Below are 41416 nucleotides of genomic sequence, written 5' to 3'. Positions count from 1 at the left end.
CGTTCGCCAACCCTCAGCCCCGCCGGTGAAGCGCTTTCTAAGCTAACACCAACACACCGTCAACCCCTCTCGCAAATCAAACAAAATACCCCAGTCAACAGCCACTGAATCGGAAAAATACCACCCCCAACCCACTCATAAACCTCAAAAATCACCCCATCAGAAATGTTAACTATTATCCATGATTGCGCCCATCTTCACCCCAGCAAGACCCACACAGCCTCAGGAGCAGCCGTAGCCCTCAGCAGATAACCAAGCACACCATACGCCGGAAGTAAGAAACCACTTCCGCATAGCTTCCCCATCCCAGCCCCGAACCCCCAGCACCCTCACGCCACGACAAGGCACTCATGAAGCAACACCACAACAACGACCTGAGCGCCCCAGGTACTTAACAACCGCAGAAAGCAGCCCCTCCAACCCCGCAAACAAAGCAAAAAAAATCCCCGCAAAAAACGGGGATCTGTTGTTCTCTACAAAAGGGCGGGGCTGGAATTTTCGTATCTTCGGAACCACGCCACAAACTCGCTGATACCGTCTTCGAGGTGGGTGGTAGGTTTCCAGCCAGTAAGATCGTGAATGGCATCAATAGAGGCCCATGTTGTTTCAACATCAGCCTCTGGCCGAGGGCGCAAGCGCAGCTTGGCTGTGCACCCTAGTTCGCGCTCAAGCAGCTTCACCAGATACCGAACAGGTTCTGGCCGGTGATTGCCAATATTCAGCACCCGCGCTTCGCCTGAGGGAGGCGGGGTTTCATAAACGGCGAGAACACCTGCCACCACGTCTGAGATGTAGGTGAAGTCTCGCGCCAATGCGTCTCCTTCGTAAAGGGTGACATCTTTCCCGTGGGATATGGCCTGCGCAAAGCTGTAATAGGCCATATCCGGCCGCCCCCAGGGGCCATACACCGTGAAAAACCGTAGGCCTGTCTGCGGCAAGCCATAGAGATGGCTATAGGTGGACGAGGTCAGTTCTCCTGCGCGTTTTGTAACGGCGTAAAAAGAGCCGGGCTCATCAACCCTGTCGGTTTCCCGAAACGGCAAGGACGTATTGCGCCCATACACAGACGAGGAAGAGGCATAGACCAGATGGTCCAGCCTTGGCAGCCTGCGCGCAAATTCAAGCACGGACACATGCCCGAGCACATTTGACTCAGCGAAGGCAGCCGGATTGTTCATGGAATACCGAACGCCCGCTTGTGCAGCAAAATGGAGCACGCCGGTTATGGAGGGTTCCTGCGCAGCAATCTGCGTAAGGGCAGATGTGTCTGACACTTCAAGCTGATGGAAAACAAAGTGTGGCTGCTGTTGCAAGCAGGCCAGACGCGCCTGTTTCAGAGCAGGACTGTAATAGGTATTCAGGTTATCAACCCCGATAACCCTCTCTCCTCTTGCCAGAAGCGCCTGACTGACATGGTAGCCAACGAAGCCAGCCGCCCCTGTTACAAAAATCGTCACGTTCTTGCCTCGATACAACCCCCTGATTGGGATTGCGTATATCCTCTAACGTTTTTTCTGCCTGACTCAACCAGGCAGAAAAAACATGGCGTCAGGATTTTTTCTCCAGAGACGGCGCTTCCACCTTGTCCCCCACGGTTATACCCATCTTGGCTGTTACCCCGCCAGCCAGTTCAAGTGTAGCCGAAACCGGCCCATGACTGCTGATATGAGCCAGACTGCGTGGCACGGCATTTTCTGCAATGGCCTGAATACGATGATCTGGCGCTATGAACACGATATCAAGCGGAACCAGCGTATTTTCCATCCACATGTCGCTCTGTTGAGGAGTGGCCCAAAGAAACAACATACCGCTATTATCCGGCAGGTTGGTGCGGAACATTTCTCCCACCTGCTGCTGGCGTGGCGTACGCGCCAATTCTACTGAAAACACGTGTCGGCCGCTGGCGGACACAATCGTCAGATTTTCACGCGGCAACACCGGCTGAGCCTGTGTTGGTTCGCTCATATCTTCCGTGCTGGCCATGGCAGTGGCTCCCAACACGCTACCTGCCAGAAGGCAGGCCGCTGCCACCCCAAGAATACCCTGTCTCACTTACGAACTCCTAATCAACCGGCACAGAGAAACGGATTGTTCATGCGTTCAGCACCCAAGGTGCTTGAGCCACCATGCCCCGGCATAATGACAACATCATCCCCCAAGGGAAGCAGTTTTTCTTTGATAGATCTTACAAGAAGATGTCCATCCCCATAAGGGAAGTCCGTGCGCCCCACTGTGCCACGGAACAGGGTATCCCCCACAAAGGCGAAGCGTGCTGCCTTATCAACAAACACAACATGGCCGGGGGTGTGGCCCGGAACATGCAGGACATCAAACGTTCGCCCTGCAACCTTTACCTGCTCGCCCTCGGCAAGGTACCGATCCACCTTGGCGTTTTCCAGCCCTTCCAGACCGAAATGGCGTGCCTGATTTTCAATGGAGGACAGAAGAAACTCATCTTCCACTGTTGGACCAATAACAACAGGAGACGTTTCTTGTGTTTTAGCCAGCAAACGGGAAAGCGCGGCTACTCCTCCGACATGATCAAGATGCCCATGTGTCAGCAGAATCGCCTCTACCGTCAGACCATTCTGCCGGATGAATTCTGCCAGCACATCAGCATCGCCCCCGGGGTCCACCACCACAGCCTGCCGTGTTGCTTCATCCCACAAGACAGAACAGTTCTGACGAAAAGGCGTTACCGGGATAACCTGCAACTGCATGCCAGAATAGGCCTGGTGCAAAACTGTTCTCCTCCATCACCCAAAATACGCACGCGCGCGGCACGACATTGCCTCTCCCCTGCAACTGTTGAGAGAAACGTTCCTGCTTTCACTGACGCGCTTCCAAGACAACGTCCATAAAAAAACTGCCAGAGGCAACGCTCTGGCAGTTTTGTGACAAATAACTAGACCGCAGACCTCAGGCAGGAAGCTGCCAGCCGGTTGCCGGAATATCAAAATGGCTCCGCAGGTCATGCGCCGGAATATTTGTGAGATCCTTGGGGAAGCTCTTGATCAGCTTGGCTTCTGCCGGTTTGCTGAGATGCGTGCGGATTTCATGCAACACAGGCGCAGGGGCTGCCAGCACAAAGCCGTCAATCTGACCACCCTTGTTTACCAGCGCATTGATGCGATCGGCCACAACGCGGGCAAAGGCGTCTTTTGCGTTGTCTGCCGGTGTGGACCCGGACGGAACTTTGCCGGGGGTGCCTTCATGATCATGCGCATCAAAATCCTGCACATCTTTGAATTCACCCTGAGCGTCATGCAGGAAACGGACTTTGCCGCCATCCGCCACAACGTAGATTACGCGACCGTCTCTTGATTCTGCCATTTTATAGCATCCTTGCTTTCTTAAATAACACTCTGTTGTAACGTAGTGTTCTTCTCCGACGTATCAAGAGGGGGTGCAACAGGGAACCTCCCCTTCAAGCAGCCCTGCCCCTTGTTTCGGTTGTGTGCAGAAGACACGGAATTGTTATAAACTGGCTGCATGACCGCCCTGCCCCTGCCCTCCTCGCACCTTGCCCCTGCAAGCCCACGCCCACAGGTAATGACCCCGCTTGACCATGCCTTAAGCTGGATACGGGCAGGCCAGAAAGTTGCGCTGGCAACAGTGGTTGGCACATGGGGCAGCTCACCCCGTCCTGCCGGAAGCTTCATGGCTATCAGCGAGACAGGACGCGTTGAAGGATCTGTGAGTGGCGGCTGCGTTGAAACTGACGTCATCACCACCGCGCAGGCCATCATGGATGGCACGCCGGCGGAAATCCTCTCCTACGGTGTCAGCAGCAAACGGGCGTGGGATGTCGGGTTGGCCTGCGGCGGCAAGCTGGATGTTCTGGTGGAAGCCATTGGCAGCAAGGCCTGCCCCACAGGTACCTTTCCATTTCACCTTCTGGAAGAAGCCTGCATTTTTCAGGCAAGCCGGAAACCTGCCGTGCTGATGCGCACCTTGGATACCCGCCAGCATCGGCTTATGGAAACCTCCTGCACCACAGAGAAAGCAGACCTTCTGACCAATGCAGCACAGGAGTGCCTGCGCCATGGCAGATGCAGCACGCTTACAGAAAATGGGACGGATTGGTTCCTGCAGCCTCTTACACCGCCGCCGCGCCTGCTCATTGTCGGGGCTGTGCATATTGCGCAGCATCTGGCGCAAATGGCCATAATGACCGGGCTTTCTCCTTTAGTGATAGATCCGCGCACGGCACTGGCAACCCCGGAACGTTTCCCTGGTTTTATTCCAGGCGAAACGCTGATTACGGAATGGCCGGATGAAGCGCTGGAAGCGTTGGGCATGGACAGCATGACCGCCATTGTCACCCTGACTCATGATGCCAAGCTTGATGACCCTACGCTGGAAGCTGCCCTACGAGGATCCGCCTTCTATATTGGCGCTTTGGGCTCACGCAAAACGCAGGCAAGCCGAATGAAGCGTTTGAAGGAAATCGGGTTTTCTGATCAGGATCTGAAGCGTATTCATGGGCCAGTCGGGTTAGCGATTGGTGCGGTGGGGGCGGAAGAAATCGCTCTCTCCATCCTTGCAGAAATAGTGGCCGTACGGCGTGGTTCACCTCTTGCCGAGCAACCGGGGTGGTAGCGGAAAAAAACGCTTTCCGGCCAGTCGCCCTTGTGCTGGCTGCCGGGCGTTCCTCCCGCACGGCGCCTGCCCATAAGCTGATGGCACAAGACGCCGCAGGCCAAACCATGCTGGCCAGAACCACCTCTGCGGCCCTTCTGAGCAAAGCCGAGCAGGTGGTGGTGGTGGTTCCGCCCGACAAACCGGAACTTGCCGCGCATTTGCAAGCTACCTTCAAGAATACCCCCAAGCTGCATTTTTGTCTCGCACAGAATGCGGCGGACGGGCTTTCAGCCTCTTTGCGGGCCGGAATTGAAGCCGCTGAGGCCCTGAAAGCCTCAACTCTACTGGTATGTCTGGGCGACATGCCATTGGTTTCTGTCGGGCTGCTGAATAGTCTGCTGGCGGAACACAGACGCTACCACGCCGTTGCGACTGCGCCGGATCGTGGAGGCCGCCCAGCCAACCCGGTGGTGTGGGAAAGCACGGCATTCGAGGCGCTGAAACAGGTGCGTGGAGATAAAGGAGGGCGCTCCCTTCTTCAGGCACTCGGGCAGAAAGTGCATCTGGTGCATGCGCCTCTTGAGGAACTTGTGGATTTTGATACGGCTGAGCGGTTGGCGGCCTATGCCCGCCTGCCTGCACAGTCCGGTTGACCGCGACACGCTTAGCCGGAACACTGGCCCTATCGGAGCGGCACAGGGCTGCCTCTGTTATTGCAAAAGCAAGAGACCTTTCATGAGCAAGATTCTACGGACAAACCCCAACCCGATTCTTTCTTCCGTGGTCGAATACCATGGCTTTATCTTCACGCAGGGCGTGGTTGCCCGCAATCTGGACCTGGATATTGAAGGCCAGACCAAGGACGTTCTGGAACAGATTGACGCCCTGCTGGAACAGCATGGAACGGATAACACCCGCCTGCTGCAGGCCCAGATCTGGCTGAAAGACATCAATGATCGGGACGCAATGAACAAGCTGTGGAGCGCGTGGCTTCCGGAAAATCATGCCCCTGCCCGCGCATGCGTACAGGCCGCCATGGCTGACCCCCGCGTGCTGGTTGAAATCATGCTGATTACGACAAAATAATCTGACTTGCTCCGGCCGGGACGAGATCGCAGCGCGTGGCATCCGCGCCACAGTTTGGCGACTCCCTGCTGCCGGAGCCTCTTCCACATTTTCAGGCTTACGCACCCGACACAAAGGGAATTCAGGCAGATTCGTGGCTTACCATAGGAATTTATTCCTATTTTTTTTCTGTAACCACCCTGCCGTGTGCAAACCCTGAAAAGAGTGTTTTTGCTCCGCATTGAGCGCTTGCCTGACCTGCACAGATGTTTATACCTAACCGCAGACAACTTTTAAGCCCGCGATGCAGGAAAGGTACGCTGAGATGCGAGATGGACGGCCTGGTGCTTTTAAACTGAAAATGGCTGTTGTTTCGCTTCTGTCCTTATCCGCTTTCATACAGCCTGCTATGGCCAAAAGCCGCAGTGTGGCGCACAGACACGCTACCCCCCACAAAATGACCTTTACCGCTGCCTCCTACCATGGTGCAGCAGGCCGTTACGCTGCGGGCCGCTGGCATCCGGCTTCCGGCAGCCGGTGGCACAGAGGTGGTTATGGTGGGCACGTTATTCAGTGTGTGGCTTATGCCCAGAATGCTTCTGACGTTATGCTCCACGGGAATGCCCGTGACTGGTGGCATAATGCGGCTGGCGTGTATGAACGCGGCTCTGCCCCGGAACCGGGTAGTGTGCTGAATTTCCGTAGCACACGCCGCATGCCGCTCGGCCATGTGGCTGTTGTGCGGAATATTGTTGATAGCCGCACCATTGTCATTGACCAGTCCCACTGGGCGCAGAACGGCATCAGCCGCAATGTTCAGGTCATTGACGTTTCCCCCAACAATGACTGGTCAGCCGTCCGCGTGGCGCTGAATAATCGGTCTGGTGGATTTGGGTCCATTTATCCCACCTTCGGCTTTATCTATGGCCGCCGCCCTGGCACCAACTCTCACGCCAATGACGTGATGACGGCCTGGGCAAAGAAAATGAACGCGCAGAACGGTGCCACTCAGCTTGCACAGGCTCCTGCCACAGCACACCCTATCAGCAGCGGCGCAGAAGAAGACGGTATTACCTTCGCTGGCCAGAACTGAACTTCTGTCACTATAACGCATCAAAGCACTGTCCGTTTTCTTACGGACAGTGCTTTTTTTTGATCTATAACAAAGCACGGCGGAATGCCTGATACCTCAGGCGTGGCCAGTTTGGCCCGTCAGGCTGACGGGATCAATATCAATGGCGGCCAGAGCCTGCCGCCACTTCACCCCATAATCCTGCCCGAACACAATCTCACGCGACGGCGGAGCAAGCAGCCAGGCATCATGACGGAAGATTTCTTCCTCAAGCTGCCCGGTTCCCCAACTGGCATGCCCCATAGCCAGCAATGCATCCTGCGGGCCACTTCCTTCTGCAATATCCTTGAGCACGTCCAGACTGGCTGTCAGGGTCACGCCACCCGTCACGGATAGGCTGCCTTCACTTTTCCAATCGGAAGAATGCAGAACAAAACCCCGCGTTTCGTCCACCGGGCCACCGGCGCACACACCAATTCTGCGCAAGGGTGGGATAGGGCCAATGTCCAGTTGTTCCAGAACATCATCCAGTCCCGGCTTGGGCAAACGCCGATTGACCACCAGCCCCATTGCGCCACCATCATGAGCATGGGCACACACGTAAATAACTGTTCTTGCAAGGGGTATCTCCCAAAGCGGGCGATGCCACCAGAAGAAGCCCAGTTAAGGAATGGCCTGGCTGCGTTGACTGTTTGAGAAGAGAGATATGCTTGAAAGCCATACTTTGGATATGAGGTGAAGCTTGCAGTTTGGCAAGTTTTTGCCCCTCCCCGCCCCCTATAATTCTTATGACATTCAAAGCGGGAAAGAGCCGTTATTTTTTATGCCCGCCCTCGCGAGCCTCCCGCCACACAGAGAACAGACCTCCTTGCTGGTCTTTTTACAAAGCGGTCATTCAGGCATAGCATCGCGCCAGAACAAGGAAGGATCAGCATGAACAAGCTCGCTAAATTTCTGCGCGCACTGGACAGCTACCACATTACAGATGGCGATAAATTTGATCTGAAAGACCATAATCCGAACGATGACGGGGATCTGGGGCTGACCAAGGCAGATGGTGCCAAGCTTCTGAAAACTGTGAAAAAACGCCTGTTGGATCTTCAGGATCTTCTTTACGCCAACCAGACACATTCTGTTCTGATCATTCTGCAAGGTATGGATGCCGCCGGCAAGGATGGCACCATCAAGCACGTCATGTCCGGCGTTAATCCACAAGGTGTTTCCGTTACATCCTTCAAACAGCCTGGCCCGACAGAACTTCTGCATGGTTTTTTGTGGCGTATTCATCTGGCAGCCCCACAGGTCGGGCGGATTGTGATTTTCAACCGCAGCCAGTACGAAGATGTTCTGGTCACCCGTGTTCACCCAGAACTTTTGGAGCATGAGCATTTAAGCGGCGAGATCAATACCCCGGAATTTTGGGCCGGACGATACAGCGATATCCGCCATCTGGAGCATTACCTGTCCCGACAAGGGACTATTGTTCTGAAATTCTTCCTGAATATTTCGCGCGAAGAGCAAAGAGAACGCCTTCTTGCCCGTTTGGACATTCCAGATAAACGGTGGAAATTCTCTCCGTCAGACCTGCGTGAACGCGAATATTGGGATGACTATCAGAAAGCCTATCAGGCTGCCATTTCTGAAACTGCCCGCCCCTATGCGCCATGGATTATCGTCCCATCCAACCATAAATGGTACGCGCGCCTCGTTGTTATCGGTGCCATTATCCGCGCCCTGCAAAACCTGCAACAGCAGGCACCCAAACCTGCTCCAGAAGTTGGTAAATTTCTGGATGACTACCGCGCGCGGCTCTTAAAAGAGCAGCCTTAACATACAGCGACCGTAAGAAAGCGCGGCCCAATCTAATTGACATGGACTGCGCCGCACCTCATTGCCTGCTCAGATCATGTCTGATCTTTACTGTTTGAAGGAAGGTTTTCCGTTAATGGCAGCGTCCGCCTTTTACCGCTCCCTTTTTGGTGCAGGCCTTCTGGCTTTGGGATCGTCTCTTGCCACCTCCCCTGCTTTTGCAAGAGAATCATCCACTTATCAGACTGCGCCCGCAAGCTGCGACAACCGTGATTTCATTGCGAAGCAGCAGGCCTTTGAAAACGGTGGCCCCAAGGCCGATGTGCCTGTGCATCTCTGCGGAACTGTTGTCGCCATTTCTCCTAAGGCTAAACGGACGCGAAGTGGCTGGCATGGTTATTTCTACGTTGCTGTTGCTCCGAATATCTCCATCCGCATTGTCTCCGGTCTGGATGAAATGAACGCGCCGGCATGGCCATGGGTCAACAAAGGCGATCAGGTGGAAGTCGTTGGCCGCTATTATTATGATTCCTTGCGTCGGCAAGGCGTGGACTGGACGCACCATGGCACAGGCTGGTCCTGGCATGTGCCGGGATATGTAACCGTCAATGGCAAACGTTACGAGTAAAGAAATACCTGAAAAGTCTGCCAGCCCCTGCTGGAGACTTTTCGGTCTCTGACTGGAACAGGCTTTGCGCCAAAATCTACCGCCATGAAAAACGGCCAGTCAGACTAATCTGGCTGGCCGTTTCCCGTTTTGACTTCAGAAGAAAGAAGCAGATTATCCTGCTGCTTCTTCCTCTTTTTCATTGCCCCGTTCGTCTTCATCAGATGACGGGCTACCGAGCACCTTGCTTTCAACAATATCGAAAGTCAGGGCACCGTTCTTCAGGCCGATCTTCACTGCGCCGCCTTTGACAAGTTTGCCAAACAGCAGTTCTTCCGCCAGCGGCTTCTTGAGCGATTCCTGAATGACCCGGCCCAACGGACGCGCGCCATACAGTCTGTCATACCCACGTTCGGCCAGCCATTCCTTGGCTGCGGAAGACAATTCGATCGTCACGTTACGGTCGGCAAGCTGTGCTTCAAGCTGCAACACAAACTTTTCGACCACACGGCCCACCGTTTCCGGCGTCAGGTTAGCGAACGGAATGATCGCATCCAGACGGTTACGGAATTCCGGTGTGAACAGCCGCTTGATGGCTTCCTCATCTTCACCATCACGCGCGATACGCCCAAACCCGATGGCTTCCTTGCTCAGATCAGCCGCCCCGGCATTTGTGGTCATGATCAGGATAACGTTCCTGAAATCGACCGTCTTGCCGTTATGGTCGGTCAGTCTGCCGTGATCCATCACCTGCAGCAGCACGTTATACAGATCCGGATGAGCCTTTTCGATTTCATCCAGAAGCAGCACGGCATGCGGATGCTGGTCAATGGCATCGGTCAGCAGACCACCCTGATCAAACCCGACATATCCCGGAGGAGCCCCCAGCAGACGGGAAATGGAGTGACGCTCCATATATTCCGACATGTCAAAACGGATCAGTTCGATACCGAGTGTGGACGCCAACTGCCGGGCCACTTCCGTTTTCCCGACCCCAGTGGGGCCAGAGAACAGATAGTTGCCAATCGGCTTTTCCGGATCACGTAGGCCAGCACGAGACAGCTTGATGGCGGCAGACAGGGTTTCAATTGCCTGATCCTGCCCGAACACCATCCCTTTGAGGTCACGTTCCAGAGCCCGCAGCACTTCTTTATCGTCAGCAGAAATGCTCTTGGGCGGAATGCGCGCAATCCGGGCGATGATGTCTTCCACATCCTTCAGGTTCACGGTTTTACGCCGCTTGCCTTCAGGCAGAAGCATACGGGACGCCCCAACTTCATCAATCACGTCAATTGCCTTATCCGGCAGTTTCCGATCATGAATGTATTTGGCAGACAGTTCCACTGCCCCACGAATGGCTTCTTCTGTGTAACGGACCTTGTGGTGCTTTTCGTAGCTGCTTTTCAGACCACGCAGGATTTTCACCGCATCATCCACAGTGGGTTCCGGCACATCAATTTTCTGGAACCGGCGCACAAGGGCACGATCCTTTTCAAAATGCTGGCGGAATTCCTTATATGTGGTGGACCCGATGCACCGCAGCGTGCCAGCCGCCAGAGCAGGTTTCAGCAGGTTGGAGGCATCCATGGCCCCGCCTGATGTTGCCCCGGCCCCGATCACCGTATGAATTTCATCAATGAACAGGATACCGTGCGGGTCCTGATCCAGTTCTGTCACAACGGCTTTCAGGCGTTCTTCAAAGTCACCGCGATAGCGGGTGCCTGCCAGCAACGCGCCCATATCCAGCGAGTAGATGGTCGCTTTCAGCAGCACTTCAGGCACATTGCCTTCCACAATGCGGCGGGCGAGCCCTTCCGCAATGGCGGTTTTACCCACCCCGGGGTCCCCCACATAAAGCGGGTTGTTCTTGGTACGGCGGCACAGGATCTGAATGGTGCGTTCAACTTCCGTATCGCGCCCGATCAGAGGATCAATTTTACCCGCTTCCGCCTTTGCATTCAGGTTGATGCAATAGGTGGACAACGCATCCTGATTTTTCTGTGTCCGTGTTTCGCCGCGCTCTCCATCTTCGTTCTTGTCCGACCCTGAACCGGAATTGGTACCCGTGCCAGTAACCGGACGGCGCGTGGAACGATCAGGAGCCTTGGCAATCCCGTGGGAGAGAAAATTCACAGCATCCAGCCGCGTCATATCCTGCAGTTGCAGGAAGTACACGGCATGGCTTTCCCGTTCAGCAAACAAGGCAACAAGCACATTCGCACCCGTCACTTCATCACGCCCGGTAGACTGCACATGTATGGCCGCACGCTGAATAACGCGCTGGAAAGCCGCTGTAGGTTTGGGTTCTGTCGGGCGGTCAGACGCCAGACCCGCCAGATCCTTATCAAGAAAACCGGTCAGATCGGTCCGCAGGCGTTCCAGATCAACGCCGCATGCCCGGAACACCGTAACGGCATCCGCATCATCGACCAGGGCAAGCAGCAGATGCTCAAGCGTCGCATATTCGTGATGCCGTTCACCGGCCAGAATAAGTGCCTTATGCAGCGTCTGCTCAAGATTGCGTGACAACATGACGAGACGCTCCTTTCCCCAGTTTCCCAGACCGTAACACTGTGTCCAATGAGACGTCTGGTTCCCTCAGAATCATATTTGGCTGCTTTGAGCGGAATTGCGAGTCAGAACCGCATAAAAAAGACGCTATGGGCGACTTTTTTTCGTTTACTCGCCTTAATCCTTTTCAATCGTACATTGTAACGGGTGCTGATTCTGGCGCGCAAGGTCCATAACCTGCGTCACTTTTGTTTCTGCAACCTCGTATGTGAACACGCCGCACACGCCAACACCGCGCTTGTGCACGTTCAGCATGATACTGGTGGCTTCATCCCGATTCTTGTTGAAGAAGCGTTCAAGCACATGCACCACAAATTCCATGGGCGTGTAATCGTCGTTCAGCATCAAAACTTTGTACATGGCGGGTTTGCGGGTTTTGGGCTTGGCCCGCACCACGACCCCGGCATCACTGCCGTCATCATCCGACTCCGCGCCGCCGCCATTACGTCGAGACGGCCCATTACCCGCATGCAGGACTGAAAAAGAACGGGATGCCATCAGGCCAGAACTCCGCTTCCGAACTTTGAGAGGGAAAGACATGCGCTATCATATTGGAATTCAGCACAGGGATGGAAGAGGCCATTGCATCTGAAACGCCCTGATTTCAAGACGCTATCGTAAAGATTGCCACATTTATGCCACATAACAGGCTAACACCAAGTACAAGAACACCGCGCCAAGGTCAGGATTCTCCAGTTTTTTTATCGACGCGGTCTTGCAATCTGAAGTACCAGACTGAATTATCCTGAGAATAAAGCAGGTGGGATCGCGCAGTGGCAGACATTTACGCAACAGGACGCACAACAGACACTCCAACACAAGGTCTGGACTCTTCTCGCCGGAAACGACGCCCTGCCATGCGTAAATGGGTTGGCCTGCTGGCCGGTGTGGCGTTGACCACCTTTGCCAGCCAGCGCGCAGCCCACGCCCAGTATGCGGGCCAGATCAGTTCCATTGTGATGGACGCCAAAACCGGAGCTGTTCTTTCCCAGACTGATCCCGACCTGCGCCGCTACCCTGCCAGTCTGACAAAACTGATGACGCTTTACATGGCGTTTTCCGCGCTGCGCGCTGGTACCATCACGCTTGATCAGGCTGTTCCTGTTTCCATTCATGCCGCGACAATGGAACCTTCCAAGCTTGGTTTGGTTCCCGGCACCCGTCTGACCGTTGAACAGGCCATACTGGCGCTAGTGACCAAATCCGCCAATGATGCCGCCTGTGCGCTGGGTGAATTTCTGGGCGGCGGAAGCGAACCACAATTTGCCGCCATGATGACCCAGCAGGCACGTGCGCTTGGCATGAACAACACCACCTTCCGCAACGCTTCCGGCCTGCCTGACCCGGATCAGATGACCACAGCGCGGGATCTGGCCATTCTGGCCCGCCATATCGTGACGGATTTTCCGGAAGATTATCATTATTTCTCCGTGGCCGCTTTCCGCTTTCATGGCCGCATGATCCCCAACCATAACCCCATGCTGAAGGCCTATGTCGGCGCGGACGGCATGAAGACCGGCTACACGCAGGAAGCAGGCCGCAATCTGGTGACCTCAGCTATCCGCAATGATGTGCGGCTTGTTGGGGTGGTAATGGGCGCATCTTCCAACCCGCAGCGTACCCTTGTGATGGCAGATCAGCTTGACCGAGGCTTTGATGCCGAAGGGGTTGCCCCGGTTGCGCGTCCGCTGGTTCTGGCACGCAACGTAGTACCGGCTCATCGCCGTGGCGGACGGGTGATCATGCTGGCGGCGGCTTCAGCCCGCCACGGACACGCACCGCTTGAAGTGGCAGAAGCGCCGTTGAGCCGTCATACCCGGCATGTGCGTGCAACGCCTGTTTCAGGTGGCCATCATGTCCGGCTGATCGGGGCCAAGGTTCATCCGGCAACGGCGACCACCACCAAGCATGTTCATCGGGCTCATTCCACCCGTAATCATACCTGAATTCTTTTCCACAACCCGTTTCCAGGCCGGAAGCGGGTTGCCTTTACTGCCGCCTCACTCCATTTTGCATATCTCTAAATTAAGATCTGCAAAAATCACGGAGCATAAGCATGGCCGGCAGAAGCGGCATTGTCCTGCATACTGAAGAAGATTTTGAAGGCCTTCGCGCTGCGGGCCGTCTGGCTGCCGCCACGCTGGATATGATCACCCCTTACGTCAAGCCGGGTGTCACCACCGAGGAACTTGACCGCCTTATTCACGAATACACGCTGGATCATGGCGCTATTCCGGCTCCGCTGAATTATCGGGGCTACCCCAAGGCAAGCTGCATTTCCATCAACCATGTGGTGTGCCACGGCATCCCTAGCGAAAAGCGCCTGCAGGACGGTGATATCGTTAATATTGATGTCACCTCCATTGTTGATGGCTGGTATGGTGACAACAGCCGTATGTACACCGTTGGCAAGGTGCCGGTAAAAGCCGCCAAACTGATAAAAACCACCTATGACTGCCTCATGCGCGGCATAGAGGTTGTGCGCCCCGGTGCCACCTTGGGCGACGTGGGGCATGCCATCCAGACTCTGGCCGAGAAAAACCGTTATTCCATTGTGCAGGATTTCTGCGGGCATGGCATTGGCCGTACCTTCCACGCGGAACCCAACGTGCTGCATTACGGTCGGCCGGGTGAGGGTTTGAAACTGAAGGCTGGCATGGTGTTTACCATCGAACCCATGCTCAATATCGGCCGCCCGGACGTAAAAATTCTGGATGATGGCTGGACGGCAGTAACACGTGACCGTTCTCTTTCAGCACAGTTTGAGCATATGCTGGGGGTAACAGAAACGGGATATGAGATTTTCACGCTCTCCCCGGCTGGATATACTTGCCCACCCTACCCTGTTGAAGGCTGATCACGCATGATGCTTCCGCCCCGTCGATCCTCGTCTGGCCTGCCTTTACGTCTGCGTTTTGCCGCCATGGTTTTTCTCGCCTGCGGCCCGGCTGGTTTTTCCACGGTATCTCTTGCCGCGCCTGCCAGTTCATCCGCACCGGACCCGCTAGCTTATGGCAAGGACCAGCCAGACGGCCTCCCTCCGCTGGCTCCTACGCCGGGCAAGCATGGCATGGCGGTTTCTGCACAGAAACTGGCATCGGATGTCGGGGCGCAGATTTTGGCCAAGGGCGGCAATGCGGCTGATGCGGCCGTTGCCATGGGATATGCACTTGCCGTTGTGTATCCTGCGGCGGGGAATATTGGCGGCGGTGGCTTCATGCTTCTGCGGCAGCCGGGCAAACCGTCCATCTTCATTGATTTTCGTGAAAAAGCGCCGCTGGCCGCTTCAGCCGATATGTATCTGGACGCCAAGGGTAACGTGATCCCTGACCTTTCCATTACAGGCTGGAAAGCCGTGGCTGTGCCCGGCACGGTGGCAGGTCTGGATCATATTCACCGCAAATGGGGGCGGTTGTCCCGCAAGGTTGTCATGGAGCCAGCCATCAAACTGGCACGAGATGGCTTTGTGCTTGGAGAGGGTGATGTTGCCCTGCTCAATACCTCCACGGATGCTTTCCGCGTCAGCCCTGAAGCCCGCGCCATTTTTCTTCGGCCCGATGGGTCACCCCTGCAGGTAGGGGACAGGCTGGTTCAAACCAATCTGGCCCGTTCTCTGGAACTCGTGGCTCAGCAGGGAGCAGACGCATTCTATAAAGGCCCGATAGCCAAAACGCTGGTTCAGGCATCGCAAAAAAATGGTGGTCTGCTTCAGGCCGCTGATTTTGAACGCTACCAGCCTCGTGAGCTTTCTCCGCTAAGCTGCCATTATCGCGGCTATGTGGTGGAAACCTCTCCTCCGCCCAGCGGCGGTGGCATCGCACTGTGTGAAATTCTGGATATTCTCTCCGGGTATGACATGCACGCGCTTGGCCTGCACACCGCGCCGGCTTTGCAGCGTGAAATTGAAGCCATGCGCCATGCCTATTCAGACCGTCGTGGGCTTGGTGACCCGGCTTTTGTGCAAAACCCGGTGCAGCATCTGCTAGACCCTGCTTACGCGGCAGAGGTGCGTGCCCATATTCCTACAGATACGGCTGTACCATCCAGCACTCTGAAAGAAGGCGAGGCGACACCGGAGAAACACGAGACCACCCATTTTTCGGTGATTGATAAAGACGGATTTGCCATTTCCACCACCTACACGCTGAACGGCTGGTTTGGTGCGAAAGTGATTGGGGGCGACACCGGATTTTTCCTGAACGATGAAATGGATGATTTCTCGGCCAAACCGGGATCACCGAACATGTTTGGCATTGTCGGCAGCAAGGCCAACGCCATTGCGCCGGGCAAAACGCCTCTCTCCTCCATGTCTCCCACCATTGTCTCCCGCAATGGCAAGCCTGTTCTGATTATCGGCAGTCCGGGTGGCTCACGCATTCCCACCATTGTGCTGTCCGTTATTCTGGGAGTGGTAGATTATGGGCTGGATATTCAGCAGGCCATTGATCTGCCGCGCCTGCATCAGCAGTGGCTGCCGGAAGCGGTAGAAGTGGAAGCTGGCGCTGTCACACCCCAGGTAGAAACCACGCTGGAGCATGAAGGCTATACCTTCTCTCCCCATGCGCCATGGGGCATGCCGGAAGGTATTTTGGTTGGCGGCCCCAAGCTAGGAGAAAAAGGCTCTGCCCATTATTATGGTGGATATGACCGCAGACACCCCGGCGGAGGCGCCACAGGCGAATAACAGCGTGCAGGGGCATCCCCACTCACACGGTGGATAGCCCTGCAAACAGGCCGCTTCTCCCTTTTACAAAAGGCGCGTTCCTCCTGAAGAGCGCGCCTTTTCTATTCCCTTTGGCTCCGGATTACGGGCATTGGTTTTCTTGGCTTATGGAACATCCTGCTAAAATTCTGGTCAGCGCATGCCTGCTGGGCCAGCCCGTCCGTTACGATGGGTCCGCCAAAACGCTGGCCCATACTCATCTTGAACGCTGGCAGAAAGAGGGCCGCATCATTGCGCTTTGCCCGGAACGGGCCGCCGGTCTCCCCACGCCTCGCCCTGCTGCTGAAATTGCCGACCGTGAAAACGGATTGGCGGTTCTGGAAGGTAAAGGCCGTGTCATGGATAATACGGGAGCCGATGTTACAGCCGCATTTGTCGCTGGTGCACAGGCCGCCCTGGCGTTGGCCCAAGCCAACCAGTGTCAGTTTGCACTTTTGATAGATGGTAGTCCGTCCTGTGGCAGCCTGTCTGTTTATGACGGCAGTTTTACGGGCCACAAACATGCCGGAGAAGGTGTGACCGCCGCTTTACTCCGCCAACATGGGGTGGAAGTTTTTGCCCATACGGACATCGACGCCCTGCACACCAGACTGCAGGCTTCCACTCTCTCCTGAACTGAGGGACCATAGGCCGCAAGCCCGTCGGGCACGGAACTCAAGACCTTTTTTGAAAATCAGAAGGCCAATATCAAAACTCTGACGGACGTGAGGTAAGCCCCTCAGGGAGCGAGACCACCGAAAGCCGAAAGCCGTCAATCAACAGCCTTCCCACTCATGTGGCACATATTCTGCAGGGTCAGGAGGTGTGTCGTTATAGCCGCGCCAGTGTGTGCGCCTTTCCCTCCGGATCACGCACCTGTAGCGCTCCATCCACATAATCCGGCCCCAAAGGGACCTTGCCGTAACCACCCGGAATATCCAGCACGTAGGTGGGCCACGCCAAGCCTGTGACACGCCCCCGCAAACCCGCCAGCAATTTCTGCCCTTCTTCAACCGGCACATGGAACCGCGCCGTGCCGGGTGCCGGGTCCAGTTGATGCAGGTAATAAGGGCGCATCCGCACTTCCACCATGCTGCGGAACAGGGCTTCCAGTGCCTCTTCCCGATCATTCACCCCCCGCAGCAGCACAGACTGGCCGAGCAGGGGGATGCCCCGCCGAACAATACGCTTCAGGCTCGCCCGCGCGGCTTCTGTCATTTCTCGGGCATGATTAACGTGAACTGCCATCCACACCGCCTTGTCCGACTCCAAGACATCCAGCAGGGCATCCGTCACCCGTTCAGGTGCTGCTACCGGCACACGGCTATGCAGCCGAATGGTGGTGACATGCGGCATGGCGGAAAGCGCCGCCATGATCTGGCCCAGCCGCCGCGGAGAGAGCATGAGCGGATCTCCCCCTGTCAGAATCACTTCCTGAATTTGGGGATGGGTACGAAGCCACTCGAACGCTTTTTCCAGCGCGGCATCATCCAGCACGCCACCATCTGGCCCCACATGCTCCCGCCGAAAGCAGAATCGGCAATAAAGCGGGCAAATCAGCAACGGCTTGAGCAACGCACGATCTGCATAACGATGCACGATACCGGGCACGGGAGAGAGCGCGTCATCCCCGATCGGGTCTGACCGTTCTTCCGGTGTGACCAGCAGTTCCTCCGGCGAGGGGATGACCTGAATGCCTATCGGGTCATCCGGCTGCTCAATCAGGTCAAGAAAAGCAGGGGGAATGGTTGTGGCATATTGCTCTGCCACAGCTTCAAGCGCAGCCTTCTGCTCTGGCGGCACCAGACCAGCGGCAATCAGATCATCAGGCGTGCGTAAGGGCCTGGTGGATGAAGGATGGGGCTTGACCGAATGAGACATGTCACGGCTCTACTCTCACCATGTCCATTCCTGCAACAACACAACGCACGGCCCCTGCTTCCTCAGCCTCTTTTTCTGGCGGGGAAGACCCTGACCATATTCGGGACCGGCTGCCTTTTCTGCATCGGCGGAGCATGATGCAACGTGGCGTTCGGGCGTTTCTGGAAGCCCGAGGCCACATGGAAGTAGAAACCCCGTACGCGGTGCCCACACCGGGGGAGGAAGTGCATCTGCACCCGTTCCATACCGTCAGGGAAACGCCACAGGGCCAGCAGGAAGACCTGTTCCTTCATACCAGTCCGGAATTCGCCATGAAGCGGATTGTGGCTGCCACCGGGCTGCCGGTGTTCCAGTTTGCGCGGGTATGGCGCAATGGCGAGCGCAGCGGCCTGCACGCACCGGAATTTACCATGCTGGAATGGTATCACCCGGGCCTCGGCCTCAGTGGCCTGATGGATGAGACAGAAGCTCTAGTGAAAGCGGTGCTGCCTCCTGTAATGAACCACCCAGGGTCAGCAGGCATGCAAGACACGCTGGATCTGACCCAGCCTTTTGAACGCCTGACAATGAAAGAGGCTTTTCAGCGCCATGCCAGCATTGATCTGCTCCCAACCGAGGGGGATGCACAGGCCCTCGCCGTAGCAGCAGGTTGCCCTCTGCGAGACGGCGAAAATTGGGAAGATCTGTTTTTCCGGCTGCTGCTGGAACGGATTGAGCCCGCCATTGGCCGCACACGTCCTACGTTCCTGACCCACTGGCCCGCCAGTCAGGCGGCCCTTGCCTGCCGAGACCCCGCCAACCCGCAGGTGGCCTTGCGGTTTGAACTCTATGCCGCAGGCATGGAACTGGCGAATGCCTTTGAAGAACTGACCGACGCCACGGAGCAACGCACCCGTTTTCATGCAGACCGCGCGGCCCGGCGCAGCCTCTACCCACAAAGACCAGATTGGCCAATGGACGAAGCCCTGCTTCGTGCGTTACCACAAATGCCGCCTTGCTCCGGCATAGCGCTGGGGTTTGACAGACTTGTCATGCTTGCCTGTGGAACATCCCGCATACAGGATGTCTTGTGGATAAGCGTTTAGTCTGTAACAGTTCTACCGGTTTGTTTCGCTCATGGTCCGGCAGGGCGCCGGACTGGCATGTTTCACCTTGTCGGGATTTTGTCATGACACACAGAAAACGCCTTTTCCTGGTGGGCATGCTTTCTCTGGCTGCTTGCCAGGTGCCTACAGCCAAGGAACGCCGCATGCTCGATTCCATGATCGGCAAGCAGGCGGTGGATGTTGTGCGCACCTTTGGTGTCCCGACACGGGAATTCAAATCAGGTGACCATACCTTCCTGGCCTACATCAACCAGCAGACCGATTATTCCTCACCCATGGGTGGCTGGGGATATGGTGGCTGGGGTGGCGGCTGGGGCGGAGGATACGGCGGCTGGGGTGGTGGCTGGGGCGGCCCCGGCTGGGGTGGCTGGGGCTGGGGCGGCGGGTTCCCGACCACAGCTTATACCTATACATGCCAGACCACATTTGAACTGGTGAATGGTGTTGTCTCCGCATGGACCATGCGGGGTGACGGGTGCTGACCATTGCGGCACAGTCTGCCATAAGCCTTTGAGATTTCTTTTTCTGGCATGATTTTATGGGAGACGATTATGCGGCATCCCCGCGTACGGGCAGCACATCTGAAAACGGCTTCTTTTACACCAGCCGCCTTGAAGCCGCTTCTGTTGGGCACCGCCCTGCTGGGGTTAACAGGTCTTTCAGCCTGCCAAAGCCGTGCACGACAGGATGTTTTTAAAACGCCCACGGGCACCTGCGCCTACATGATGCCGACCATATCCGGCACCAGAACCTACGAACCCCGGAAGGTGGCGGCTGAGGACAACAAGAACGCCCCGGATAGCGCCATTGCCTACGCAGACCCGGAAACCCCGGCATTCTGTGATCGGCCTCTTTCAGAAACGGTGCAGAGTTCGATTGAACTTGCGGATTATACGCACGGCCTGACCATAACCGGCCTACTGCCAATCCTTCAGAAAGACGGTCCCTTCACGGTTTTTGGCATCCCCAATGCGGTGCTGGAACAATATGACACGCAGACCCAAGGCAAGCTGACTGCGCCGGAAAATACGGCTCTTCTCAAGGAAATTCTGAGCTATTCCATTGTGAAGGGAAAATGGAGTGTCTCCCAGTTGCGGGCAGCCGCCACGGCATCTCCTACCCATTCCGTAGGATTGCCCACATTAAACGGCCACATCCTGTCCGCTTGGGTGGATCAACCTACCGGCCAGATCATTCTGGGGAATGGCGAAGGCATGACATCCCGGCTCTGGGTGACGGGCATTCCGCAATCAAACGGCATGCTTTACTTCACCCAGTCCCTCATCCTTCCTCCGGTTGCGCCACCCGCCACGGCTCCTACGCCACGGCCGCATGGAATCAAGGTTCATTCCGGCACAGCCCGGTCTGTCGCACCAGTCAGCAAGCAGTCCGCTACCGTGACGCCGGTAGCCCCTGTTTCGCAGCCGCTTCCGGGGCATCGCGCTGCCTCCGCCGGGCTGGACACTCTTTCCATGCCGCCGTCTCTACAAGACCAGGGCACGTCATCCCGCTAACAGCAGACTTCTGGTTCTGTAAAAAACTCTACTCAACAAAAAAGCCTGTCGGTTTATCCCGACAGGCTTTTTTAACTGATACATCTGGTTTCTTTAAAAAGCACTCACCGGTTCTGGCGAAAGACTTTTTGTAGAACCCGGAAAAACCTATGCCTTAGAGAAGGGACTGAGCCTTGTTCAGCACCATGCTGCACAGCTTGGTTTTCATTTCACCCTTCAGATTAGCCAGCGAGAACATCTGGTTATTGCCCGTCTGCAACAGGCCGTTCTGACCAGCACTATAGCCGCTGGAAGACGTGATGCTGTCCTTCTGGGTCAGATTACCCAGCACGGAAGACGCCGCCGTGGACTGAGCACCCTGCAGCACATTGTTCTGCACGCAGTAACCCAGAATACCCGTAATATTGCTGGTGCTGGCGGAAGAAAGGCTGGGGAGCATGTTGCTCATCATGCCCATGCCCGCACTTTTCGCACTGCTGGTTGCGCTACTTGTGGCACTGGAGAGCGCATCCTTACCCATGCTGCCCCAGCTCTGGGCCTGAGCAGAGGCGGCACCAGCCAGTCCGGCAGCCATCAACACTGCGGCAAATGTGGTTTTGTTAATCATGAGCCTTACTTCCTTATCCATAGACTGTACGGAGTGTAAGCGAAAATACGCATCCCCTTCAGCCTGAAGAACTGCCAGCAGACATGACGGGAACAAATGGCCGAACTATGGCGGCGCTCAGGCCAAACCGGGCCAATCCTGCGGGTGTGCCCAGAACGTTGCTGCGGGCATGATAAAATCTGCTCCGGCCTGTACAAAACCGGCAACATCAGTTGGTTCTGGCGCAAGAACAACGGCGGGAAGTTCCATCATGAGGCACCACCACCGTACAAGCGCTGTAAGGTCTTCCGGCTCGTCCTCATCCTGTGCCGTGCCCTCAGCGCCTTCCGCACTGAAACACACGTAATCAGCACCATCCTCGCCCGCGCGCATGGCCGCATCACGGCTGGCACCCACGGCAACTCCCAGTTGCAGGGCATCCCCAATGCTTTTGCGCACATCACGCACGGAACAGGCGGTAAAATCGGTGGAGAGGTGCACGCCATCACACCCCGTCTTCAGGGCCAAGGCAGGACGATCCTCCAGCATCAGGGCAATATCCTGCGCCTGCACCAAAGGTTGAATTTTCTGGATCTGCGTTATGAGTCTGCTTTCTGGCGCATCCGCCAGCCGTAACAGAAGAGCGGCCGGAGGCTGCGCAGCCAGCCCCCGTACCAGATCAGGCAGAAATGCCTCACCATCCTGCAGGATGGGGGTTGCGAGATACAGATCACTTGCCGTCATAACGGCCCTCCCTCGCGGCCCCTTATCCTGCGTTCACGTTTCCGTGTTTCAGCTTTTAAAGATGGTGATGATTTTGTCCAGCAGGTCAAGCGCTTCTGCCTTCGGACGCTGGAACACGTTCCGGCCGATGATGGAACCAAAGCCGCCGCCATCATGGATACCCTGAATGGTGTTCAGCAGGCCTTCCTCGCTGGTCTTGTCACCACCGGAGAAGATCACGATACGACGGCCAGCAAAAGAAGACTGCACCACATGACGGATACGGGCCGGCATGGTGGAGATATCAATCTTGTTCTGCTCATACACCGGCTTGTTAGCAGCCAGAGCCACCAGTTCCTGCGGCGGCTTCACCTTGATGATGTGAGCCCCACACAGTGCAGCCATATGGGCAGCATAGGCACACACATCCACAGCGGTTTCTGCGGGCTTGTCCAGCAGCGGGCCACGCGGGTAGCTCCACACAATAACAGCCAGGCCAACAGACTTGGCTTCAGCAGCCAGTTCACGCAGTTCTTCCATCTGCTCGAAGCAGTATTCAGAACCCGGATAGATGGTAAAGCCGATCCCTGCACAGCCCAGACGCAGCGCATCTGCCACGGTGCCCGTCACAGCCTGATCTTTTTCCGTGGCAAGGCTGTTGGAGCTGTTGCACTTTAGAATCAGCGGAATTTCACCAGCATAGGTGGCGGCGCCGCATTCCAGCATGCCCAGCGGGGCAGCGTAACCGCTCAGCCCAGCTTCAATTGCCAATTCAAAATGGTAATGGGGGTCATATGCTGCCGGATTAGCGGCGAAGGAACGTGCCGGACCGTGTTCAAAACCCTGATCAACCGGAAGAATGACCAGCTTCCCCGTGCCAGCCAGTTTACCCGCATTCAGAAACCGGGCGAGATTTGTTTTTGTTCCGGGATTATCGCTCTCGTACTGATCAAGAATAGCCTTAACCTGGGGGGTAAGCGTCATTGGGAAATCCTTCCTCTGGCTTGGCTTCCGGGCTGTTGAGGTCCGGAACTCTACCTTGGCAATAACTGCGTGTGAAATACGCGGCAAGATGTGTTGTGACAGATAATGAGGGTATAAGGTCAAATGATGGCGGGCGTGTTATGAAAACATGACCTCCGGCCTCCTCATAAAAACGTTTTACGGCACGGGTTCCGGCAGAATCGCCCTGCAGAACAATCCGTTGCTGCAAGCCGGCCGCCGCCATGGCGTAACCCGGGCTTTCTCCACAATCCAGAATATGGAAGCAGGGGTGTTGAAGGTGGTTTTCCATCTCCCCGATCAGGGCCAGCCACCAGCGCACTCCCATGAACCCCGCTGCGCCGGGTGCGGAGAGAAACCCCACCATTGGTTGCCCGTTTTTTTGAAAAAGGCACACCCGCAGCGCTTGCGGCCTCCCACACTGCCACACCAGAGGCATAATCATGCAGTGTAAACAGGTGTGGGGGGAGAAAGGAGGGGGACAAAAGTGATGCCTTTTTCATGACCATGCTTGACGCAGCCGCGTTTGCGGGTGATTCCTAAACAATTGAAGGGTAAAAAAGAATGCAGGACCAGGCCGTGGGGCAGTCTTTCTCCGAAACGAATGAACCTGACAGCACGCCTGTTCTGGCCGAAGGGCCGCGGGAACAGGAAGACCCTATTGTGCGTCTGGACCGCGCCCTGCAAAGAATTTCCTTTGCGCTGGACAAGAAAAAGCAAAGCCAGGAGCGGCAGGGGCTGGAAGTGCAGGAACTGGCCGCCAATGTTGACGCCCTGATCAGCCGTGTGCGTGATGCCCTTGCCCAGACTGACTCTCCGGAAGATAAGTAACCTATGGCAACCGTTTCAATCCGTATCAATGGCCATGCCTATTCCGTAGGGTGCGAAAACGGCCAGGAACGGCACGTTCAGGCCATGGCCCAGCAGGTAGAACGCCGTACCCAGCGGGTACGCGCCCTTGGTTTTACTGGGGAAAGCCACGTTCTGGTTCTGGCTGCTCTGCTGATGGCTGATGAAATTCAGGATCTTTCTGACCAGCTTCTGCCTGAAAGCACAAATCAGGCCGTACAGGACGTGGAACGCATGCGCGCCGAGCAGGCTTTGACGTCATCCCGCCTGATTGATCTGGCAGAACGTGCGGAAGCTATTGCAGCCACCCTTGAGCGCGCCTACATAGAAGAGGCGGAGCTGTCCGGCACGTCAGGCGAGTCATCCCCTGGGCCGATAAGCACTTCCTAGGGAGCTGGCTCTGTTGTGGCCCTGGTCACATTACCCGGCGCCCACCTGCACTAGCAGGTCCTGGAGGTTGAAAGACCAACGGCCATGGTGGCTCCGCACTCTTCTCCCCTACAATCTGATCCACCGGCGGTGGCCGAAGCCAAGAAGCAGCTTCGGGCACATTGCCTTGCGGCGCTGAAAAACCGTGATCAGACACTTGATCCTCTCCTGTGCCGCAGACTCTCGGAAAGCCTACTGGCGCTTGAGGCCGAAAGGATCGCCTGTGTCTGGCCTTTACCGCACGAACTTGATGTAAGAGCCGTCTGCCATGCTTTGGCGGCTGCTGGCCGAACGGTCCTGTTGCCCGAAACGCCGCCACGCGGGCATCCCCTCGTATTTCGGGTATGGACGCCTGACTGCGTCATGCAGGCGGGACGGTTCGGCACATGTGTGCCAAATGGCCCGGTTCTGACGCCTCAGGCCATCATGGTGCCATTGGTCGGGTTTGACAGACGCGGCAATCGGCTGGGATATGGGGGCGGTTATTATGACCGCACGCTCTCCACGCTGCCTCACGCAGATGCCGTGGGCTACGCGCTGGCGGCGCAGGAGGTGGACCACATTCCCACCGGGCCTTATGACCATCCTCTCTCCTGCATTGTGACAGAAAAGGAGAGACTGCATTTTGACTGAACGTACACACGGAAAGACGGGCGCGTGAGAATTCTGTTTCTTGGAGATATTGTTGGCCGCTGCGGTCGAGACGTAGTGTTAAGCCGCCTGCCCGGCCTGCGAACCAGCCTTGCACTTGATCTGGTTGTGGTGAACGCAGAAAACGCCAGTCATGGCTTTGGTCTCTCCCCCGCCATCGGCACGGATCTGTTTGAAGGCGGTGTGGATGTTATCACCCTCGGCAACCATAGCTGGGACCGTAGAGACCTGATCGGCCATATCAGTTCCACACCCCGCATTATTCGGCCTATCAATTACCCACCCGGCACGCCGGGCCATGGCAGCGTTCAGGTGGAACTGCCAGACGGGCGGAAGGCGCTGGTGGTCAACGCCATGGGCCGCCTGTTCATGGACCCTCTGGACGACCCCTTCCGGTGCGTGAATGAACTCCTCACCCGCCATCGGTTGGGCGTGACCACACAGGCCATTGTGGTGGACATTCATGCAGAAGCCACCAGTGAGAAGTGGGCGTTTGGCAATGTGCTGGATGGCCGCGTTTCTCTAGTTGTGGGCACCCATACCCATACCCCTACGGCTGATCATCGCATTCTGCCCGCTGGCACTGCCTTCCAGACCGACGCCGGAATGTGCGGCGACTATGACAGTGTAATCGGGATGAACAAGGAACCGGCCATAACGCGCTTTCTGCGCAAAATGCCGGGGGAACGCCTGCAACCGGCAGAGGGTGAAGCGACCATGTGTGGCATCATGGTTGAAACGGATGATACCACGGGGCTCGCCCGCCGCATTGCTCCCATCCGGCAGGGCGGTTTGCTGGCCCAGACGCTACCGGACTTCTGAACAGCTACATGCAGGAACGTCTCCAGCCCCCTCTGAAACGAAGAGTCCACAGGCTGTCGAGCACAAGGCTAGCACAACAATGCTGACCTCCGGCCGCGCTCAATCCGTTCGCGGCCCTAACGTGTTTCCTGCAACCGGGGTAAAAAAAGCAGCCTTGAAAGGATCATAGCGCTCTGACGCGCAGGGGATCTTGCATTAACAGCAGAGAGGCTTTTGCCTCTTATTCCATGAATCGCAAGACTTGGAAGCTGTTTGAAAAATCTGTCAGGCGAGTCTGACGATGACTTTGTGGGCCTGAATGCTTTGGGTTTTCGCCCTTATTCCAACCGGGAATCTGCAAGCGCCCTTTTCCCTCAACCGCCGCCCTTAGCTGTTTGACTGTTCAAACCGCAGCATCGCCTCTTCTCGCCTTTCTGGAGTGACCTTCTTCCCGCAGGGTTCGTGTCCTCCGGGATGATTACCACACAAGACGCGGCAGAGTTGCTACCGGGCGCAGGCCCGCGCCTTCGGCTTCCTCCGCTGCCAGACCAGCATCATCCCCCAGCATTTCCTGATGGATGCCTCCCAGAATCCACGCGCCATCAATACCGGCGACGGCTGCACCGCGCATATCGGTCGCCAGAGCATCACCAAGTGCCAGAATACGCCCCTGCGGCACATTCAACATGGTAAAGACAGGTGCATAAATCTCGCCATAGGGTTTGCCAACCCAGCGTACATTGCCGCCTTCCTGCTCATAAAACGAGGCAAGTGCCCCGGCGCAGATCATCCTGCGGCCGCCTTTGACCACAACCATGTCCGGATTGGCGCAGAGCATGGGCAAACCACGCTCAAGCCCGATACGGAGTTCCGGCAGATAAGGGTCAACCGACTCCACACCCCGTTCCTGATCTGGCCCCGTATTGAGAATGAACTGAGCCTCTGCCGGGTCTGCTACGCGCTCAAGGTCCAGCCCCTCATACAGTCCCAGATCATGCGTACCGCCGACATGCAGAACTTTGCGACCAAGACGTGCAAACCATGGATCATGACGCTCACGCAGTAGGTGGCGCACCTGCTCTCCGCTGGTCATCACACCATCATGCAGGTCACGGCCTATGCCAAAGCCTTCAAGCTGCTTGCAGACCACTTCTGCCGGTCTTGGCGCATTGGACAGCATAACCACTCGCTTGCCAGCCTGACGCAGCGCTTTCAAGCACTCTACGGCACCAGGATATGGCTGAATGCCGTCATGAACCGTGCCCCACAGATCAACAATGTAGCCATCATACTGATCAGCCAGAGCTTTCAGACCAGTCAGGCTTTGCATTGAGTACATGCTATCCGCCATTACAGAGCCGTTCCCCGAATATCATCAAGCATCTCAATATTGTCCTGCCGCATGATCTCCAGCATTTCCCGCTTGAGACGCGCGATAAGGGCCGGTCCTTCATAGGCAAAAGCCGAATAGACCTGCACCAGATCAGCCCCCAGCCGGATACGTTCCAGAATATCCGCGCCGCTTTCTATGCCGCCGCAGGCGACCAGCGCCATGCGTCCGGCTGCCGCCTGCGCGACCAGACGCAACATTTCCGTGGCACGCGGGCGCAGCGGCCTGCCTGAAAGGCCACCACTTTCCGCTTTGAATGGACTTTGCAGGGAGGACGGCCGTGCCAACGTGGTGTTGGTGACAATAAGTCCTTGTGCGCCCCCCGCTATAGCGGCCTCAACAATCGGGCCAACGGCATCATTTTCCAGATCAGGCGCCAGTTTCACCAACAGTGGCGGGCGCTCCGAATGGCGTTGGGCGATGGCATCCAGAATACCTTTCAGACGGCTGGCATCCTGCAGGCCCCGCAAACCCGGCGTATTGGGAGAAGACACATTGAGCACGATGTAATTGACATACGGTTTCACCCGCCCCACCAGCGCAGGATAATCCCGCTCCGGATCTGCGCCGGTTTTATTGATACCCAGATTGGCCCCCACGGGTGCCCCTGCCCCACCGCCACGCCCGGAAGGCAGAGTGCGATGCAGACGGGCCAGACGCACGGCAAAGCGGTCTATCCCCTGGTTATTGAAACCCATCCGGTTGATGATGGCCCGATCTTCCGTAAGGCGGAACAGGCGCGGCCGAGGGTTACCGGGCTGAGGGCGCGGCGTAACCGTTCCGGCTTCCACAAACCCGAATCCCAGTTGGGCAAGCGGACGCAGCACGCGGGCATTTTTATCAAACCCGGCAGCCATGCCGATAGGATTGGAAAACCGCATACCCAGCGCACGGGTTGCCAGAGCGGGATCATCAACCGGCCGTTTAACGGGGACGGAAAGGCCGAGCATGAGCGCATCAAGCGCCATGTCATGCGCCGTTTCCGGCTCCAGTTTACGGAGGAACGGAAGGGAGAGAGAAGCAAGGGAAGACATGCTTTTGTACTGCCTCATGACGACGCACAAGAAAAGAGGAAAAACCACCTTTGCGCCGTTGAGAGGATGCAATGTGATTTTTCTCTTGCAAATGAGAATTGTTCTCATCTAAAAGAGACTGACCACAGCATAGAGGATGAGGGCTTTTCCCCTCAAGGATGCGCCATGACACGTTCACCGGTTTACCTGACAGATCTTGCCTGCAGCGAACGGCTGACAATCTGGACCATTCGCCGTCTTGTCGGTACGGTCTCATCCCCTCCCCCAGCATCGTGCGGGCGGCAGATAGGGTTGTTCCTCCCTTGCTTCCGGCAGGAATTTCTGGCCGTTGCCAACGCCTTTCATGACGCGTTGACCCATATGGCAGCACTTGAAATTCCATCCCTTGATATCCGTTCGGGCAGCGCACTGGCCATTACCCCCACAGAATACAATTTGCTGCTGGCAACAGAAGCCGCCCAGAACGAGCGTGATGCGGAGGTCCATTCCCTGCTGCATCCGCTTCTGCCTTTTCCTTCTTTGGTGGCGCGGCTGACTTCCGCCATCACAACACTTGGCGCCTGTCTGGCTGGTGCGGGCTACTGGCTTTCGCACCATGCGGTCAAAACCCTGGCCCGGCGCCCATCCCATGAAATGGTATCAGCCTATGTGCGCCCGCGCGCCACAACGGCTGCTGCCCTTTCACTCGCCCGGTGGCATGACGTCAACATGGACACAACCCATGTAAGCTGGCCTTTGGGCACAGTTCGTCATGACACCGTCCCTTCAACCTCAAAACAGCTAACCCACTAACCCATCCGGTGGAGGGCTCCCCTATCCCTCTGCCGCTGAATGGTTCTTGTTTTCTGACTCAAAGACCTCACACACTCTCTAAGACTCTTAACTGATATCTCTTCCTAGATCCTCTTTCCTATCCCTACGGTCAGACCGGGCGCACTTTCTTCATGCCGGAAGAAAAAGACGCCCGGTCTTGCTGTATCTGGGATAGAAGCAGCGAGCATAATGAGCCCGACCGCGAGCGAGGCCGTTTCACTCTGATTGTGAAGCCTTGTCAGGCTCAGCTATCTGCCCTGCCTTAGAATGCGCGCGCCAGATGTGATAGGTTCCAGGTAATGAACCACCCCGTGCGCCGCATTATTCATATTGATATGGACGCGTTCTACGCCTCCGTCGAACAGCGCGACAACCCAAACCTTCGGGGCCTGCCTGTGGCAGTCGGACGAAGCCGGGAACGAGGTGTCGTGGCTGCGGCCAGCTATGAAGCCCGCACGTTTGGAGTCCGTTCAGCCATGCCCTCTGTTGTGGCCAAGCGGAAATGCCCGAATCTTGTGTTTGTCCCTCCACGCTTTGAGGTGTACCGCGCGGTTTCCAACCAGATTCACGCCATTTTCGCCCGCTACACGGCGCTTATCCAACCTCTTTCTCTGGATGAAGCGTATCTGGATGTGACACAGCCACTGCTGCCACGTCCTTACGCCACCATCATAGCGCAGGAAATCCGGGCCGCCATTCTGGCCGAAACGGGCCTTACCGCCTCAGCTGGTATTTCCTACAACAAGTTTCTGGCAAAACTGGCTTCAGACTATCGTAAACCCAATGGACAGTTTGTTATCCCACCCGGCGCAGGAGAAGCCTTTGTGGCGGACTTGCCGGTTTCGGCCTTTCACGGAATAGGCCCCGCCACCGCTGCGCGCATGAATTCTCTGGGTATCTACACTGGGGCAGATTTACGTACCCAATCTCTTTCCACATTGGCACACCATTTCGGAAAAGCTGCGGCCTTCTATCATGGCATCGCACGGGGCGAAGATAACCGGCCTGTAGAGGTTAATCGCCCACGTAAATCCATCGGGAAAGAAACAACATTTGATCGTGATATTCGGCTCCCGGCCGATCTTCATTCCGCCCTTGGCAACCTGAGCCAAGCTGTGTGGCAGGCCAGCGCCAAGCGCACCCTTTCTGGCCGCACCGTAACATTAAAACTGCGCTATGAAGATTTTACACAACTTACACGCAGCAAGTCTTTACCCCACTGTGTTCAGGGCTCCGCGCAACTTGAAGAAATTGCTCTTCTTCTTTTAAACCCGCTTCTTCCCCTGACCCGGGGTGTGCGGTTGCTGGGGATTACCCTTTCCTCTCTCGAACCAACAGATAGCCCCGCCACAGAGACACAACTTTCGCTTCTGGGTTCTTTAGAAAGATCCGATAGGTCTTAACAGGGAGATTAGTCTTTAATAAAAAGACAACCAAAACAGAAATTATTTAAAAACAATTTTTATAATGAAATAGATACTAATAATTACGGTTATAGATTATCTAAAATCCACAATCCAAACCATAATCATAGTGGCGTGCTGTCATGACTGCACAACACGCCATTAAGCAACAGGTTAGCGCAGAGGGCGCTTTTCCTGAAAACCATAACATACGTAATGTATGAAAGGTCCTGGCGGGAAGTCAGCAATATCAGGATTTGCCCGCAGATAAGCCTCACCATCAAAATGAGGATTGGGGTTTCTTCCTTCCTTTACGCCATTTTCAAGGAAGTGCTCCAGCGGATCAATCCCTGCGGCTTGCACGTCGGGATAGGTTTGAAGATACCATCCGCCATCAAATGCGATTGCACTTGCCGCCGTGGCAGCGTCCGCTACGGGTACCTGCACTTCCAGAGGAACGTCAATGATCTCTTCGTCCAGTTCAGGCTCCACAACCGCCGCCTTTTTGCGGGCAGGAGCACGCCGCACTATTTTCTGGTTTGAAACCTGGCGGGGCTTCACTGCTCGTTTTTGCTTAACAGCAACTTTGGTCATTCCGGCAACTCACAATCGCATCTCTGATAATAAAAAATAAGCAATCCTATGCACCATTGTCCACCCATAAAAACAGGAGCGAAACGTTTTTATTCTAATAAACACAAAAACGCACAATTCTGACTTTCTATTTGTTTTATAAACACAAACATTTAATAAAAATGAAAAGAATGCGCCTTACATTGTGATGTTTCTTTAATAATTTATGATTATTTTATACGCCTGTTATTACAATGGAAAATTTCACCCAAAGGTAGAGCACTTTTAACTGACAGGAGTCTGTTTAGATAAAAATCATCCCATGCTCTAAACCTCTATACTATCAACTCCACTCTATCCCAGACAACGGCTAGCACCCTTAGGCTCAACCTGCTGACATCTCAGATAGCCGTCTCCATTCTCACATGCCTGTTTTTGCTGTACCCTTTTCTCAACACATGATTGATCAGCTCCTGCAGGAAACATTATGGCCGCTTTAACCGCCTGGAACAAAAAAGACATAAAAACAATTATAGAATCCAAAAAATTTGATGCTGACTACTATACCACCGAGAACCCTGAAGCAGAATTATCTGGCCTTGATCCAATTGTGCACTACGTTTTATTTGGGTCGAAAGAAAATAAGAACCCGAACGATAACTTTAATACAAAAATATATTACTCTCTCTATAAAAACGCCATAGAAAACGGTGAAAACCCGTTTGCGCACTATTTAAGAAACAATGAAAACCTTCATTTCTTTGAAAAAGGCCTCCTGCAGGAATATTCCTATAACTCCATTACTCTCGCTCTTAACAGATTAAAGAATTATGCCTTCTTTAATGCTCATGATTACCTCAACATGAACGCTGATGTGGCATCCACCACACTCTCCCCTCTTCGCCATGCTCTCCTTTACGGTGTGGGAGAGGGACGAGAGGTCTTCTCCAAAAAATCAATCGCACATGCGCTGGGCGTCGAGTGTCAAAAACCTGCCCACTACAAGATATCAACCCGATCGCTCAAAAAGCCCGTTCCTAAAACAATCGGCGTTTTTCATCATTCAGAAGGAAATTCTTTTATCAAAGAAATTTCTGAATGTCTGAACCTCTATCTTAACGATAGCGGCTTGAATTCAAGTGTTCTGACAGAAAAAACAAAAATGGAAGATGCGCCAGACCTTTGCATTTTCTGTGCTCCCCATGAGTTTTTCTTCCTGCCGGGTAGCGAACCATGGAAAAAAGACGAAATCATCCACAACGCCATCATGTTCAACACGGAGCAGCCTCAAACACTCTGGTTTACGCGCGGGATCATTTATATCCTGATGTCTGCCGGGGTGATGGACCTGTGCTACCAGAACCTGAAATCCTTCTCTGATATCGGTCTGCCCGTTTTCCATTTTGATCCACCTGTTGAGATGGAAGACTGCGTTCTGACCCCATCAGACCGCAAACATCCCCTCTTTAGGGTGCTGCCTGAAGGCGCACAGAAAAACTCATCGCCGTTCAGACCATTTCATGAACGCAGTATTGATGTCAGTTTCTTTGGCAATGCATCGCGCAAGCGGGAGAAGTTTTTCTCCCGCTCTGCCAGTTTCTTTTCTGACTACCAGACTTTTTTCTATTACCGGAAAGCGGAAGGCCCGCTTCCTGCTACAGGCATGTACGACATCCTCTCGCGCCTGCCGCGCTATGTTGCCGAAAATTCGAAAATTTCTCTCAACATCCACCGCGATGACAACTGTTTTTTTGAATGGCACCGTATTGTCAAACAGAGCATGGCTTCAGGTTCCATTGTGGTGACTGAAGAATGCTTCCCTCACCCGCTCTACAAGGAAGGCGTACATTTTCTTGCAGAAACACCCCGCCACATGCCTAATTTGGTTGAATGGCTGATACGAACTGAAGAGGGACAGGAAAAGGCTGAGGAAATTCAGGAAAACATCATCACTCTTCTGGAAGACGATGATATTTTCAATTCCAAGAATCTTGACGTGAAAAACTACATCTCTGCCGTTTGGAGCACTTTGAAATGAGCGTGCTGAAACCCTGGGACCCTGCGCCGGATGTTGTCTTCCTGCATAAAAAGAAGAGCCGGAAACCCAAAGACCTCATTACCGTCTGTGTCACCAATTACAATTACGCCAAGGTGGTTGAAGAGTGTCTGGACTCCATTGCCGCCCAGACACATCAAGCTATCGAGTTGATTGTTGTGGATGATCTGTCCACCAAGGATGACTCGGTTGATGTTATTTCCGGCTGGATGGAAGAAAACAGGGATCGGTTCTATCGCACCCTGCTTCTGGTCAACCCGCGTAATCAGGGGCCTTCCTTTTCTCGCAACTGCGCCTTTGACCATGCTTCAGCCGAAGCTGTCTTCATTATGGACGCAGATAATCTGATTTATCCCACAGCGCTGGAAAAGACTTATGCTGCGCTCATCAATGGTAAATTTCCCGCTGTTTACACACAGATAGAAGAATTCGGTAACCGTCAGGGTATTGGAAAGGCAGATATCTGGGACCCTGAACGCATGAGAGAAAGCAATTATGTGGATGTCATGGCGCTCATCCGCAAAGAGGCGTGGGAAAAAGTGGGCGGCTTTTCCCATATTGAAGAAGGCTGGGAAGATTATGATTTCTGGCTGAAATTTATTGATCACGGCCTTACGCCCGGCTACCTGCCGGAAATTCTGTGCCGCTATCGAGTTCACCACTCTTCCCGCACAGCAACGGAAGCATTGGCCGCCCATTATGATCTGGAACTGGTGATGGAATTCCGTCACCCCTCACCAGAAACAGCCACAAAATAAAAGCCTCTCCAGTTGCAGGCAGAGGCGTCTCCCCACTTGCGCCTATAGTCTGCCTGCTACACGGGTCGGTTACGCGACAAGCCGAACATAAATAGCGCTGATTGAGTTCCTCTGTCATGAGTGACCAGAACGCGCAGTTATTTCTGCTCACTAAAAAGGCTGACAAAACCTGAAATTTTGTCAGCCTTTTTTATTATTCCAATCTGGAAAGGGCGTTTACATCGCCTCTCAGCATTACCAGCTTGGAGCAGGACCTTTGACAATCTGCGCCAGATCGTCCGGACGTAGCCATTTTTTAAACGCTGCCTGCACTTCTGCGCCACTTGCCTTGTAGTACACCTCTGCCGCCTTGTCCGTATTATCCAGTGGCAGATCAAGGTCTGTCAGGCTCAGATACTGGCGGGCAATTGCCCCCAGACTGGACCGCCGCAACGGCAGACTACGCAGAAGAGACGCTTTAGCGAGAGACAGTTCATCATCTGTCGGGGGAGCAGATTGCATGGCCTGAAGGTCTTTGACCGCAGCCACACGCGCCTGCCCTACTTTATTCGGGTCTGCGCCGTATTCAATGGAATAGCTGCCACGGGTCCGGCTCCAGTCAAAACTGCTCCCGACCGAATACACATACCCGGTTTTAACCCGCAGATCCCGATACAGCCGGGAGGAGAACAGCCCCCCACCCAAGACTTCATTGCCCAGATTCAGCAGGAAACGGTCCGGGTCAGCAACCTGCAGCCCCAGTGTTTCCGCCAGAATCACTTCATCCTGAACGCTGCTTTTATCAGGCACATTCGCGCGAGATGCCTTGCTGAGCGGTATTTTGGGCAGATCAAGATCAGGCTTGGCACCTGTCGCTTTCCAATCACCAAAAGCTTTTTCCACCACAGCACGCGCTTTTTCTGGCGTAATGTCCCCCGTCACGACAATAGTGGTCAGATCAGGCCGCCACGCTGCCTGATAATAATGCAGAACATCATCGCGCGTGACACTCATGATGGAAGCTGGCGTGGCCTCCCGCAATTCCGGGTCCTTGGCGGGAACAAGGGCTTTTGTAACCGCCCGACCAAACAGATAGCCAGGAGAGAGCAATTGCCCTGCCTGCGCCTGAGCCGTCTGCATTTTTACAACCTGAAACGCCTTATCCGGAAAGGCCGGATGCAGTTCATTTTCCGCAAGAAGAGCGACGCCTTTTTCAAAATCAGGCGTGAGCGTCTGCAAGGAAAAGCTTCCGCCTGCATCTTCCCACGCAGGAATATCATCCAACGCCTTCTGAAACGCCAGACGATCATGCGTGGTGGTGCCGTAGGAGAACAGGGCTTCCGTAATGCCCTCCACACCTTCCTTGCCCACTGGCTCCTGCAGGTTTGCTGACTGGCGTATTTCGCCGCTCAACTGAACCGTGTGACTGACATGGGAAGGCCAGACTATCAACTTGAGACCATTCGGCAGAGTACTGACGGAAGGCAACGGTGCCGGCACCGGCTTTTCAAGCTGGGTCAGGGCTTTTTCCGCCCAATCCGGCAGCTTGACTGGTTTATCCGGGGTGGATGCAAAAGATTCTGCCCCACCAAACCCTTTTCCGGCCACAGGTTTCCCGGAACTTTCTGGTGTCAGCACGGCTGTCACAGCGTGGGTCGGATCAAGAAGCGTGGCAGCCAGACGGTTAACAGCTTCAGGTGTCACGGCCTGATAGGCTGCAACCACATCACCGGGGGACTCCAGATTCTGGAAGGCCAGAGCGTTGGACCAGATCGCAGCCAGCCCACTTACGGAATTGGCAGAGAACTGAAGTTGGGCAATCTCACGCCGTTTTGCGGCTTCCACCAGATCAGCCGGAACGCCTTCCTTGCGGATCTTGTCGAGGACACCCTGCAGATCGGCCAGTGTCTTGGTGGAATCCGCTCCTTTAGGGAAGGCCGCCAGAGCCAGTCCAAAACCGGCTTCCTTTTTGGGCGCGTATTCAAAACCGGCAAACAGCGCTTTGCCCTGCGGCACCAGATCATACAGCGCGCCACGCTGGCTCCCCAGAACATCGGACAGGATATCCGCTGTTGCAAAATCCTGCGCGGTACGGCCCGGCATGGGGAAAGCAAGCGTTGCGAACCCTACCGGATAATCCGTGGGAAGAGCGATGGTATGAGCAGATGGCGGGACAGGCGACACTTTATGCCGTTCTGGCAGCGTCTTGCGCGGAATGGCGCCGAAGATGTCACGCACCTGATCCAGCGTTGTTACCGGATTGATGTCACCCGTAATAATCAGGATAGCATTGTTGGGCGCATACCATTTTTCGTAAAAGGAGCGCAGAAGTGTTGCGTTGGTTTTGTCAAAAGATGGTCGCGTGCCAAGGGCATCTTTTTCATAAGGCGTGCCTGCAAACAGAATAGCCTGAAGCTGCTCCAGATACCGGTAGGCCGGGCTGGACAGATCACGCGAGACTTCCTGCTCAATCGCGCCACGTTCCTTGCTCCAGTCGGCCTCGGACAAGGTCAGGCCGTTCATGCGCAGGGCTTCAATTTTCAGCAGGATAGGCAGATCGCGCGCCTGCGCCGTATAGAAGTACTGGGTGACATCTTCCGTTGTGTCAGCATTGTAGCTGCCACCCAGTCTGGCCCCCATGGCTGCAAGCTGGTCTTTATCCAGCCCTTTGCTGCCGCGAAACATCATGTGTTCCAGCGCATGGGCCGTTCCGGGAAAGCCCGCAGGAGCCTCGGCCGAGCCCACAAGATAGTTGATCTCCGTTGTCACAACGGGAGCAAGCCGGTTAGGAACAATCACCACCCGCAGCCCATTGGGCAGTGTGGCCCGCACGACCTGCGCGCTGCTTAACGCCGCGGGCACCAGGGAGGACGGCATGCCCGGCACAGTGCCTTGCTGCGGCGCTGCCTGCTGTGCATGCGCAGAGGGCATCCAGGTAACAGAGGACAAAGCAGTACCTGCCAGCATGGTGGCCGCCACCATGAGAGAGGTCATTCTCCGCCGCCTTGCCATACCGCGCACCGTTGCCTTGTGTTGAGAACCAGAGGAAGGAGAATAAGCCGTCATTCTATTACCTTGAGTGGTGGATCATGATTTTAAGAGAAACTGCTGAAATTCAGGCACCAAAACCCGGAATGGCGAGCTTCTTCGCCACAGCGGAAAGCTGATGCCGACGGAGTTCAGACCGCGCACGCGCATCCTCCGTCATGTAATTCAACTGGATGGTATATCTCTGCCCCACAAACTGACGGTGGCCATGCCACGTGGTGGGACCATTGGGAAAAATCAGCAACGTGCCATCCACCGGAGGCACTTCCTTTGCGTAATCTTCAATATCATGGTGCCCGCGCAGCAGACGCAGGCACCCTTCCTGTTTCTGCCATGTCTCATCAGCCGGGTTGAGATAGAGCAGTATGGTGACACGCTTTGCCAGAGAATCCGTATGAATTCGGCCATCCTTCTCCCGTGTGCGGCCACGGATGGTAAGCATGGACGGAGCGTTTTCAAGCGCAAGACCCAGCTTTTCCCCCACCATCTGCCGCAGTTTTGGCCCTTCCATAGCCTCCACCAGAGATTTCACCAGAGGCGACAGGGAAAGAGACGCAGGCGGAAAGGAGCCGCCTGCCTGAATGTCCGGCATGGCGGCAAACAGCCGTGGCAGATCTTGCTGGCGGATAAAATGCGGCACCACCACATGCGGGAACGGGTCCGCGCAGACAGGTGCCGCGGCCAGGGCCGCGTAATCTGGCTCGAGTGTGGTCTCAGACGTTGTCATGCGTTCCGTCCAGATATGAACTTGTTGTCATCTGCACGGTAGAAGGGATAAGCGACGGGAACAAGCCTTCACCTCATTCCCCATCAACGCCGTTACTGCGCTATGGCCCGATAACAGGCGTTGCGCTGCGCAAACTGCTTTACCCCGGCTGGCAGGGCGTTCAGCCGCTCGCTCTGGGCCAGCATGGCCCGTCCATCAGCCGACCACCGTGCCAGCCCGATATGTGGATTGCTGAAACTGCCGCTCACCTGCACCGGAATATCCAGAGCAAAACGGCCCGTCGTTTTGCCCTGGCTTCCAAACGTCAGATCAAACCACCGCCGGTTGAGATCAAACCGCGCATTGGCGGAAAGTGTTCCCTCCGCCGTTTTAATGCGCAGCGGCACGGCCTGCCCCACCCCACCATGAGAACTGACAACGCCCAGAAGGCAGGAAACAGGGGTTGTGCCCTGCGGAGTATGAAACAACATGCGCAGATCAGCCGATGCCGCCCGGATAATCTTGCGATCAAGCGCACCATTGGTCATGGCCACAGCGGCGGCAATATCTGCCTGCTGAACAACAGCATTCACTGTGTGCTGTGTGGCGCTGGCGGTCATCTGCATATCCACCTGCCCTTGTAGCGGCACAGCCTGAAAACCTAACGCCCGGCGGAATCTGTCAATATCCACCTTTGTTAAGGCAACTGCTCCCTGCACGTGGGCTTTTCCCTGATCGGCCGCCGCAATCTGGCCGGAAGCGGTCATGGTTGCACCCAGATATGCCAGAGAAAGATTTTTTACAGCCATTACGCCGGGGGTTACGGCAGCTGTCAGGCTGACATCGGAAAAATGGTAAATATTGTAGGTGACGCCTTTGGCCGAAAGATGTGCGTCTATCAGCGGGTCCGGGTTCTGGCTCACATCAAGCACCATATCGGTCGAGGCCGGATTGGAGGCCCCTTCTTTCCCCAGAAAATCGTTCAGATTGAGGTGATCGAATGCAATATCCGCCTTCACACGGTCAGGCTGGCCGCGCGTCCCTTCATCCAGTTCGGCCAGCGTAATGCTCAGGGCGTTGTTCTTCACCGTCCCCTTGCCTTGTGTGAGAGACCAGAAATTTCCCGCATGGGTAAACTGGCCTTCCATATGCAGGGGAATATCCTGTGGCAGGGCCATGCCTGCAATTGTCATGAGCGGGCGTGAGGTTGGCGTGTTCGCAGTGATCTTGCCGGAAAGGCCATCTGCATTCACAGGATCTGTTGCCGTGCCATCAAAGGTGAATTTCAGATCACCCGACTGCCCCTGCACAACCATGCCATAAGGTGTGTGTGTATGGCGCAAAGCATCAAAGGACTGCATGTTGACCGTAAGCTGCACCGGCTGCCCGTTATAGGCCCCATCCACCACCAGTTTGACAGGTGTTGTCGCGCTTTGTGTTTGCAGGGTGACAGTGTTCAACGTGGTCCGAAACGAAGAACCATGGGCCGTGCGATACGTGACATCACTGTTACGGAAAACAACATCCAGCGCGGTCGGATAAGCGCTCCGATCATCCGGCACCACCAGCGATGGCAAGGTTATTGCAGCAGGCGCAGGCCGGGGTGCTGGAGGTTTTTCTGACTGCACACCCGGCAGGCCATGCGTGTCAAAACGCCAGTTGGGTTGCCTGTCAGGCGTGCGTTCCACCAGAACGTGAATCCCTTCCCCCGCCACATGCCGCACCAGCATGGGACCATGCAGAAGGGACGAAAGTTTCACTTCCGCTTCCAATTTACCTACCTGCACCATATCCGGTTGACTGCCACCGGGAATATTGGCGACCTTCACGCCAGACAGAGCCAGCTTCACCCAACGTCCCGGCGTAATGGACACGGTTTCAACTGAAACAGGACGACCGAGCATGGCTGTGGCGCGCCGGCTAACAAACGGCCCGAGATTGACGTGCGAGACCGCCATCCAGCCAGCCACAGCCGAGGCAGCAGCCACGGCACATAAGCCCCCTCCCGCACAAAGGAACCAGAAGCGCAGGTTTCGTTTCTGCTGTGTTGGCGGGAGTTCTGTCTGCTCTGGCATGATCTCTCTTTTCAAACCTGCGCGGTTTTGAAATCTGCCTTGACTGGCATGACCTCCGCGCCATTTCCGTTCACAGGGAGTTACAGAACTACAGGGTGGGAGGCAACGCAGAGGTAGCGTAAAGAAGAGGCATTCAAACCCCGGCACCCACAAGCGCCATCAAGACAGACAGTTCAGCATGATATTTTCCCCCTTTCCCGTCATTCATTCCAGACAGGCCAGCGCATGACCCCTACCCTCCCCACACCACGGGAATCCCGTGCGGTTCTGGCTGCCCTGATGGCAGGCGTGATGATCCTGTTTTCACTGTGGGTGGTGCGCCCGTTTCTGCCTGCCACCATCTGGGCCATGACCATTGGCATAACCACATGGCCCCTGTTGCTTCGCATACAAAAGCTGCTCTGGGGCAGCCGGGCTCTGGCCGTATCCTGCACCACGCTGATTGCGTTGCTGGTATTTGTGCTGCCCTTCTGGCTCGCCATGACCACCCTCATGACCCATTCCGCAGAATTGATGCGGTTTGGGGAGACCGCCATGAAGTTCCGTGTGCCTGCCGAACCACACTGGCTGGCCAACCTGCCGCTGATAGGACCAAAAAGCATTACCCTGTGGCAGAAAATTGAAAACGCACGCCTGCCCCAGCTGCTGGATAACATGGTGCCTGATACAGGCCAGATTATCCGCTGGGTTCTGAATTATCTGGGCGGGTTCAGCATGCTTGCATTACAGTTTCTGCTGACGCTGGTCATCATGGCCGCGCTCCACGCCAAGGGTGAAGCAGCCACCAGACTGGTGCTGGAGTTTGGCTACGCTCTGGCGGAACAACGCGGCAAGGACATGATCCTGCTGGCGGGCCGCACCATCCGCGGCGTGGCCATAGGTGTGACGGTAACAGCCCTTGTTGAAACAGCGGTGGGCGGCGCAGGTATGGAAATAACCGGCATGCCATGGGCCAGTGTTCTCACCGCCATTACCTTTATTGCCTGCCTGCTTCAGGCGGGGCCCGGCGTAACACTTATTCCTGCTGTAATCTGGATGTTTTTCTTCAAGGACATGCTGAGCGCCATTGTTCTGCTGGTTATCACCGTCCTGACCATTGTGATTGATAACGTGCTGCGCCCTTACCTTATCCGCAAACAGGCAGACGTGCCACTTATCCTGATCATGCTGGGCGTTATTGGGGGTTTGTCCGCCTTTGGGCTTGTGGGGATTTTTGTCGGCCCCGTTATTCTCTCTGTAACCTATACGCTGGTCAAAAGCTGGCTGGCGGAAGCCAGAACCGCCGCACCACAAACCCCTGCCTCATCACTTTGAATGCCTCCTGCCTCTGCTGTTAGGAGGCATTCAGATATCATCCTCAAAATTGAGGAAAAGAAACCAGAGGTCTCTCAATTAAAAGACGAGCATTTTGATATCATCTCAATACATTATCTGGTGTCCTTTTAGGCTGCCTGACTCTTCGGCTTTTTAGAGAGAAAAGAGAAAAATGATCTGGCTCAGGCTCAGGAAATCACTGGCATTAACAGACCATTTATTTCAGAAAACTTGCAATAGGCCATATGTTTTTAAGAAATGTGGCGCATTCCTCTCAATAGGACAAGCAGGATTGCCTGCCCTATTGGTGAGCCC

Annotated in this window: 38 protein-coding genes, 1 other RNA gene and 2 pseudogenes; 23 read left to right on the top strand and 18 right to left on the bottom strand. The window is 55.4% G+C overall.

Annotation, left to right across the window (positions count from 1 at the left end):
• Positions 1-473 precede the first annotated feature (473 nt).
• The 4 genes from ASN_RS10445 to ASN_RS10430 all read right to left on the bottom strand — a co-directional run bounded on the left by ASN_RS10445 (position 474) and on the right by ASN_RS10430 (position 3333).
• The gene (locus tag ASN_RS10445) at positions 474-1457 is read right to left on the bottom strand and encodes an NAD-dependent epimerase/dehydratase family protein (RefSeq protein ID WP_058988135.1); all 984 of its coding nucleotides are present in this window, start codon (positions 1455-1457) and stop codon (positions 474-476) included.
• A gap of 91 nt (positions 1458-1548) precedes the next feature.
• Complete coding sequence (locus ASN_RS10440; protein ID WP_006557172.1) at positions 1549-2052, bottom strand: DUF192 domain-containing protein; 504 nt, start codon at positions 2050-2052, stop codon at positions 1549-1551.
• Between the two features lie 14 nt (positions 2053-2066).
• Entirely contained in the window at positions 2067-2720 is a 654-nt protein-coding gene (locus tag ASN_RS10435; RefSeq protein WP_058989280.1) for an MBL fold metallo-hydrolase, read from the bottom strand.
• Positions 2721-2919: 199 nt separating this feature from the next.
• On the bottom strand, positions 2920-3333 hold the full coding sequence (locus tag ASN_RS10430) for a host attachment protein (protein ID WP_058988134.1): 414 nt from the start codon (positions 3331-3333) through the stop codon (positions 2920-2922).
• Between the two features lie 219 nt (positions 3334-3552).
• On the opposite strand from ASN_RS10430, the gene ASN_RS10425 reads away from it, so the two are divergent.
• The 4 genes from ASN_RS10425 (at position 3553) to ASN_RS10405 (ending at position 6742) form a co-directional block, all read left to right on the top strand.
• Positions 3553-4602: an XdhC family protein gene (locus tag ASN_RS10425; RefSeq protein ID WP_082666814.1), complete on the top strand. Its 1050-nt coding sequence runs from the start codon at positions 3553-3555 to the stop codon at positions 4600-4602.
• Positions 4596-5237 (top strand): nucleotidyltransferase family protein, encoded by a 642-nt coding sequence (locus ASN_RS10420; protein ID WP_058988132.1) that lies wholly within the window; start codon positions 4596-4598, stop codon positions 5235-5237. Before ASN_RS10425 ends, ASN_RS10420 begins: the two co-directional genes overlap by 7 nt.
• Positions 5238-5319: 82 nt before the next feature.
• Entirely contained in the window at positions 5320-5670 is a 351-nt protein-coding gene (locus ASN_RS10415; RefSeq protein ID WP_006557167.1) for a RidA family protein, read from the top strand.
• Positions 5671-5974: 304 nt separating this feature from the next.
• Positions 5975-6742: a CHAP domain-containing protein gene (locus tag ASN_RS10405; protein WP_058988130.1), complete on the top strand. Its 768-nt coding sequence runs from the start codon at positions 5975-5977 to the stop codon at positions 6740-6742.
• Positions 6743-6838: 96 nt separating this feature from the next.
• On the opposite strand, the pseudogene ASN_RS10400 reads toward ASN_RS10405, so the two are convergent.
• Positions 6839-7442 (bottom strand): annotated as a pseudogene (locus ASN_RS10400) (YqgE/AlgH family protein).
• A gap of 212 nt (positions 7443-7654) precedes the next feature.
• On the opposite strand from ASN_RS10400, the gene ASN_RS10395 reads away from it, so the two are divergent.
• The gene (locus ASN_RS10395; protein ID WP_058988129.1) at positions 7655-8551 is read left to right on the top strand and encodes a polyphosphate kinase 2 family protein; all 897 of its coding nucleotides are present in this window, start codon (positions 7655-7657) and stop codon (positions 8549-8551) included.
• A 115-nt stretch (positions 8552-8666) separates the two neighbouring features.
• Positions 8667-9158 carry a DUF3465 domain-containing protein gene (locus tag ASN_RS10390; RefSeq protein ID WP_039903156.1) on the top strand — a complete coding sequence of 164 codons (492 nt, stop codon included), beginning with the start codon at positions 8667-8669 and terminating at the stop codon, positions 9156-9158.
• A 153-nt stretch (positions 9159-9311) separates the two neighbouring features.
• Here ASN_RS10390 and clpA read toward each other — a convergent pair whose 3' ends face one another.
• The gene (clpA, locus tag ASN_RS10385) at positions 9312-11669 is read right to left on the bottom strand and encodes an ATP-dependent Clp protease ATP-binding subunit ClpA (RefSeq protein WP_006557161.1); all 2358 of its coding nucleotides are present in this window, start codon (positions 11667-11669) and stop codon (positions 9312-9314) included.
• Between the two features lie 156 nt (positions 11670-11825).
• Positions 11826-12206, bottom strand: a complete 381-nt coding sequence (gene clpS / locus ASN_RS10380; RefSeq protein ID WP_006557160.1) for an ATP-dependent Clp protease adapter ClpS — start codon at positions 12204-12206, stop codon at positions 11826-11828.
• A 359-nt stretch (positions 12207-12565) separates the two neighbouring features.
• On the opposite strand from clpS, the gene ASN_RS10375 reads away from it, so the two are divergent.
• The 4 genes from ASN_RS10375 to ASN_RS10360 all read left to right on the top strand — a co-directional run bounded on the left by ASN_RS10375 (position 12566) and on the right by ASN_RS10360 (position 17045).
• Positions 12566-13654, top strand: a complete 1089-nt coding sequence (locus ASN_RS10375) for a D-alanyl-D-alanine carboxypeptidase family protein (RefSeq protein ID WP_231948511.1) — start codon at positions 12566-12568, stop codon at positions 13652-13654.
• 110 nt (positions 13655-13764) lie between these two features.
• Complete coding sequence (gene map, locus ASN_RS10370) at positions 13765-14565, top strand: type I methionyl aminopeptidase (protein ID WP_006557157.1); 801 nt, start codon at positions 13765-13767, stop codon at positions 14563-14565.
• A 6-nt stretch (positions 14566-14571) separates the two neighbouring features.
• Positions 14572-16392 (top strand): gamma-glutamyltransferase, encoded by a 1821-nt coding sequence (gene ggt, locus ASN_RS10365; RefSeq protein WP_058988128.1) that lies wholly within the window; start codon positions 14572-14574, stop codon positions 16390-16392.
• Between the two features lie 146 nt (positions 16393-16538).
• Positions 16539-17045 (top strand): DUF523 domain-containing protein, encoded by a 507-nt coding sequence (locus tag ASN_RS10360; RefSeq protein ID WP_058988127.1) that lies wholly within the window; start codon positions 16539-16541, stop codon positions 17043-17045.
• 196 nt (positions 17046-17241) lie between these two features.
• On the opposite strand, the gene ASN_RS10355 is transcribed toward ASN_RS10360, so the two are convergent.
• Positions 17242-18291 carry a lysine-2,3-aminomutase-like protein gene (locus tag ASN_RS10355; protein WP_058988126.1) on the bottom strand — a complete coding sequence of 350 codons (1050 nt, stop codon included), beginning with the start codon at positions 18289-18291 and terminating at the stop codon, positions 17242-17244.
• Positions 18292-18311: 20 nt separating this feature from the next.
• On the opposite strand from ASN_RS10355, the gene epmA reads away from it, so the two are divergent.
• From epmA to ASN_RS10340, 3 genes are all read left to right on the top strand, one after another.
• The gene (gene epmA / locus ASN_RS10350) at positions 18312-19376 is read left to right on the top strand and encodes an EF-P lysine aminoacylase EpmA (RefSeq protein ID WP_082666641.1); all 1065 of its coding nucleotides are present in this window, start codon (positions 18312-18314) and stop codon (positions 19374-19376) included.
• Between the two features lie 83 nt (positions 19377-19459).
• Positions 19460-19879 (top strand): hypothetical protein, encoded by a 420-nt coding sequence (locus ASN_RS10345; RefSeq protein WP_039903153.1) that lies wholly within the window; start codon positions 19460-19462, stop codon positions 19877-19879.
• A gap of 69 nt (positions 19880-19948) precedes the next feature.
• Positions 19949-20911: a fasciclin domain-containing protein gene (locus ASN_RS10340; RefSeq protein ID WP_231948177.1), complete on the top strand. Its 963-nt coding sequence runs from the start codon at positions 19949-19951 to the stop codon at positions 20909-20911.
• A 154-nt stretch (positions 20912-21065) separates the two neighbouring features.
• Here ASN_RS10340 and ASN_RS10335 read toward each other — a convergent pair whose 3' ends face one another.
• From ASN_RS10335 to ASN_RS10320, 4 genes are all read right to left on the bottom strand, one after another.
• The gene (locus ASN_RS10335; RefSeq protein ID WP_058988124.1) at positions 21066-21518 is read right to left on the bottom strand and encodes a DUF2501 domain-containing protein; all 453 of its coding nucleotides are present in this window, start codon (positions 21516-21518) and stop codon (positions 21066-21068) included.
• 117 nt (positions 21519-21635) lie between these two features.
• The gene (locus ASN_RS10330) at positions 21636-22241 is read right to left on the bottom strand and encodes a thiamine phosphate synthase (RefSeq protein ID WP_058988123.1); all 606 of its coding nucleotides are present in this window, start codon (positions 22239-22241) and stop codon (positions 21636-21638) included.
• Positions 22242-22289: 48 nt separating this feature from the next.
• Positions 22290-23204: a class I fructose-bisphosphate aldolase gene (locus ASN_RS10325; protein ID WP_006557148.1), complete on the bottom strand. Its 915-nt coding sequence runs from the start codon at positions 23202-23204 to the stop codon at positions 22290-22292.
• Complete coding sequence (locus ASN_RS10320; protein WP_058988122.1) at positions 23182-23589, bottom strand: hypothetical protein; 408 nt, start codon at positions 23587-23589, stop codon at positions 23182-23184. The genes ASN_RS10325 and ASN_RS10320 overlap by 23 nt, the downstream gene beginning before the upstream one ends.
• A gap of 197 nt (positions 23590-23786) precedes the next feature.
• On the opposite strand from ASN_RS10320, the gene ASN_RS10315 reads away from it, so the two are divergent.
• From ASN_RS10315 to ASN_RS10300, 5 genes and pseudogenes are all read left to right on the top strand, one after another.
• On the top strand, positions 23787-24053 hold the full coding sequence (locus ASN_RS10315) for a hypothetical protein (RefSeq protein ID WP_006557146.1): 267 nt from the start codon (positions 23787-23789) through the stop codon (positions 24051-24053).
• Positions 24054-24056: 3 nt separating this feature from the next.
• Positions 24057-24413: pseudogene (locus tag ASN_RS20575) on the top strand (cell division protein ZapA); the annotation flags it as partial.
• Positions 24405-24559, top strand: a non-coding RNA gene (ssrS, locus tag ASN_RS18790) — 6S RNA. The pseudogene ASN_RS20575 and the gene ssrS, both read left to right, overlap by 9 nt.
• Positions 24546-25133 (top strand): 5-formyltetrahydrofolate cyclo-ligase, encoded by a 588-nt coding sequence (locus ASN_RS10305; protein ID WP_058988121.1) that lies wholly within the window; start codon positions 24546-24548, stop codon positions 25131-25133. Before ssrS ends, ASN_RS10305 begins: the two co-directional genes overlap by 14 nt.
• Positions 25134-25157: 24 nt before the next feature.
• The gene (locus tag ASN_RS10300; protein ID WP_058988120.1) at positions 25158-25973 is read left to right on the top strand and encodes a TIGR00282 family metallophosphoesterase; all 816 of its coding nucleotides are present in this window, start codon (positions 25158-25160) and stop codon (positions 25971-25973) included.
• A 457-nt stretch (positions 25974-26430) separates the two neighbouring features.
• Here ASN_RS10300 and ASN_RS10295 read toward each other — a convergent pair whose 3' ends face one another.
• Together ASN_RS10295 and ASN_RS10290 are read right to left on the bottom strand one after the other, a co-directional pair.
• A complete protein-coding gene (locus ASN_RS10295; RefSeq protein ID WP_373317184.1) occupies positions 26431-27303 on the bottom strand; it encodes a TIGR01459 family HAD-type hydrolase in 873 nt (290 codons plus the stop codon).
• Positions 27303-28376 (bottom strand): quinone-dependent dihydroorotate dehydrogenase, encoded by a 1074-nt coding sequence (locus tag ASN_RS10290; protein ID WP_006557141.1) that lies wholly within the window; start codon positions 28374-28376, stop codon positions 27303-27305. The genes ASN_RS10295 and ASN_RS10290 overlap by 1 nt, the downstream gene beginning before the upstream one ends.
• Before the next feature lie 165 nt (positions 28377-28541).
• On the opposite strand from ASN_RS10290, the gene ASN_RS10285 reads away from it, so the two are divergent.
• Together ASN_RS10285 and dinB are read left to right on the top strand one after the other, a co-directional pair.
• Positions 28542-29168, top strand: coding sequence for a hypothetical protein (locus tag ASN_RS10285; RefSeq protein ID WP_148262689.1), 627 nt, complete (start codon positions 28542-28544; stop codon positions 29166-29168).
• 320 nt (positions 29169-29488) lie between these two features.
• Entirely contained in the window at positions 29489-30592 is a 1104-nt protein-coding gene (dinB, locus tag ASN_RS10280) for a DNA polymerase IV (protein ID WP_058988118.1), read from the top strand.
• Between the two features lie 174 nt (positions 30593-30766).
• Here dinB and ASN_RS10275 read toward each other — a convergent pair whose 3' ends face one another.
• Positions 30767-31153 carry a hypothetical protein gene (locus ASN_RS10275; RefSeq protein ID WP_058989277.1) on the bottom strand — a complete coding sequence of 129 codons (387 nt, stop codon included), beginning with the start codon at positions 31151-31153 and terminating at the stop codon, positions 30767-30769.
• Positions 31154-31652: 499 nt separating this feature from the next.
• On the opposite strand from ASN_RS10275, the gene ASN_RS10270 reads away from it, so the two are divergent.
• Both ASN_RS10270 and ASN_RS10265 read left to right on the top strand, forming a co-directional pair.
• Positions 31653-33203 carry a CgeB family protein gene (locus ASN_RS10270; protein WP_058988117.1) on the top strand — a complete coding sequence of 517 codons (1551 nt, stop codon included), beginning with the start codon at positions 31653-31655 and terminating at the stop codon, positions 33201-33203.
• The gene (locus ASN_RS10265; protein WP_006557136.1) at positions 33200-33979 is read left to right on the top strand and encodes a glycosyltransferase family 2 protein; all 780 of its coding nucleotides are present in this window, start codon (positions 33200-33202) and stop codon (positions 33977-33979) included. The genes ASN_RS10270 and ASN_RS10265 overlap by 4 nt, the downstream gene beginning before the upstream one ends.
• Before the next feature lie 234 nt (positions 33980-34213).
• On the opposite strand, the gene ASN_RS10260 is transcribed toward ASN_RS10265, so the two are convergent.
• The 3 genes from ASN_RS10260 to ASN_RS10250 form a co-directional block, all read right to left on the bottom strand.
• The gene (locus tag ASN_RS10260) at positions 34214-36970 is read right to left on the bottom strand and encodes a M16 family metallopeptidase (protein WP_058988116.1); all 2757 of its coding nucleotides are present in this window, start codon (positions 36968-36970) and stop codon (positions 34214-34216) included.
• A 103-nt stretch (positions 36971-37073) separates the two neighbouring features.
• Positions 37074-37733 (bottom strand): 2OG-Fe(II) oxygenase family protein, encoded by a 660-nt coding sequence (locus ASN_RS10255; protein ID WP_058988115.1) that lies wholly within the window; start codon positions 37731-37733, stop codon positions 37074-37076.
• A gap of 92 nt (positions 37734-37825) precedes the next feature.
• The gene (locus ASN_RS10250) at positions 37826-39787 is read right to left on the bottom strand and encodes an AsmA family protein (RefSeq protein WP_058988114.1); all 1962 of its coding nucleotides are present in this window, start codon (positions 39785-39787) and stop codon (positions 37826-37828) included.
• Positions 39788-40012: 225 nt separating this feature from the next.
• Between ASN_RS10250 and ASN_RS10245 the strand changes: the two genes are divergently transcribed.
• The gene (locus ASN_RS10245; protein WP_058988113.1) at positions 40013-41101 is read left to right on the top strand and encodes an AI-2E family transporter; all 1089 of its coding nucleotides are present in this window, start codon (positions 40013-40015) and stop codon (positions 41099-41101) included.
• Positions 41102-41416 lie beyond the last annotated feature (315 nt).

Source organism: Acetobacter senegalensis (assembly GCF_001499615.1).
GTDB classification, from domain to species: domain Bacteria; phylum Pseudomonadota; class Alphaproteobacteria; order Acetobacterales; family Acetobacteraceae; genus Acetobacter; species Acetobacter senegalensis.
Note: the sequence above shows the minus strand (reverse complement) of the source record. Positions and strands in the feature narration are given on the sequence as shown.

Coding starts and splice junctions, on each gene's coding strand:
- ASN_RS10345 (WP_039903153.1), top strand. CDS start 19,460: ATGACACACAGAAAACGCCTTTTCCTGGTGGGCATGCTTTCTCTGGCT.
- ASN_RS10390 (WP_039903156.1), top strand. CDS start 8,667: ATGGCAGCGTCCGCCTTTTACCGCTCCCTTTTTGGTGCAGGCCTTCTG.
- ASN_RS10255 (WP_058988115.1), bottom strand. CDS start 37,733: ATGACAACGTCTGAGACCACACTCGAGCCAGATTACGCGGCCCTGGCC.
- ASN_RS10315 (WP_006557146.1), top strand. CDS start 23,787: ATGCAGGACCAGGCCGTGGGGCAGTCTTTCTCCGAAACGAATGAACCT.
- ASN_RS10325 (WP_006557148.1), bottom strand. CDS start 23,204: ATGACGCTTACCCCCCAGGTTAAGGCTATTCTTGATCAGTACGAGAGC.
- ASN_RS10340 (WP_231948177.1), top strand. CDS start 19,949: ATGCGGCATCCCCGCGTACGGGCAGCACATCTGAAAACGGCTTCTTTT.
- map (WP_006557157.1), top strand. CDS start 13,765: ATGGCCGGCAGAAGCGGCATTGTCCTGCATACTGAAGAAGATTTTGAA.
- clpS (WP_006557160.1), bottom strand. CDS start 12,206: ATGGCATCCCGTTCTTTTTCAGTCCTGCATGCGGGTAATGGGCCGTCT.
- ASN_RS10415 (WP_006557167.1), top strand. CDS start 5,320: ATGAGCAAGATTCTACGGACAAACCCCAACCCGATTCTTTCTTCCGTG.
- ggt (WP_058988128.1), top strand. CDS start 14,572: ATGATGCTTCCGCCCCGTCGATCCTCGTCTGGCCTGCCTTTACGTCTG.
- ASN_RS10320 (WP_058988122.1), bottom strand. CDS start 23,589: ATGGTGGGGTTTCTCTCCGCACCCGGCGCAGCGGGGTTCATGGGAGTG.
- ASN_RS10305 (WP_058988121.1), top strand. CDS start 24,546: ATGGTGGCTCCGCACTCTTCTCCCCTACAATCTGATCCACCGGCGGTG.
- ASN_RS10250 (WP_058988114.1), bottom strand. CDS start 39,787: ATGCCAGAGCAGACAGAACTCCCGCCAACACAGCAGAAACGAAACCTG.
- ASN_RS10395 (WP_058988129.1), top strand. CDS start 7,655: ATGAACAAGCTCGCTAAATTTCTGCGCGCACTGGACAGCTACCACATT.
- ASN_RS10405 (WP_058988130.1), top strand. CDS start 5,975: ATGCGAGATGGACGGCCTGGTGCTTTTAAACTGAAAATGGCTGTTGTT.
- ASN_RS10360 (WP_058988127.1), top strand. CDS start 16,539: ATGGAACATCCTGCTAAAATTCTGGTCAGCGCATGCCTGCTGGGCCAG.
- ASN_RS10430 (WP_058988134.1), bottom strand. CDS start 3,333: ATGGCAGAATCAAGAGACGGTCGCGTAATCTACGTTGTGGCGGATGGC.
- ASN_RS10355 (WP_058988126.1), bottom strand. CDS start 18,291: ATGTCTCATTCGGTCAAGCCCCATCCTTCATCCACCAGGCCCTTACGC.
- ASN_RS10285 (WP_148262689.1), top strand. CDS start 28,542: ATGACACGTTCACCGGTTTACCTGACAGATCTTGCCTGCAGCGAACGG.
- ASN_RS10335 (WP_058988124.1), bottom strand. CDS start 21,518: ATGATTAACAAAACCACATTTGCCGCAGTGTTGATGGCTGCCGGACTG.
- dinB (WP_058988118.1), top strand. CDS start 29,489: ATGAACCACCCCGTGCGCCGCATTATTCATATTGATATGGACGCGTTC.
- ASN_RS10260 (WP_058988116.1), bottom strand. CDS start 36,970: ATGGCAAGGCGGCGGAGAATGACCTCTCTCATGGTGGCGGCCACCATG.
- ASN_RS10270 (WP_058988117.1), top strand. CDS start 31,653: ATGGCCGCTTTAACCGCCTGGAACAAAAAAGACATAAAAACAATTATA.
- ASN_RS10265 (WP_006557136.1), top strand. CDS start 33,200: ATGAGCGTGCTGAAACCCTGGGACCCTGCGCCGGATGTTGTCTTCCTG.
- ASN_RS10435 (WP_058989280.1), bottom strand. CDS start 2,720: ATGCAGTTGCAGGTTATCCCGGTAACGCCTTTTCGTCAGAACTGTTCT.
- clpA (WP_006557161.1), bottom strand. CDS start 11,669: ATGTTGTCACGCAATCTTGAGCAGACGCTGCATAAGGCACTTATTCTG.
- epmA (WP_082666641.1), top strand. CDS start 18,312: ATGTCCATTCCTGCAACAACACAACGCACGGCCCCTGCTTCCTCAGCC.
- ASN_RS10295 (WP_373317184.1), bottom strand. CDS start 27,303: ATGGCGGATAGCATGTACTCAATGCAAAGCCTGACTGGTCTGAAAGCT.
- ASN_RS10425 (WP_082666814.1), top strand. CDS start 3,553: ATGACCCCGCTTGACCATGCCTTAAGCTGGATACGGGCAGGCCAGAAA.
- ASN_RS10330 (WP_058988123.1), bottom strand. CDS start 22,241: ATGACGGCAAGTGATCTGTATCTCGCAACCCCCATCCTGCAGGATGGT.
- ASN_RS10245 (WP_058988113.1), top strand. CDS start 40,013: ATGACCCCTACCCTCCCCACACCACGGGAATCCCGTGCGGTTCTGGCT.
- ASN_RS10290 (WP_006557141.1), bottom strand. CDS start 28,376: ATGTCTTCCCTTGCTTCTCTCTCCCTTCCGTTCCTCCGTAAACTGGAG.
- ASN_RS10375 (WP_231948511.1), top strand. CDS start 12,566: ATGCGTAAATGGGTTGGCCTGCTGGCCGGTGTGGCGTTGACCACCTTT.